This is a genomic window from Streptomyces sp. NPDC044106 (assembly GCF_056433985.1).
The window spans coordinates 56006-113257 of the sequence record NZ_JBWKFZ010000012.1; the positions used below are offsets into that span (position 1 = coordinate 56006).

At 68.9% G+C, this 57252-nt stretch carries 54 protein-coding genes (1 of these 54 running past the window's edge); 16 read left to right on the forward strand and 38 right to left on the reverse strand.

The genetic code is table 11. The features are described from left to right. The 25 genes from AC07DI_RS22620 to AC07DI_RS22740 all read right to left on the reverse strand — a co-directional run. A protein-coding gene (locus AC07DI_RS22620; RefSeq protein ID WP_478905831.1) for a 2'-5' RNA ligase family protein crosses the window boundary here: on the reverse strand, nucleotides 1-1369 show its 5' portion. Its footprint begins 536 nt before the window's first position; 1369 of the gene's 1905 nt are visible here — the first part of the coding sequence; it begins with the start codon at nucleotides 1367-1369; the stop codon falls past the left edge of the window. Between the two features lie 74 nt (nucleotides 1370-1443). Continuing rightward, nucleotides 1444-1656: a hypothetical protein gene (locus tag AC07DI_RS22625; protein ID WP_478905832.1), complete on the reverse strand. Its 213-nt coding sequence runs from the start codon at nucleotides 1654-1656 to the stop codon at nucleotides 1444-1446. An 11-nt stretch (nucleotides 1657-1667) separates the two neighbouring features. After that, the gene (locus AC07DI_RS22630) at nucleotides 1668-2273 is read right to left on the reverse strand and encodes a hypothetical protein (protein ID WP_478905833.1); all 606 of its coding nucleotides are present in this window, start codon (nucleotides 2271-2273) and stop codon (nucleotides 1668-1670) included. A gap of 195 nt (nucleotides 2274-2468) precedes the next feature. Further along, nucleotides 2469-2708, reverse strand: a complete 240-nt coding sequence (locus tag AC07DI_RS22635) for a hypothetical protein (protein WP_158708820.1) — start codon at nucleotides 2706-2708, stop codon at nucleotides 2469-2471. Then, a complete protein-coding gene (locus AC07DI_RS22640; RefSeq protein WP_478905834.1) occupies nucleotides 2705-3259 on the reverse strand; it encodes a hypothetical protein in 555 nt (184 codons plus the stop codon). The genes AC07DI_RS22635 and AC07DI_RS22640 overlap by 4 nt, the downstream gene beginning before the upstream one ends. 3 nt (nucleotides 3260-3262) lie before the next feature. Then, nucleotides 3263-3517: a hypothetical protein gene (locus tag AC07DI_RS22645; protein WP_030777620.1), complete on the reverse strand. Its 255-nt coding sequence runs from the start codon at nucleotides 3515-3517 to the stop codon at nucleotides 3263-3265. A gap of 11 nt (nucleotides 3518-3528) precedes the next feature. After that, nucleotides 3529-19887, reverse strand: coding sequence for a hypothetical protein (locus AC07DI_RS22650; RefSeq protein WP_478905835.1), 16359 nt, complete (start codon nucleotides 19885-19887; stop codon nucleotides 3529-3531). A 111-nt stretch (nucleotides 19888-19998) separates the two neighbouring features. Continuing rightward, entirely contained in the window at nucleotides 19999-22461 is a 2463-nt protein-coding gene (locus tag AC07DI_RS22655; RefSeq protein WP_478905836.1) for a phage portal protein, read from the reverse strand. After that, on the reverse strand, nucleotides 22461-22799 hold the full coding sequence (locus AC07DI_RS22660) for a hypothetical protein (protein WP_478905837.1): 339 nt from the start codon (nucleotides 22797-22799) through the stop codon (nucleotides 22461-22463). Before AC07DI_RS22660 ends, AC07DI_RS22655 begins: the two co-directional genes overlap by 1 nt. 522 nt (nucleotides 22800-23321) lie before the next feature. Then, nucleotides 23322-23708 (reverse strand): hypothetical protein, encoded by a 387-nt coding sequence (locus AC07DI_RS22665; protein ID WP_478905838.1) that lies wholly within the window; start codon nucleotides 23706-23708, stop codon nucleotides 23322-23324. Between the two features lie 463 nt (nucleotides 23709-24171). Then, the gene (locus AC07DI_RS22670; RefSeq protein WP_478905839.1) at nucleotides 24172-24609 is read right to left on the reverse strand and encodes a hypothetical protein; all 438 of its coding nucleotides are present in this window, start codon (nucleotides 24607-24609) and stop codon (nucleotides 24172-24174) included. 38 nt (nucleotides 24610-24647) lie between these two features. After that, on the reverse strand, nucleotides 24648-25826 hold the full coding sequence (locus tag AC07DI_RS22675; protein WP_478905840.1) for a hypothetical protein: 1179 nt from the start codon (nucleotides 25824-25826) through the stop codon (nucleotides 24648-24650). Nucleotide 25827: 1 nt separating this feature from the next. After that, complete coding sequence (locus AC07DI_RS22680) at nucleotides 25828-26667, reverse strand: thiopeptide-type bacteriocin biosynthesis protein (RefSeq protein ID WP_478905841.1); 840 nt, start codon at nucleotides 26665-26667, stop codon at nucleotides 25828-25830. A 17-nt stretch (nucleotides 26668-26684) separates the two neighbouring features. Then, nucleotides 26685-27914 carry a lanthionine synthetase C family protein gene (locus AC07DI_RS22685; RefSeq protein WP_478905842.1) on the reverse strand — a complete coding sequence of 410 codons (1230 nt, stop codon included), beginning with the start codon at nucleotides 27912-27914 and terminating at the stop codon, nucleotides 26685-26687. After that, nucleotides 27911-30967, reverse strand: a complete 3057-nt coding sequence (locus tag AC07DI_RS22690; protein ID WP_478905843.1) for a lantibiotic dehydratase — start codon at nucleotides 30965-30967, stop codon at nucleotides 27911-27913. Before AC07DI_RS22690 ends, AC07DI_RS22685 begins: the two co-directional genes overlap by 4 nt. Nucleotides 30968-31042: 75 nt before the next feature. After that, on the reverse strand, nucleotides 31043-31234 hold the full coding sequence (locus AC07DI_RS22695; protein ID WP_478905844.1) for an FxLD family lanthipeptide: 192 nt from the start codon (nucleotides 31232-31234) through the stop codon (nucleotides 31043-31045). 73 nt (nucleotides 31235-31307) lie between these two features. After that, complete coding sequence (fxlM, locus tag AC07DI_RS22700; RefSeq protein WP_478905845.1) at nucleotides 31308-32495, reverse strand: methyltransferase, FxLD system; 1188 nt, start codon at nucleotides 32493-32495, stop codon at nucleotides 31308-31310. A gap of 338 nt (nucleotides 32496-32833) precedes the next feature. Then, nucleotides 32834-33772 carry a hypothetical protein gene (locus AC07DI_RS22705; protein ID WP_478905846.1) on the reverse strand — a complete coding sequence of 313 codons (939 nt, stop codon included), beginning with the start codon at nucleotides 33770-33772 and terminating at the stop codon, nucleotides 32834-32836. Nucleotides 33773-33828: 56 nt separating this feature from the next. Next, on the reverse strand, nucleotides 33829-34776 hold the full coding sequence (locus AC07DI_RS22710; protein WP_478905847.1) for a hypothetical protein: 948 nt from the start codon (nucleotides 34774-34776) through the stop codon (nucleotides 33829-33831). Nucleotides 34777-34847: 71 nt separating this feature from the next. After that, nucleotides 34848-35048, reverse strand: a complete 201-nt coding sequence (locus tag AC07DI_RS22715) for a DUF5999 family protein (protein ID WP_478905848.1) — start codon at nucleotides 35046-35048, stop codon at nucleotides 34848-34850. A gap of 234 nt (nucleotides 35049-35282) precedes the next feature. Next, nucleotides 35283-35747, reverse strand: a complete 465-nt coding sequence (locus tag AC07DI_RS22720) for a LuxR C-terminal-related transcriptional regulator (protein WP_478905849.1) — start codon at nucleotides 35745-35747, stop codon at nucleotides 35283-35285. Nucleotides 35748-35848: 101 nt separating this feature from the next. Continuing rightward, nucleotides 35849-36520 carry a hypothetical protein gene (locus tag AC07DI_RS22725; RefSeq protein ID WP_478905850.1) on the reverse strand — a complete coding sequence of 224 codons (672 nt, stop codon included), beginning with the start codon at nucleotides 36518-36520 and terminating at the stop codon, nucleotides 35849-35851. Nucleotides 36521-36718: 198 nt separating this feature from the next. Then, the gene (locus tag AC07DI_RS22730) at nucleotides 36719-37231 is read right to left on the reverse strand and encodes a DUF6302 family protein (RefSeq protein WP_478905851.1); all 513 of its coding nucleotides are present in this window, start codon (nucleotides 37229-37231) and stop codon (nucleotides 36719-36721) included. Between the two features lie 31 nt (nucleotides 37232-37262). Then, the gene (locus AC07DI_RS22735; RefSeq protein WP_478905852.1) at nucleotides 37263-37655 is read right to left on the reverse strand and encodes a DUF6415 family natural product biosynthesis protein; all 393 of its coding nucleotides are present in this window, start codon (nucleotides 37653-37655) and stop codon (nucleotides 37263-37265) included. Then, entirely contained in the window at nucleotides 37652-38131 is a 480-nt protein-coding gene (locus AC07DI_RS22740; RefSeq protein WP_478905853.1) for an ATP-binding protein, read from the reverse strand. The genes AC07DI_RS22735 and AC07DI_RS22740 overlap by 4 nt, the downstream gene beginning before the upstream one ends. A 363-nt stretch (nucleotides 38132-38494) precedes the next feature. Here AC07DI_RS22740 and AC07DI_RS22745 point away from each other — a divergent pair, with 363 nt between their 5' ends. The 4 genes from AC07DI_RS22745 (at nucleotide 38495) to AC07DI_RS22760 (ending at nucleotide 41753) form a co-directional block, all read left to right on the forward strand. Then, nucleotides 38495-39277, forward strand: a complete 783-nt coding sequence (locus AC07DI_RS22745; protein WP_478905854.1) for an aminotransferase class IV family protein — start codon at nucleotides 38495-38497, stop codon at nucleotides 39275-39277. 21 nt (nucleotides 39278-39298) lie between these two features. Then, a complete protein-coding gene (locus tag AC07DI_RS22750; protein ID WP_478906016.1) occupies nucleotides 39299-40201 on the forward strand; it encodes an SUMF1/EgtB/PvdO family nonheme iron enzyme in 903 nt (300 codons plus the stop codon). A gap of 446 nt (nucleotides 40202-40647) precedes the next feature. Beyond that, the gene (locus AC07DI_RS22755) at nucleotides 40648-41517 is read left to right on the forward strand and encodes a helix-turn-helix domain-containing protein (RefSeq protein WP_478905855.1); all 870 of its coding nucleotides are present in this window, start codon (nucleotides 40648-40650) and stop codon (nucleotides 41515-41517) included. Next, entirely contained in the window at nucleotides 41508-41753 is a 246-nt protein-coding gene (locus tag AC07DI_RS22760) for a DUF397 domain-containing protein (RefSeq protein WP_478905856.1), read from the forward strand. The genes AC07DI_RS22755 and AC07DI_RS22760 overlap by 10 nt, the downstream gene beginning before the upstream one ends. A gap of 209 nt (nucleotides 41754-41962) precedes the next feature. Here AC07DI_RS22760 and AC07DI_RS22765 read toward each other — a convergent pair whose 3' ends face one another. Beyond that, a complete protein-coding gene (locus AC07DI_RS22765; RefSeq protein ID WP_478905857.1) occupies nucleotides 41963-42298 on the reverse strand; it encodes a GNAT family N-acetyltransferase in 336 nt (111 codons plus the stop codon). A 310-nt stretch (nucleotides 42299-42608) separates the two neighbouring features. Here AC07DI_RS22765 and AC07DI_RS22770 point away from each other — a divergent pair, with 310 nt between their 5' ends. From AC07DI_RS22770 to AC07DI_RS22810, 9 genes are all read left to right on the forward strand, one after another. Then, nucleotides 42609-43157, forward strand: coding sequence for a hypothetical protein (locus AC07DI_RS22770; protein WP_478905858.1), 549 nt, complete (start codon nucleotides 42609-42611; stop codon nucleotides 43155-43157). Nucleotides 43158-43285: 128 nt separating this feature from the next. Then, nucleotides 43286-44158, forward strand: coding sequence for a hypothetical protein (locus AC07DI_RS22775; RefSeq protein WP_478905859.1), 873 nt, complete (start codon nucleotides 43286-43288; stop codon nucleotides 44156-44158). A gap of 37 nt (nucleotides 44159-44195) precedes the next feature. Continuing rightward, on the forward strand, nucleotides 44196-44831 hold the full coding sequence (locus AC07DI_RS22780; RefSeq protein ID WP_478905860.1) for an RsbRD N-terminal domain-containing protein: 636 nt from the start codon (nucleotides 44196-44198) through the stop codon (nucleotides 44829-44831). Beyond that, nucleotides 44831-45154, forward strand: a complete 324-nt coding sequence (locus AC07DI_RS22785) for a hypothetical protein (RefSeq protein WP_478905861.1) — start codon at nucleotides 44831-44833, stop codon at nucleotides 45152-45154. Before AC07DI_RS22780 ends, AC07DI_RS22785 begins: the two co-directional genes overlap by 1 nt. After that, nucleotides 45151-45795 (forward strand): hypothetical protein, encoded by a 645-nt coding sequence (locus tag AC07DI_RS22790; RefSeq protein ID WP_478905862.1) that lies wholly within the window; start codon nucleotides 45151-45153, stop codon nucleotides 45793-45795. The genes AC07DI_RS22785 and AC07DI_RS22790 overlap by 4 nt, the downstream gene beginning before the upstream one ends. Then, the gene (locus AC07DI_RS22795; protein ID WP_478905863.1) at nucleotides 45792-46043 is read left to right on the forward strand and encodes a hypothetical protein; all 252 of its coding nucleotides are present in this window, start codon (nucleotides 45792-45794) and stop codon (nucleotides 46041-46043) included. The genes AC07DI_RS22790 and AC07DI_RS22795 overlap by 4 nt, the downstream gene beginning before the upstream one ends. Before the next feature lie 156 nt (nucleotides 46044-46199). Continuing rightward, nucleotides 46200-46685: a hypothetical protein gene (locus tag AC07DI_RS22800; RefSeq protein ID WP_478905864.1), complete on the forward strand. Its 486-nt coding sequence runs from the start codon at nucleotides 46200-46202 to the stop codon at nucleotides 46683-46685. A 30-nt stretch (nucleotides 46686-46715) separates the two neighbouring features. Next, nucleotides 46716-47129: a hypothetical protein gene (locus tag AC07DI_RS22805; RefSeq protein WP_478905865.1), complete on the forward strand. Its 414-nt coding sequence runs from the start codon at nucleotides 46716-46718 to the stop codon at nucleotides 47127-47129. 48 nt (nucleotides 47130-47177) lie between these two features. Then, nucleotides 47178-47612 (forward strand): hypothetical protein, encoded by a 435-nt coding sequence (locus AC07DI_RS22810; RefSeq protein ID WP_478905866.1) that lies wholly within the window; start codon nucleotides 47178-47180, stop codon nucleotides 47610-47612. 89 nt (nucleotides 47613-47701) lie between these two features. On the opposite strand, the gene AC07DI_RS22815 is transcribed toward AC07DI_RS22810, so the two are convergent. Further along, entirely contained in the window at nucleotides 47702-47980 is a 279-nt protein-coding gene (locus AC07DI_RS22815; protein ID WP_478905867.1) for a hypothetical protein, read from the reverse strand. A 75-nt stretch (nucleotides 47981-48055) separates the two neighbouring features. Here AC07DI_RS22815 and AC07DI_RS22820 point away from each other — a divergent pair, with 75 nt between their 5' ends. After that, nucleotides 48056-48337: a hypothetical protein gene (locus AC07DI_RS22820; protein WP_478905868.1), complete on the forward strand. Its 282-nt coding sequence runs from the start codon at nucleotides 48056-48058 to the stop codon at nucleotides 48335-48337. A 1-nt stretch (nucleotide 48338) separates the two neighbouring features. Here AC07DI_RS22820 and AC07DI_RS22825 read toward each other — a convergent pair whose 3' ends face one another. The 4 genes from AC07DI_RS22825 to AC07DI_RS22840 all read right to left on the reverse strand — a co-directional run bounded on the left by AC07DI_RS22825 (nucleotide 48339) and on the right by AC07DI_RS22840 (nucleotide 51885). Beyond that, complete coding sequence (locus AC07DI_RS22825; RefSeq protein ID WP_478905869.1) at nucleotides 48339-48563, reverse strand: hypothetical protein; 225 nt, start codon at nucleotides 48561-48563, stop codon at nucleotides 48339-48341. A gap of 337 nt (nucleotides 48564-48900) precedes the next feature. Next, nucleotides 48901-50694 (reverse strand): hypothetical protein, encoded by a 1794-nt coding sequence (locus tag AC07DI_RS22830; RefSeq protein WP_478905870.1) that lies wholly within the window; start codon nucleotides 50692-50694, stop codon nucleotides 48901-48903. A 199-nt stretch (nucleotides 50695-50893) separates the two neighbouring features. Then, on the reverse strand, nucleotides 50894-51133 hold the full coding sequence (locus AC07DI_RS22835; RefSeq protein WP_478905871.1) for a hypothetical protein: 240 nt from the start codon (nucleotides 51131-51133) through the stop codon (nucleotides 50894-50896). A gap of 74 nt (nucleotides 51134-51207) precedes the next feature. Beyond that, nucleotides 51208-51885, reverse strand: a complete 678-nt coding sequence (locus tag AC07DI_RS22840) for a hypothetical protein (protein WP_478905872.1) — start codon at nucleotides 51883-51885, stop codon at nucleotides 51208-51210. A 533-nt stretch (nucleotides 51886-52418) separates the two neighbouring features. Here AC07DI_RS22840 and AC07DI_RS22845 point away from each other — a divergent pair. Then, nucleotides 52419-52586: a hypothetical protein gene (locus tag AC07DI_RS22845; protein WP_478905873.1), complete on the forward strand. Its 168-nt coding sequence runs from the start codon at nucleotides 52419-52421 to the stop codon at nucleotides 52584-52586. A gap of 157 nt (nucleotides 52587-52743) precedes the next feature. Here the strand turns inward: AC07DI_RS22845 and AC07DI_RS22850 are convergent, their stop codons facing one another. From AC07DI_RS22850 to AC07DI_RS22880, 7 genes are all read right to left on the reverse strand, one after another. Beyond that, a complete protein-coding gene (locus tag AC07DI_RS22850) occupies nucleotides 52744-53352 on the reverse strand; it encodes a hypothetical protein (protein ID WP_478905874.1) in 609 nt (202 codons plus the stop codon). A gap of 290 nt (nucleotides 53353-53642) precedes the next feature. After that, nucleotides 53643-53939, reverse strand: coding sequence for a hypothetical protein (locus AC07DI_RS22855; protein ID WP_478905875.1), 297 nt, complete (start codon nucleotides 53937-53939; stop codon nucleotides 53643-53645). Continuing rightward, the gene (locus AC07DI_RS22860) at nucleotides 53936-54289 is read right to left on the reverse strand and encodes an HNH endonuclease (RefSeq protein WP_478905876.1); all 354 of its coding nucleotides are present in this window, start codon (nucleotides 54287-54289) and stop codon (nucleotides 53936-53938) included. Before AC07DI_RS22860 ends, AC07DI_RS22855 begins: the two co-directional genes overlap by 4 nt. A gap of 162 nt (nucleotides 54290-54451) precedes the next feature. Then, nucleotides 54452-54937, reverse strand: coding sequence for a hypothetical protein (locus AC07DI_RS22865; protein ID WP_478905877.1), 486 nt, complete (start codon nucleotides 54935-54937; stop codon nucleotides 54452-54454). A gap of 48 nt (nucleotides 54938-54985) precedes the next feature. After that, nucleotides 54986-55489 carry a hypothetical protein gene (locus tag AC07DI_RS22870; RefSeq protein WP_478905878.1) on the reverse strand — a complete coding sequence of 168 codons (504 nt, stop codon included), beginning with the start codon at nucleotides 55487-55489 and terminating at the stop codon, nucleotides 54986-54988. A 13-nt stretch (nucleotides 55490-55502) separates the two neighbouring features. After that, entirely contained in the window at nucleotides 55503-55859 is a 357-nt protein-coding gene (locus tag AC07DI_RS22875; RefSeq protein WP_478905879.1) for a hypothetical protein, read from the reverse strand. Nucleotides 55860-55935: 76 nt separating this feature from the next. Next, the gene (locus AC07DI_RS22880; RefSeq protein ID WP_478905880.1) at nucleotides 55936-56199 is read right to left on the reverse strand and encodes a hypothetical protein; all 264 of its coding nucleotides are present in this window, start codon (nucleotides 56197-56199) and stop codon (nucleotides 55936-55938) included. A 193-nt stretch (nucleotides 56200-56392) separates the two neighbouring features. Here AC07DI_RS22880 and AC07DI_RS22885 point away from each other — a divergent pair, with 193 nt between their 5' ends. Beyond that, nucleotides 56393-57052, forward strand: a complete 660-nt coding sequence (locus AC07DI_RS22885) for a 2'-5' RNA ligase family protein (protein WP_478905881.1) — start codon at nucleotides 56393-56395, stop codon at nucleotides 57050-57052. The last annotated feature ends 200 nt before the right edge of the window (nucleotides 57053-57252 follow it).

The following is a 57252-nucleotide window of genomic DNA, read 5'->3' on the forward strand; positions in this document are numbered from 1 at the left end:
GGTAGGTGGCTTCGACGCACGTCCAGGTATTGTCCTCCGTGACGAGGAGGCGGCGGACTGCGATGCCGAGCCGGTCTCGGATCTCTTCGTACGAGGCGGGAAGTGGCTGGATCAGCGGCACGGTGGCTCCTGGGGTGATGCGGGACTTGGCTTCGAGGACGGTGGCTCGGGCGCTGTCGTGCTCGGCGTGGGTGGGCCGGTAGACACTGCCTGCCGCCTTGGCTTCGAGGACAGCGGCGCGGGCGGTCTTCGCTTCGACGCGCGCCCGCGGCCCGATGCCCGCGCCCGGCTGCGGCCCGGTCTCCTGGACGGGTATGTCGCCGACGGCCTGTCCGGTAAGGCGGATGGGGGTGGCGTCCGGGCCGCGCACGACATGCACGGTGTCGAAGGCGACGGGAAGCGGCGGCACGACCGGGGTGTCGGTCGGTAGCGCATAGCCGAGGGTCACGTGCGGGGTGAACCCATGGTCGGTGCGCAGGGCCCCGGCCAAAGGGGACAGGGCGAGTGCGTTGATGACTCGTGTGCGGAGGTCGCTGAGGCCGGGCACGTCGACGGGGACGAACACGGGCTCACCGTCGCCCCTGTCGGGGAAGCGGCCGATGCCTCCGATCGTCCCGGCGAGCGGGGCGGCGCCGTTGAGGGCCGCGGCGACGATGCCGGCAAGGTCGTCGGGCTGGCCAGGGAGCTGATCGGTCTCGCCGAGGTAGGCCAGGGTGATGTGCAGATCGCGCGCGGCGGTGCCGTCGCGGTGGGCGATCCTTGCGGCGATGCTGGCGGGGAGATACAGCGCGACCATGACGCCGCGGCCCGCCTGTTGTTCGGCGGCCTTGACGTCGATGTGGCCGCTGGACGCCGTGGTCTTGTGCTCCAGCTCGACCGAGTCGGCCTTGACTTCCAAGGACCTCGTCATGGGATGTGCGCCGTGGAGGACCGGGGAGACCTCGTACAAGTCCAGCTTGTGGATCACGCGGACGCCGTCGGCGCGCTTTGTGGCAGCGCCCGGAGGGACGCGGTAGCCGATGGAGAACTGGGCTTCGCCGTGCTCGTGCCACTGCCGTACCTGCTCATATACGTCGCGACCCTGGGACGTGCGCAGGTTGAACTGGATGGTCGCGACGAGGGCCCCGGCTCCTGTGGGCCAGTTCGGGATGTCGGCGAACCGGGGGTCGCCGGGCTGCCACTCGGCGATCTCCAGAACGACACCGATGGGCTGCTTCCACTCGTGGTGCCACACGGTCTTGACGGGTCTGGTCGCAAGGGTGTGACCGAACGCGCCGGGGACGATCAGGTCCGCGACTTCGTCAACAACGCCCGTGACAGCGAAGATCGCCCGGCAGATGCCCTTACGGGATGCAGGGGCTCGGGACATGGGGGCGGGTGGCACGGCGAGGAACCTCCGGCGGTGGACAGTTGGTCGCCGCGGACCGTGCCGTGCTCGCCCCTCTACTGTCCTGTACTGATCTCTGCCTGGGGGTTCCTGGCTTCGGCAGCCGTGCGCGCCGCCATCCATCCCTTGGTCCAGTAGCGGGCGCCGAACTGCTGCTCCTGGTCGGCGCTGTACTGGTCGTAGGGGCAGGCGTCGGAGGGGTCCCCCTGCGCGAACGCTGTTTTGCCCTCGTTGAGGAGCGCCAGGTATCTCTGGCGGTTCAGCTCCACCGGTCTGGCTCCTAATTCTGTTTCGGCGGGAACAGCGGATCTTGCCCGCCGCGTTCAGCGTCCATTGTCCCGTCGGCGCCGCCGCTGCTGCCCTGGCTGTGGGTGCGGGTCATCTGGGCGTCATCAACGTCGATGGCCCAGATGTCCGGGTCCGTGTATCGCCACACCTGACCAGTGGCATCGCGGACCCACCCCGTCAGCGTGCCGTCCGGGGCCTGGTCGAGCCAGGCCTCTTCCCCGTCCCCGCCGTTGTAGGCGGCGAACGCGGCGGCTGGCTCGGTCTCGTCGCCCTCGTCGTACATGTCGCCGGACCATGGACGGGCGTCGTCTTCTGAGCCGGGCACCGCGCCGACGGCTGTCTCGTCTTCCGGGGACGCGGCGCCATCGGTGGGCGTCTCCTCACCCGCGGGGCCCGGTGTGGTCATCGCGTCGTCGGCCGTATCGTCCGAGGCGTCCTCCTCTGCGTCGGACTCCGGAGCCTCGTTCGGCTTCTTAGGAATCGGAGGGGCGCCGGAGCTGGTTATGTCTGCCGCGTCCTGGTCCTGATCTTCGTCTTCGTCTTCGAAAGGCTTGCCGCCTTTCGGGAGTGCCTTGATGGCGAATCCGTATCTGGTCACCAGCGGAGCATGTCGGCAAGAAGCCGCTTGCGTCTCGCTGCACTTGCCATGCTTCCTGTACACAGCAGGCTCTCGCGGTCACCCAAACCGTGGGGTATAGGTGCCAGCGGTCGGCGCGCCCCCTCCCCTCACCGAGCGGGCGCGCCCAGGCCCAGTACCGCAGTTGATCGTTGCCGGCGCCTTCGGCGTCCTGTGTTACTCCTGCTGCTCGCCGTCCAGCTCGCGCCTGCGGCGGGCTCTTTCCTTCTGCCACTCCTGAAGAAGTGCCTTGCGGTGTGCGCTGTTCTGCGGCCATACCTCGCGGATGAGGAAGCGCGCTCCGAAGAGCAGGATGGTGAGCACGATGACAGCGAAAACAGCCCCCCAGGGAGCCGTGTCGATCAGGGAGAACATGATCTGTGCCTTCCGACCTTGCTTGGTCGGCGGGTTACTCATGCAGCCAGTAGAACGCTCCCCAGCGTGCTGCGGTGGTACCCGCCCCAGTGACTCGCCACGGGGAAGGAAAGGTTGGGGCCTCTAGGCGTTATCTGGGGCGCTGTATCGATCGGGTCTGGCATCCACGTGAATGTCTCGTCGACTGTCTCTCGGCCGAGCAGCCGGGACAGCAGTGCCAGCAGCACACGGACCAGGAAGCGCAGCGAACAGACGATGAGTTGGGCGAGGGCTGCAAGGAACTCCGAAACGGCGGCGCGCCGTTCGGCCAGGGTCGCTGCGTACCGCAGTTCCTCAGCAGCCGTCTTGAAGCGTGCCCGGGCATCAGCCTCTGCATGGTCATAGAGGAGGTCCCAAAGCCCAGCAATCGGCTTTGGTGCGGTGACGCTGAGTCGCTCGCTCAGATAGCTCTGGCCATCGGGCACTGCCAGGTCGAGGAGGGATACGTAGCCTGAGCTCAGCTCGACTTCTATCCACCTGGCCTTCTTGGCCCGCTTCAGACGAGACGCGGGTTCCTGCTGTCCCATCACACCCCCTTCCAGACGGTCACCCACTCCTTACAGCCTAGTTGTTCCTTGCCCCATCGGGATGACGTTGGTGTAGCGACTCAGGACTGCGAGTACGGTTTCCTCGGCGTCCCCGGCTACAACGCGCAGCGGACCTGTCGGTGTCAGCAAGATCGACTCGTCGACGTGCAGCTCGACGAGCGCGGCCGCGCGGGCGGAGCCGATCACCGGCCGGTCCGTATCCCCAGTGACCTGCACCTGGTAGGCGGAGCCGTCGTCGAACCGGCCGGTGACGGTGTGCGGCATTTTCTTCTCCTTCATCGGGTGGCGAGCAGGCCGAGGAGGAACGAGCGCATGTCGTCGTCCAGGTACCACTCACCGGTGAACATGGCCTGCAGCGACCGGGCGAGGCTGTCACCCGTGTCGGTCTGCGTCTGCTGCTGCGCCAGGAGACGTCCCAGAGCGGTGCGGTCGAGCGTGCGGGCGCCGGGGCGGCCGGTGTGCGTGCGCGTGAACCAGAAGGCGCGCTGCGCGGCGTCAAGGTCCGGCAGGTGCGTGGCGAGGTGCTGGGCCAAGGCGTGTGCAGCCGTGCCTACTCCCGCGTCACCAAGGTCAGCGACCGTGGCACGGCCTGCCCCAGGCTCGTACCGGCCAGCATCACCGGTGACCGCGGTGAGCCGCCGCCCTTCCGGCGTGGCCAGCCAGTCCCTGGGAATGAGGCGCTGAACGTTGCGTACGGCCCGTTCGGCATCAGAGGTGGTGTCCGGGCCGAACACGATGCCCGCACTTCCCTGCGGGCCGAGGTCACGGACGTCGGCCAATGCTGCGGCGACAGCATCCGGCACCGCGGCGGCGTACCGGGCCCGGAGGTCTGCCCATGTGCGGCGGGCAGCCGCGGCCTCCCGGCGGGCGGCGGCAATCTCCACGTCGATGCCCAAGTCCAGGACGGTGCTGGCGCGTGCTGCCTGGAGGTTGAGCAGACGCCGCTCGGTGTCGGCCACGTACTCGTCCGCGTCCCGCAGGGCGCCGTGCGGGTCGCCACCGAAGTCGTCGCCGAGCGCATCGGCCAGGTGGCGAGTCACGGCACGGTCGACGTCTGCGCCCGCCGCTCGCAGCGCGGCCATGTGCCGCAGCGCGGTGGTGCCGGGGCCCCCGTCGGAGGCGCGATCTGGCACCCACCGGGTTTCCCCGACTCGGCCGGGGAGCCTGCCCGCAGCGAGCTGCGCCCATGTCGTCGGCCGCCACCAGGAGACACGACGACGCGCCAGCCCGAACCGGCCGCGGTCGGGCAGCAGGCCCGCCCACTGCGAGACCCGTGCGGCCAGCGATTCCCCGTCCACGTCCGGAAGGTCCAGGGCGGCGTTCAGCCGCGCCAGGCGGCGGGACTCCGGCCAGTTGCGTACCCGAGCCACCAACCGGTGCAGGAACGTCTTCAGGCGGGAGAGCCGGTCGCGGTTCTCCCGCCACGATTCGGCGATCTTGCGAGCGGCGGCCTTCACCAGCTCAATGAGACGACGAGCAATACGCCAGAGCAGATCGATCACGTTCGCGAGGAAGCCGGGCTGGCCGGTCCTCGTGGACGCGGTGGCGGCGCGGCGGACGATACGCCGTGCGGCGGCGTCGCGCGTTCCGTCGAGCTGCGCCGCCAGAAGCCGGGCCAGCGCGTCAGCGTCGGCGGGGTCGACCCCGGCCTCTTCGAGTTGCCGCAGCAGTGCGGCCACGGCCTCGTCGACGTGGGCGGCGGCATCGGTGGAGCCGCCGCCGTCCGGAGCGTCGCTGCGGTGCGACGGTGAGGGGGCGGCGGTGTCCCGGCCCGGGATCAGCCGCAGCAGGCCAGCCGCGCGCTGCGCCAGGTCCTCGTCGGACTCGCCAGGCAGCGGTTCCAGGTCGTTGATCGTGCGCAGCGCGGCCCGGACAGTCCGCTCGTGCGCCTTGTCGCGGGCGTGGCGGAGGGCCTGCTGTACGGCGGCGCGGTCGCGGCCGGTGATGCCCGCCGCGTCCAGGGCGGCATTCGCGTCCTGACGGGCGCTGGACCTGGCGGCTTGCAGGGCGTCGGGCGTCAGACGCTGCGCGATCTGCTCGCGCAGAGCGTGGACGTCTCCGTGCGGCTCGGTCCCGGCAACCGCCTCGTCGATGATGAGCATGGCCACCGTGAGGCTGTGGTCGTCGACGATCTGGCGCCGCATCGCGGCGATCGGCCGATTGGGGTCCCGCGGGGCGGCAGACGCGTCCGGCGCCGGGGCGCTGCTGCCCTCGCGGGTGTCCGGGGCAGGCTCGGGGAGCTGCCACACGGGCATGGCGGCGTGGACCAGGCGGCGCCTCCACTGCCGGTTCTCGTCCTCCAGGAGCAGGCTGCGTACCCCGCCGGGGCCTTCCTCCACGTCGATGACGCGGTACGTGTGGATCTCATCGCCACGGCGTTCATCGGGCATGGCGACGATGTCGCCTTCGCCGATCTGTGCCGCGTTGGACGGCCGGGGGCGGTCGAGTTCTTCCGGCGCGGTGCGGCCGACGGCGCGGTCGAGGTGGTCGGCTGCGCGTAGCGCGGCACGGCCCCCTGCGGTTGCCGGGTCCGCGTTTGCCCGAAGCTGGGCCGCCAAGGCGGTGGCCTGTTCCGGCGTGACGGGCAGATCGGCTCCGATACGGGCTGCGGCCTGCTGGGCGTCCGGGGCGTCCTCGGGGCTGTTGCCGTTATCGCTGATGGCATCGCGGTCGGCAGGCGTCAGGTCAGGGTCGACCGTCGGGCCGGTGACGGGGTCGAGCGCGGGCAGCGGCTCGTGCACGGTGAGTTCGTCGTTGGCGGCCGGCGCATCGTCTGGGCCGAGGTCTGGGGCGTCACCGGTCGGGCCTTCGGCCTTGTGGACGACGGCTGTGGCGTCCATGTCGATGGTGCCGAGTTCGCCCGTGGTGGTGTCGACGTAGTCGAGGGTGACCCGGTCCCCGTCGCGGGCAGTGTCCTGGATCTCCACGGTAGTTGGAGCGCCGTCGAGGTCGAGCACGACTACGTCGCCCTTGCCGATCTCGGCGGCAGTCGGCTCGCTGATGCCCGTGATGGGCGCAGGGTCGGGGGCGGTGTCCCTGACTTCGCCGACGACACGAAGGTCCGCGGCCCCTCGGGTGATGGTGCCCCCGGCGGTGGTGACCGTGATGCTGTCGCCGTCGATCTCGTCGACCGGGCCAAGGAGCGCACCGTGCTCGTCGGAGACGATGTGGCCGGTCCGGACACGCTGCCCGGTGGAGGTCCAGCCTGCAAGGCGCCGGTCGGTGGTGTCGTTGAGCGTGAGGGACGACGGAGCAACACCGTAGTCGGCGTCGCCATCGGCCCAACGTACGGCCACCGTGGTGTCGGTGACACCAGTGACCGTGCCTTCACGGTCACCGCCGCCAGTGACGTGACTGCCAGGGAAGAGGCCGCGGCCACGACGGTCGGTAGCGATGATGTCCGGCAGGTCGCCGTTGATGACGTCCCCCTGGGCGCCGCTTGCCGGGGCGCCGGGGACGGCGGATTCCGGCGCCTCGGCGCGGGCGGCGCTGGCGTTGAGCGGGGAGTAGACGGTGCCGCGGCTGCCGCTGCGGCCTTCGGGGCTCTCGCCGATCGTCGTTCGCCACAGGTCCTCGGTGCGGCCCCGCCTGGTGACCGTCACACGCTCCGGAGCGTTGAGGACGTATCCGGCGCGGGTCACCGCCCGGCCCCTGTGGGTCGTGCCGTCGACGCGCGCCATGTCACCGGGGTTCAACTGGTCGATGGTGACCCAGTGCGCGGGGTGACCGCCGATCGTCTCCGGCTCTCCCTGCGGCAGCTCCTTCGCGGGAGCATCCGGAAGGGAGACCGGGGTCGCGGTGACGTCCGGCTCGTGCACCGGTGTCGCGTCCGACGAGTGGCCAGCGCTGACTTGGACCTCGTCCGGGCGCGGCCGGCGCAGGACGCGGGGACGCCGTGGGTCGTCGATGAACCCGAACGCCTGGAAGTTCTGGCGGACTTCGTCGATCTGGTCACCGTCGGGGTTGTAGATGCGAGTGGAGCTTCCACGGTCGACGGCGTAGTCCCCAAGGACGCCGAAGGGGAAGTCGATACCGCCTCCCACCGAGCCGCGGGTCAGGTAGTCGGCAGTGCCGCGAGGTGCCACCGTCACGCGCGCGGAGTTCGGGGTGAGGTCACCACGCATTCCGGCGATGGCGGAGATGTCGTCGCCACCTTGCAGATCGTGAGGCGAGGCGGGGATCGTGTATCCGGCCGCTTCTTGCCCGCGCCTCCACTTGTCGTAGTGCTGGTCCAGCCAGTCCTCGTCGGCCAGGACACGAGTGGCCAGCCACTTGGTGTGGTTCTTCCAGTTCGGGTCGTCGCTGTACTCGTCTGCGATGGCCCGCGCCAGGGCAACACCCAAGGTGTCGCCGTTCCGCCCGCGGAAGGTCTGTGCTCGGCTGGGAGCATCCGCGGCATCCCAGGGGAACGGGTGGCCGTCCGCGTCACGGACGCTTTCGAGCACGTTCGCCATCCGCAGTGCGTCGTCCCGATCGCGGTAGGAGAACAGGGAGATCATGGAGCCGGGAGCGAGGATGTTCCAGCGGTTCGCATCGCGGGTGTCCTTGTAGCGGGCCAGAGCCAGACGTCCGCCCGGAGTGAGCTGAAGGGTGCGATTGGCTGCGAGCGTGTCAGCGTTCTCCCGAGCCCAGAAGTTGCTCTGCACGCCTCGGTCGTCGAACGTGCCCTCCCGCAGACGCTGCCGCAGTTCTTCGACGTCGGTGAAGCGTGGCTTGCTCACCCCCTCACCATCCGGCGCTGCCGATGCCGCCGTCTCACCGACATCAGCGGCTGTGTCGCGCTCATCCGGCTCGGACCGGATGCTGCCCGGTGTACTGGACTGAGCGTCCACGTCGCTCGGGTTGCTGGCGTCTGTAGCGGCAGCGGCGAGCTGCTGCTCCTCCTCGTACCGCTGACGCTCGATCCGCTCGTCCGCGCGGCGGCGCTGCCGGTACTGGTTGTAGGTGAGCCGCCCACCGTTGTTGTCGAACCATTCGATCAGTTCTTCGCTGGCGTAGTCCCGCCACCGGCCGAACCGGGACAGGCTGCCGCCGGAGAACAGATCACGCTCGCTGATGGGCGGGAGACGCCTGCTTGTCTTGCTGAAGAAGTAGCCGTTGGTGGCGTCGACCGCCGCGGCATACCGGGCCTCGTCGACTTCCTGGAACTCGTTCTGCAACCGCTCCTCGCGGGTCTGCGGGCGCCGCGAGACGTCGGCAGTACCGAAGCCCAGTGCGGCGTCCATGGCCTCACCGCGACGTTGAATGTCCTCGGCGTCTGCTGCCGACGTCGCGGGAATGGTGTCCCGCACGCGCTGGTCCGCGTCGTCACGCCGGTCCATCTCGGCGGCCACACGCTGCTGGTCAGCTTCGGAGAGGCCCCGCCCCCAGGCGGTGGCGAGATCGTCGTCGTCCAGGTGGGACAGGTCCTCCGGGAGCACAGCAGATGCCCGGTCCGGAGTGCTGCTGTCCGGCTCGTTGCCGTCCTGGAACAGGTCGCGCATCGCGCGCAGTGCCTCGGGCAGCGTGCGGCCCTCGCGGTCGCGCCACTGGTCGATGACCTCCCGGGTGAGCGGCTGCTGCCAGTCGAGCGGCTGCCCGTCAGCATTGGGGGTCATCTCGAAGAGGTCGGCCAAGTCGCGTGCGTCATCGGCGCTGTTGGCGACGAGCGTGATGTTGCCGAAGCGGCCGCCGTTGCGGGCCTGCCCGAACTGCCAGCGCCTCATTCCGTCGGGAGTGGTGTCGTCGGTCCAGGTGACCAACCCGCCGCCGGAGGAGAGGGCGAGCGTGGGGTTGTCGGCGAGGCGGGCCAGGAAGGCGCGCCGCTCGGGGGTCTTCTCCTCAGCGGTCAGCCCGTCGCCACGCTGCCATGCCTTTCGGAGGTCGCCCACGGTACGCGGCGGCATACGGCCGGGCGCCTCGCTGTCATCTACCGGCCCGTCGGCGGGGCCGCGGCGTCGGTGCGGCAAATCGGGCCCTGGGGCGTCGGGGCCACGGTCAGGACCGCGGCCCGCACGGCGAGGAGGTCGCTTTCGGTCGTCCTCGGCGCCCGGCCTCTGGCCTTCTGCGCCGCGCTCCTCCCGGCCGCCGCTGGTGTCCGGTGCTGAGGGGCCACCACTGGCACCTTCAGCGGCACCGTCCGGCCCGCTGGGGTCTGCGTCCGAACCTCGGTCACGGCGAGGCTGCTCGTCGTCCTGGACTTCCGACTGTTCGTCGTCGTGCGTCTCCGCTTCGGCCTGGTCCTGCTCACCGTCGTCCTTCGGCTGCTCGTCGTCCTGCGCCCCGACCTGCGGGACCGCGTCATCGTCGGTGCCGTCCTCTTGGGGAGCCGCCGCAGCGGTCCCCTCACGGTCGTGTGCCGCGTCATCGTCGCGGCGGCTCGGCATCGACTGCTCGTTGCGGGCGTCGGTGATCTCCTCGTCCGGGTACCGCAGCCGCAGTTCGGCGTCAGGCTCGTGGAACTGCTCCTCGCCGTCGCTGGTCACGATGCGAATGCGGCCCCGACCGGTGCGCTGGGGCGGCTCAGCGACCGTGTGCGTGCGGCCGTTCGCGTCGGTGTACCGGTCGCCTTCCGTCAGCTCCTCGGGAGTGCGTATCTGGGCGGGGCGCAGTCGGCTGGTGTCGCGTCCTTCAAGGGCAGCGAACATGTCCGGAGTGCCAAACGCATCGTCGGGCTGGTCGAGCGGATTGCTCGGATCGGCGGCGACGACGGGGCCCTGGGGCTTCGGCACGTCGACGTCGAAGAGGCCCCCTTCCGGCTCCGTGCGCACCGGCTTCTTCGGTGCCGGCTTTGGTGTACGCCCGGCACGACGGTCCTTCTCTGCTTCCAGTACGACCATGCGGGTGCGGTCGGCGCCGCTCAGCTCGCCGTCCGTCATCTCCCGCTCCATCAAGGCCACGATCTCGTCGGCGATTTCTTGAGTGGTCATGGCTGACGGCGCCTTGGTGCCTGCGGGGCGAATGGCGTCGAGCTGCTGGGTGACCTCGTCGCGGTCAAGGGCGACCGTATTGCCGGTGTCGGCGTCGGTCTGGGGCGCGTCCGCGGTCTCGTCGGCTCCGCTGGCCGGACGGTCCGGCTGCGGTGCATCGTCGTTGCGGGCAGGCTGCGGCCGGTCGGTGGCGGCTTCCGGGTTCTCACCGCCGGATGCCGGGACCGTCGCCGGAATGCTGCTGCTATGGCCGTTGTCTCCTGTGCCCGCGGCGGTGCCCGGCGCGTTGCTGTTGTCGTCCTTGGGATGCAGCTGGTCGAGGGTCTGGGCGACCTGCTCGGTGGAGAACCGAATCACGTCCTGCTGCGACTCCGGCTCTTCCGGCGGCGCAGGGCTTTCGGTGCGATCGGGCTGAGGGAACCTGCGGTCGAAGTCGTCGAGCTTGCGGACCGCCGCGTCTACGGCGCCCTGGAGAGGAACGCGGGCCTGGCGTCGTTCCTCAACGACTGCTCGCCGCTGGGCCTTGGTCAGCTTCTTGTCGAGTTCGTCTTCGTCGATCTCCGGCAGCTTGTCCAGGTCAGCGATCCGCCCGACCACATCGTCCAGGAGGTTCGCGCGTGCTCGCGCGTGCTCGATCTGCGGGGTGAAGTCGGCGGCGGCCTGAGCCGACTGCAAGAGCGCTATCTGCTCGTCGAGTTCGGGAAGCCGGGTACGGTCGGCCTGCTGAAGGGCGGGTGCCTTCTCCAGCGCGTTGGTGAGCCGGGTGATCATGCCCGATCCGGCGCCCCTCTTCTTCAGGTCGTCTGGGCCCCGCTCGAAGTCGGAGCGCGCCAGGTCGGGGAAGCCGACGTGTGCGAGGAGCTTTCCGTCCGGGCGCTTCTCGGTGCGCACTCCGATGTCCAGCCCGCCGAACTGACCCATGACCTTCCAGGGGCTCATGCCGTCGCGGTCGTGCTCCAAGAGCTGGGTGGTGACCTGCCGGTGCAGGGCCGCCGCGGCGTCGGCGCGCTCGGTGTACGGCAGCCCGCCGAGGCTCATGGCGAAGGCGCCGCGGACGTCACGGATACGGGGCAGGGACTCCTCGCGGCGGGCGATGCCGTCGCGGGTGGCGGCGAGTTCCTGCTGAAGGTCGGCCAGCGTCTCCTGTCGGCGGACGCGCTCGGCTGCCTCGTTGTGCTGGTCGATCTCCAGGTCTCGCAGGAGACGGCGGGCCTTCATGAGCTGGCTCATGTAAGGGTTGCCGCCGATCTCGGCTTCCATCGTCTCGTAGTCGGGGTAGTCGACGTCGAGTTCTGTGACGGTGTCGCGGGTGTCGCTGTCGGCCATCTCCGGGCGCTGGATGTCGACAAGGCCCTCTGCCTTGGAGGCGACGAAGCCCGCCTTCCAGCCGTCGAGGCTGCCCTTGGTGGCGAAGATGTCGATCTCGACTTCGGGGTTCTGGTTGCCGTAGCGCAGGATGCGTCCGTTGCGCTGCTCCATCTGTGCGGCGCCCCAGTCAAGGTCGACGTGTGTCAGCGACACCATGCGGTTCTGGGCGTTCATGCCGGTGCCGGCGACGCTGCTCGAACCGATGAGGACGGCTATCTCGCCGTCGCGAGCCTTACGGAACAGCTCGGCCAGTTCCTCGGGCTTGCCCGTCTTCTTGTGGTCTTGGACGAATGCGATCTTCTCGGCAGGGATGCCGCCCGCGACCATGAGCTGCTTGAGTTCGGCGTAGGCGTCGAAGCTGCCGCGGTTGTTGCCGCCCGGCACGCCCTCGTTCAGGAAGATCATCTGAAGGGCGCCGGGGGTGGGGTGGTCCGGGGCGGTACCGTCGCGCGAGTAGTGCGTCTTGTAGACGCGGTCCTTGTGCAGGTGGTAGCGCTCGACGTGCCTGGCGGCGACGGCGCGCAGCTTGTTGCCCGCCGGGGCCTTGGCGTCGACGAGCCGCGGGTCCAGCGCGACGGACGTGCCCTCGCCTGCGACGGCGAGCATGTTGTCCTGGGACCGGTCGACGTCCCCGTTGTGGATCGCGCGCCCGCGGGCGACGAGCTTCTTGAGCCGGGCCGTCTGGTCCTTGGTCGGATCGACCATGACCAGGTTGGGGCCGCCGCCCTTGACCTTCGGACGGGGAATGCCGACGTCATCGGCACGCTTGGTGTCGGCGACCAGGCCCCACATCGTCTTCATGGCACGGCGGTTGTGGAACTCGGCGAACCGCTCGACGATGCGCAGGCCGGAGCCGTCGGGCGCGTTCTCGACGCGGAGCGTCTTGCGGCCGAAGGTCGCGGCCCACAGGTCCGGGGCACCGGCCTTGTAGGAGTCCAGGACCCACGGGGCGGCCAGGGCGAGCATCGTGAACTGCTCGGTGATCGAGTTCGACAAAGGGGTGCCGGTGGCCAGGGTGACCGTGGCACGGCCACCGCGGCGACGGTGCAGATCGGAGAGCTTTTGGTGCAGGTCGATGCCGCGGATGGACGCGGGGTCACCGCCGCCCTCCCGGGAGCGGAAGCCCACGCCCTTGTACCGGTGGGCCTCGTCGATGACGGCGTAGTCGAGGCCGAGGTCGTCCCAGTACGTCTGGCCGGGCGTGCGCATCGGCGCCGCGTTCTTGCTGATCTTGTTCTGAACCGTCGCGATGCGCTGCTCGATCTTGGCGACGATGAACGGGTGATCCGGGTTATCCGCGTCCTCGTACTGCCGGTCGAGCTGTTCCCGCAGAGCCTCCAGCTCCCGGAACTCGTACTCCTCCTGCGCCTCCGGCGACATCTTGATCGAGCCGAAAGCGGGCTCGGTGAAGATCACCAAGTCCGGCTTGTTGGCGCGCAGCCACTCCAGCGTGCTGTCCCGCCGCCCCTCGGCCAGGTCACCGCTGGTGATCAGGTGAATCTCGGCGTTGGGGTACAGGAACCGGGCCTCGTCGTACCACTGCTGCGCGAGGTGGTCGGGGACGACGGCGAACGGCTTCTCGATCTGTCGGGACGCCTTGAGGGCCTGCGTGCCCATGACGAGCGTGGACGTCTTGCCCAGCCCCACCTCGTGGGCGAGGATCACGCTCCGCTCGAACTGCATCCGGGCCGCGCCGCTGAGCTGCCAGGGATGCGGAGTACGGCCCGGGGTGAAGCCGTCCAGGGACGGGCTCATGCCGTCGTACGAACGGACGACGTGCCCGTTCATGATCTTGTTGTAGGAGTCGGTCAGCCGCGTGAGCCGGTCGGCGTTGGCCGTCGCGTACTTCGCGAACTCCGACCGCATCTGGTCGGCCTTCTGCCGGACCAGGCGGGACGTTCCTTCGTCGACGTCGCGGCGCTTGTCGTCGCGGTAGATCGTCAGTGAGCCGTGGCCGAGGATGGAGCGGGCGATCTCGACCGCGGTCTTCCCCTTGGTCCCCTTCTCCTCGTCGGCGGCGACGCCGTGCAGGACGTTGTTGGCCTTGGGAACCTGGCCGGTGTAGAGCATCCAGCCGTAGCGGTCGTCATGGGCGACGCGCAGCGTCTTGTCGCCCAGGTACTCGCGCAGGAACCCCTGCAACAGCTCGGGCGGCGTCCAGTGCGCGCCCATCTCCGGGGTGAACTCACCGATGGTGCGGTCGACCGGCTGCACTGCTTCGAGCGCGGCAACGTTGACGGCGAACGCCGGGTCCTTCTCGGCGGCACGGCGCGCGGCTTCGAGCTTGTCGCGGACGGGGCCGGACAGATAGGCACCGGCCATATCAAGGCGGCCAGTGCGCGGGTCGGTGAAGACCTCGCTGCCCAGCGCCCGGACGGCGTCCGCCGGGGGCATGTCCAGCAGACGGGCGATCTCGCCGATGTCCACCAGGCCGGTCGCCGCAACGACGGCGGACAGCGCCGTCTTCGGGTCATCGGTCCGGTCGAGCGGCTGTCGGCGCGCGGCGGCGCGCTCCTCGAAGACGCGGCTGAGGATGGGTTCCTGCTTGTCCGCGTCCCACCGCTCCAGAGCAAGGACCGAACCGGCGTCCGGGTCCGAGCGGAAGTAGCCCCACGCGGTCGGCGTGCGCTCCTCCGTGCCGTCCTCGCGGGCGCCGGTCTTCATGCTGCGGAACTGGCCCGGCTTGGACAGGGGCCCGTACTGCTCGACGTACGAGGTGTGCAGGTCACGGAGCTGGGCGCGCAGCTTCTCGGCGCGCTCGTCTTCCGCCTGCTTGCGGTCCAGGGCCCGCAGTTCGGCGGCCACGTCCCGCAACTGCATGAGGGCGCGGAGCTGGTCGCCGCGGCCGTCGGACGGCTCGACTGCGACGGGGTTGCCGCCGTTGACGTGCTGGTAGAGCTTGCCGTCATCGCCCTGGTAGAGGCGGCCGGTCCAGTCGTTGGCGTGCTTCTCCCGAGCGGTCTGCAACAGCACAGGCGGCCGGTTGTCGCCATCGGGGTGCGGCTCATAGCCGCGGCCGTCAGCCGTCGCCTTGGCCGCGATGCCCTTGAGCGCGGCACGGAGCTGGTCGGCGGCCTTGACCGGGTCGCCCTTGACGGTCAGGCGCGGCCCGTACGGGGACGACTCGGTCGTCAGCTCGCCGAGAACGTGCTCCGGGTGCTGGGTGAAGTACGCGTTGACGTGCTCCCAGGTACCACCGACCTTGCGCTCCGGAGCGTTGAGCCACGACGTGTCACCGGGCTCGTCGCCGTCGGCACGGCGTCGCAGCACCAGAACGTCCGTGACGACGCTGGTGCCGGCGTCGTTGAAGACCCCGCTCGGCAGGCGCACGGCGCCGATCAGGTCGCCGTACTTGGCGATCTGCTTGCGGGCCTTGTCGCCCTTGGAGTCGAGGGTGTGCCGGGAGGTGATGAGCAGGGTGATGCCGCCCGGCCGGGTCAGCGCGAGTTCCTTGGTGATGAACCCGTTGTGCAGGGACTCCGCGGGGTATCGCTTGTCGCCGAACGGCACCGACGCAAACGGGACGTTGCCGATCGAGGCATCAAAGGTGCCGGGCTCGGCGTCGGTCTCCGCGAAGTTCTCGTTGAGGACGTTGGCGTCCGGGTAGATCGCCTTCGCGATCCGCGCCGTGGTCGGGTCCAGCTCAATGCCGGTGAGTTGGGCCTCCTCCGGAGCGACCCCGAAGAACGTTCCGGCGCCGGACCCCGCCTCAAGGACGTCACCGTGCTCGAACCCGAACGCCTTCAGGCCGTCCCACATCGCCTCCGCGACGGGCTGCGGCGTGTAGTGCATCGAAAGGGTGCCGCGCCGGGCCTGCTGCCATTCCAGAGGCGTCAGCTCATCGGAGAGCATGATGCGCAGGTCGCGGTACTCCGCCCAACGGGCGTGGTCCTGCGCGAACTTACCGAACCGGGCGCCGCCCTGCTGGTAGCGCGGCTCCTTCTCGTTCGGCTCCGACGCGAACATGATCGGAACCGAGCCCCACCCGGTCCAACGGGCGAGGGTGACCTTCTCCCGCTCGGTGGCCGGGCGGTTCTCCTTCTCCAGCCGCTTCAGTACCCGGATCGCCTCGACGTTCGCGGCGGCACGCTGGAGGGGGCCCTTGGTGGCGGCATCAGCCGGGTTCGGCCGGAAGCGGCGTGCTACATGTCGTACACCGCGTCCTGCATCGCCATCAGGTCCCGCATCTCCGGACTCAGCGTCGGCGCCTCCTCGACCTCCGGCTCCGGCTCCGGCAGCAGATCCCGCAGAACCATCGCGGTCGCGTCCGCTCTGATCTGCTTGATCTGACCCGCTCTCGCCTCGTACTCCTCCGCCGAAGGCACGGTCTCCTCCAGCGCCTCCTCGGCCGCCAGAATCGCCGCCTCGATCTCCCTGCCCTTGTTCAGGAAGAACGTCTGCGCGTCGTCCATCGCCGCCAGCTCCCGCGGACGGTACTTCGCCCAGTGGTCCCTGGCTGTCTGGCTGTAGATGCTCACCATCAGCCCCTTCGTCCGTTCCCAGAGCCGCGCGCAGGGCTGCCTGCTGCGCCTCGATCTCCTCGCGGGAGATGACCTTGCGGTCGTCGTCCCCGCCATCCTTGCGTACTGCGGTGCGCTGCGCGTCGATGCCGTGCAGCGCAGCGTTGATGGAGGCCAGCCGCGTGCGGGCCTTCGACCGCTCCGACGAGTCCAGCTCCCGGTCGCTGGCCCGCAGCATCATCTTGCGGGACAGTTCCTCGGTGACCCGCTGGAACTCGGAGAGCAAGCCCTCCGGCACGTCGATGTTCGCGCCCTTGCCGACCTTCCCCGTGATCGGGTTGCTGCTGTCCGACCAACCGCCATAACCGTGGCCGGCAAACAGGCCGTAGAGGGTCTGGCGTTCCTTGCTCGCCGTCGGGAAGGAGTCGGCTCGGCGCGAGGCGCGGTACAGCTCGTAGAACATCTTCGGTACCCACACACGGCGCACGGAGCCGTATAGGCGCACGGGCTCGGTCGCCGGATCGGTGTCGTAGCTGTCGACGACCGCGGCCAGAGCCTCGGTCATGCTCGGGAAGGCCCCGATGATGCCGCCGTGGCGTTCCCGCTGCGCGTTCCACCCGGCCTTGTGGCCGCCCGCGTACGGCGAGTCGTGCTCGTGGTAGCTGACCTTGCCGTAGCTGTTGCCGTCGACCCGGACGTCGATGGCGTACGGGCTGGTGAGTGGGTTCTCTTGGGTCTCTGCCCGGTTCACCTTCTGCTCGCGGCCCTCGGCGCCGCGACGGTTCTGCTCCTCGAAGAGAGCCTTCAGACGCTCCTGTAGAGCCTCCTTCTCCCGGCCGCTGGTGAGGTTCCGCTTCTTGTAGAGGTCTTTGAACGCCTTGTTCAGATCGTCGTCGTCGAGCCCGGCCGGATCGGGCCCGTTGCGGTAGACAGCCGCTTTACGGTTCTGCCGCTCTTCGGACACCGCGTGCCTGCGGGCGGAAAGGATTTCGTTCTGCTCCGCACCCAGCCGCCGCAGACGGATGGGCAGCTTCAGGAACTCCTTCTCCAAGGCGTCGTCGTCGAGATCCTGGACCGGCGGACGCTCCTGGATGGCGCGGAGACGGCGGGTCTGCTGCTCGGTCTCGGCTTCCGCTAGTCGCTCGGTTACCTGGTTCCACAGGTCCCGCTCGGGCGCAAGGTCCTCCTCCGCGTGTATCGCCCCCGAAGGCTTGTGGGCCCGCTCCTGGGCCTCCAGTTCCTTGATGAGCGCGGCAAGGTCTTCCTTGCTCAAGTCCTGCGCGTTCCGGCCCTGGTTGAGGCGTTCGGTGGTACGGCGACGCCGATCGGCGTACAGGGCCTGCTCGTCCTCATTGAGCCGGTCGCCCCGGCGGGGACCGTAGGTGCCGCGGTCCCGCTCGGAGCGGCTGATGGCCTCGGCGAGGTCTGTATCGCTCAGCGCGGCCGCGCGTTCCTGTGCGCTAGCTGTGGGGGCTTCGGACGTATCGGGGGTGTTCTCCGCCTGGCTGAAGCGGCGGCGTTCGAGTTCTGCTTCGACCTGCTGAAGGGCGGCGCGGGCACGCTGCTTGCGGGCCGGAGTCTTGGCGATCTGTACGTGGACCTCAAGGTTGTCGCGCTTCCCGCGAAGGACCTCATCGTCCATCGCCCGGAGCCTCTTTGCGTCCTCGTCGAGCTGGACCGCATCCGGAGTGCTGGCGCTGTTGCGGTCCTCGTCGGTGACGCGGACGTTGCGGCCCTGCTGGATGAACGCGGCGAGGATGTCGGCGGCCTTACGGTCGCGGGTCTCCCGCTTCCACGTAGTGCCGGTGACACGGGCCTTCTGGATCGGGGACCAGGCCAGCTTGCCCGCGGCACCCACCGCCCGGTCGTCGCGAGCGTCGTTCTTGATGGTGCCGCGCACGGCGAGGATGCGCTTGCCCTTGTGGGTGGTCCAGGCCAGGTGAACGTGGTCAGCCTGGTCCGGGTTGGTGGTGGCCAGGTGGTGGCGGGCGATGATCTGGTCAGCGATGTTCGCGTTGCTGCCAATGGGCACGTAGACGCCGTCGACTGTGGCGTGGCGGTCGCTGTAACCGCCGGCAACGGAGGCGATCTGTGTACCGTCCGGCCCGTACACGGTGACCGGACCCGGGTTCCAGGAGGTGGCCCAGTACCCGGGCACGCCGTCGACGGGCTCGGCATCCTTGGGTACGCCAGTCGGCCGACCATCGGCCTCGGGCTCAGGTGCCTCGTCCTGCTGGGAGGCCGCAGCAGGGTCGGGAGCCGGTTCCGGTTGATCACCCGGCGGGGTCCCCTTCGGCCCGCCGGGCTGCGCCCGCGCATACTCCGGGATGTCGGGTTCATCGGAGTTCTCGGCCTCTGGAGTCGGCTCCGTGGGCGTCTTCGCCTTCGGGTCCTGGTCCTCGTTGTCGCCGAAGGGGCGGCGGCGCAGCGTTTCGGCAAGGCGTTCTGTGGCGATGCTGTGCTTCGGCGGGTGCTGCTGGTCCCACAGGGCGCGAGCGGCCGTCCACTCCTGGTCGTAGTCGCGGCCCTTCGCAGAACGCCAAGAGCGGCGGTCGTCCGCAAAGTTGGGGTCGGAGAAGTCGAGGGCGTTGCCGTCCTTGTCCTTCAGGGTGCCGATGACGTGCTCGGCGAAATCCTTGGCATCGCTCTGCCGGTCGAACCACCACGGCATCCGCTGGCCGGTGCCGGTGGCATGCAGGTACCAGTCGCCTTCCTCCCGGCGGGTGACGAACTGGCCGTCGCCGACGAGCTTGAGGCGCTGCTCCTTCGCGAGGGTGTCAAGGTCGCGCGCAGTGCGTTGATCCTGCTCGGAGCCGGTCGCGCGCAGGGCCTCGGCTCGTTCGGTCCAGTTGGTGCGGGCCTGCTGGAGCGTCGTGAACCGGCCGCGGGCCTGAGCACGCGGCTTCTTGGACGCCGGAGCCTTCGGAGAGTTGCTGCCCTGGTGACTGGCGTGGAAGTCCCTGACTGCCCGCCGGATGGCCTGTTCGGCGTCTTCGCCCTTGGTGGAGCGCCAGGTCGGGAACTTGTCGGCGATCTTCGGGTCGGAGAAGTCGATCGGCTCGTTGAACTCGCCCGGCATGATGTGGCCGTTGCGGACGTGCTCGTTGATGTAGTCGGCGGCTGCTTCAGCTTCTGCGCGGGTGGAGAAGTCGCCGACGTCGAGGTACCCGCCGGTGCCGGTAGAGGTGAGGTACCAGTGGCCGTTGGCGTCGTCGCGCGTGGTGACGAGGCCGCCGGATGGCGTGATCTGCAGATCCTCGTCTCCGGCCAGGCGTCGCAGTGCCGGCGCGTTGGCGCCGGGCTGCTGGGCGAGGCTCAGGAAGTGGCGTCGTACCGCTGCGGTGTCCTTGAAACGGGCGCCGTTGCGGGCCTTACGGTTCGGCAGGCTCTCGGGGTCGACGTCGTGGTGCCCGTCCTCGGGCTCGTCTCGGTCGTCGTCTTCCGGCGCGTCACCGTCGTCGTCACCGATGTCGTTGCCCTCGTCATCGACGCCGTGCGGCTCGTCCTGGGTATCCGGGTCACCGTGGTCGTCGCGGGACAGGCCCAGGCCGCGCCGGTCATCGGCCTCGCGGCGGGCGTCCTCGGCTTCGACCTTCTGCTGGCTCGCGGTGGGGGCGCTGCCGTCGGGGCGCGCCACCATGGTGATCCAGCGGGCGCTGGTGCTGTGGCGGCGCCCGGTGTATGTGCCGTTGGCTGCGCGGTCCTGGACGAGGACCCGGTCGCGGGGCAGGGCGCGGATGACGCGGGCGAGCTTGCCCGACCAGAGTCGGGCGACACCGCCAGTCTCGATGAACCTGCCTTTGCTGTCCCGGGGGTGCAGGGCAGAGTTCCACGGCCGTCGTACGGACTTGGCCTCAAGGGTGCGACTCAGGTCGGCCGAGGAGGTGCGATTCAGCATGGGCGGACCATGCAGACCGCGAGGGGTTAGCGTCGTGTGCTGAGTTCGGGCCCTCGCGTGGAGATGAAGGGGGCAGCCTCCTTGTTCCGTCTGGTCAGGTTGCGCGACGTGTCAGGGGGCCTCCGCGGGGGACAGAGCGGTGCGGTAGTGCAGTCGGCAACGGCAGTTGACGGTGAGGTCGGCGGGTGCGAACGGATCGCCGGGGTAGCGCAGGGTGGAGCCGCGGACCGTGTAGGGCGTCCCGGCGGGGAGCGTGATGCCGCTCAACTCCTGGTGAGCGGATCGAACTCGGGCGTCTCCGCGGGTCTTCCAGGTGCGCAGGACGGCTGGACCAGCGCTTTCGGCGGCGGCGTCGGCTGCGCCGTTGACGGTGGCCACGGCGCACGACTCAGCGAGCAGAGCGATGAACTTCGCAGTCCGAGCACGGTAGAACGCGGTGACCGCGCTGGTGAGGTCGTCGAGCGTCCCTGGCTCACGTTGTGCGGTATCGAGGGCATCGGCCAGGTCGGAGAGCAGTGCGGTCACTGCGCTCCCGGCCATGGATGTGGCGGCGAGTGCTGCGGCGACCGCGCCCGCAGGCACGATGGCCGTACCGGTCATGCTCCTGCTCAGTGAGGCTGCCACTGTCGCCGCGGTCTGGTGGAGGATCGGGCCCAAGGTACTGGCCGTCTCCTCCTGCCAACGGGCTGCGCCGACGACGCGGCTTCCGTCGAGAGGCCCGTCGCCGCGGCGATGGTCGCTGTCGCCGTCTGGCTGCCAGTACCGGGTGTGCTTGCGGGTCTTCGGCGCGTGCAGGCGAGCGGTGATGACGCCCTCCTGCCGAGCGAGGAGAGCGGTGAGTGCGGCTGTGATGGCGGCGGCCGCCGTATCGAAGTCGGCGTCGGTGACTTCGTATCCGTCTTCGCGAGGCAGCTCCTTGCGTTCGGTGAGGGAGCGCGCGGCGTCGACATCGTCTGCGGCGTCTCCGGTACTGGGGTGTGCGACGACGGAGCGGGCAGCCGCAACATCGTCCGCGGCGTCGCCGGGCAAGGTGAGCGGCATGTTGCTGCGGGCCTGGTCGACGACGGCCGCGGCCGTGTCTGCGGCTGCCGGCTCGGAGGCGGAGCCACGGGCGGCGGCGACGTCCGCGGCGGCGGTTTCCTGCGCGTCCATGCCGCGCGCTTCGGCCACTGCGTCGGCCGCCGACCCACCCGTGGGAGCGGACCGTGCGTCGGCTGGCAGCGGTCCGCCGCCACCGCCGGGCAGCCCCGGCGTGCCGCCCGCCGGGTCCTGAGCGACGCCGAGGGCGGATGCGTCCTGCTCGTTGGCCGGTACGGGTGCCTTCTGCGGGCTGATCCACAGCGCACGGGTGTGGGGGACGTTGAAGGGGCGGCGCCCGGCGATCTCGCGGTACTCGTCGACCGTGATCAACCCGGCATTCCACTCCTGCCGAGCTTCCTCCCTGCGCTGGCGGCGGGGGAATTCGAGGGCTTCCACCGTGGAGGTGTTGAAGCGGAGCGACCAGCCATCGTCCAAGTCCAGATCGAAGGCGGAGGCGAGGAGCGAGAGGTGGGGCAGTTCCGTGTGCTGCCAGAAGTTCCACTCTTCACGGTCGGCGTTCGCATACGTCCGCTCGCTGGCGTTGCCGACGATGGACTCCGGGACACCAAAGGCGCTCAGGATCTCGTCCTTCGCGGTCTTGGACAGCGTCTCGTAGTTCATGTCGCGCGGGCGCGTGCTGGTGTCCACGTAGTTGAGGCCACCGGGCCCACTACCGACGACGACGGTTTCACCGGCTTGCTGCGCGCCCGGGGAGAGCCGTTGCTGAATCCGGTCGATCTCGCGCTGGTCCAGGCCATCGACGTCGATGCCGACGATGCCTGATGGGCGCGCGTCGTTGTTGATGAAGGCGATGTTGTACATCCGGGCCTTCACGTCCAGGTCCACGGACAGGCCCGCGGCCTCCAAAGGCGTGACGCCGCAGAAGGGGTCGGTCGGGTGCGGGTCACGCAGCCAGACGACACGGCTGGGGTCCAGTTCCCGGACTCGCCCGTCGTACGTCGTGAACTCGAAGTGAGACACGTAGTCGCCGTGCGGGTCGGGTATCGGCTCGACCCGGTTGGGCGGCAGCAGGTCAAGGCGGGTGATCGTGCCTGCTCGGCTGCGGGTGATCTCGACGAACGCGCCCTTCTTGGACAAGAGGAGCTGCGCCGAGAGCCGCTTCTTGAAGACGGTGGCCCGCTCCAGCGGGTTGGCCTGCACGTTCAGGACGTGCAGCAGCGGGTGGTCGGTGAGGGTTTCGGCGAACTGCCGCTCGTCGCCGCCGCGTCCGATCTCGACGGTGAGCGCGCTGGGGTGCTTGGAGATCGCTTCCACGGACTTGAAGGTCCAGATGCTCCGCTCGTACCCCTCCTCGATGACGCGGTCGAGGTCCCACCCCGCGGCGCGGTTCTCGGTGCCCCACACGGTTGTGGTGCCCGCGTAGGTCATCGAGACGTAGGGGTTGCCGACCGGCCCGGCTGACTTGTCTTCGAGGGGCGCAACCGATCGTGGGACGAGGAGGCGGCGGAGGCCGGGCAGGAACTGGCGCGGCATCAGGCCCCCTCACTGGCCAGCCATACGCCCACCGCGCTGATGCCGGCCCCGACTTCCACCCAGCCCAAGAGCGGGAAGTACGCGAGGGCACTGCCGACGGCGGCCGCGGTCGCGACGGTGCTGGTGGCGCAGGCGACGGTGCGGAAGGTCCTGCTGGTCGGCGGCACCAGGAAGCGGAAGGCCGCGAAGGCGCCGACTGAGGCCACGGTGCTGCTCAGGACTGGGTGCAAGGCGCCCAGGGCGACGAGGACGACGAGGACGCCGAGGGCAACGAGGAGCAGTCCGGCGGCTTCGCGAGCGAGGCTTCGCGGCGAGGGTGTCTCAGGCGGTGTACTCACGCCGCGCACGATGGATATTGCGCGGAGCTAGTGTCGCCCGCTCGGGTAGGCCGTGCTTTGAAAGCTTCGCTCGACCCGGAGTGTCTGGCCTGCGTGTACACCGCGATGACGGGACAACTGAGGGCTATCTTGGATAAATTGGACCACCATATGCGGGCAGGGATGATGGGTAAGAGGGCACGGAAACGGATGGCGAATCTGCGCCGGGACGCAGCGTCGGCTGCGAACCTGCCGCAGCCGATGTCGGATAGAGAAAGTCCGCGGAGTGATGAGATCCCGTCGCAAGCGGCACAGAGCGCCCGGTCGGCCGAGCCGATGCCGGTGGAGCAAGTCGTCCGCCTCCTCGAACTCGCCAATCGGCCGATCCTGCCGGCGGAGCTGGTTCGGCTCAGCGAAGAGGAACTGCTCTCCATCCATCGAGGGTTGCGGAGCTTCGCCAACGTCGTTGCAAGCGGGGGGCCATCACCGAGCTCTCGGGTGCGGTTGGGATGCTGATCAAGGTCGGGAAAGGGAAGCGATGCGTCAGCGAGGGCGGCTGACCCCGGCCATGTAGGCGCCGATGCCGCGCCGTGCAATCTTCTCGCCAGGAATGATCTTCGCGCCCCTGGGAGGCGGCGGCAGCTTACGCTTCTTCCTGGTCGACTGGTCGCCACCGATGAGGTGCCTGTTGTCGAGTTTTTCCGCGCAGTCCTGGCCCTTGACCTCCTCGTACGGGCGGCGGCAGCCCCGGCAGTACACCTCCAGCGCATCTACGCGCTGCTCGGCGGTCGTCTTGAACGAGCCGCGGAAGTCAGCGATGGACGCGATGCGCGGCCCCACCTGAATCTCTGCGGCGACGATCCATGTGTGTGACAGGTCCCGTGTCGGCTCGGGGGACTTGGGCGGGGGCGCCCCCACTTTGGTCTCCACTTTCTCCGCTGGCGTTCGTGTCCGCGCGGGCCTGGACGGAAACAAGGGTTCCTGCCAGAAGGCTCGGCCCGCTGCCGACGAGAGAGGGGCAGTCGCCGTAGTCACTCAGTCCTCCGCGCCGTGCTGTCGACGAGTTGACACAAGAGGCCAACCCTTTTCACAGCGCGGAACGTCAGCGGTCGTGGATCTGTTACAACTTCTCCGCGAGATAGACCGTCTAAGGGCACTCGACCACCTGGCAGAGATGTCTTGGGCGGTAATCCACTTCGTTTACGCCACAGAGTGTTTCACCACAGAGTCGGCGCCTCTTTGGGGCGGAGGGCTCCAGGCAGGCCGGGTGGCACTGCCGCGGCGACGAGGCGATCCCAATTGGCGTAATGGGCAGCCGTAGCGCGACCTCTACCTCCCGTCGCGCCGCAGGCCGGGTCTCCTGGCGCCGATCCGGCTTGACCCGGGCGGCTTGTCACCGCGTGATCGTCGCCGTTACGGCTTCCGCTGCGGCGGTGAAGATGGGGACAAGATTGGGGTCCATGCGGTAGCCCTCGACCCTCTTGTTCTGCGGCTTTTCCCGGCTGTAGTCCGCAGTGATGGGAGCGGGCATGCCGCTGGGCCACAGGCCGTCGACCACACCCTTGGTCAGGGTCTTCGACAGGGAGATCGAGGGGCCCGCGAGGTCGCGTCCCATGTCGCGCAGGTCGCTCGCCGCGCGGTATCCCCCTCCATTCAGCACGTCGTTGAGGAGCGTGCGGACGGGCGACGTGGTGATGCGGACGAAGTCCTTCGCGCGCTCGACGGTCCACTCCCGGTCGGCTTCGACGGTCAGCTCGTCGCGGTGCTCGGCGAAGAGCGCGAGCAGCTTCTCCTCGAAAGCAGCTGATCCGCCCTCGATGACCAATCGCATCTCGATCCTTCCAGCAGAACTCACCCGATGAACTGCGCTCAGCCTATGTCATCGGGTAGGTGTAAGGGAGCTTTCTGGGGCCTCGACGTGGTCGTGGGACCTCCACGGTCCGGTCCTGCCTCATCGCGGGTGGCGAGATGCTGCTCGACAACCGTTGTGCTCACCTCCACAGCCGCAAGAAGGCTTCGCCTCAGCTCTGGCCCCATACGGTCAGGGGCCCCAAAGCCAGCGGCTGCTACCGCTGCGGAAAGCCGCCCCCGCTCTCCCGCCGCCATCTCGGCGGAACAGGCGGAGTGGGCAAGAACATCTCGTGCGACGTACCCGTCCCCTGAGTGCAACGCGTCGACCACCAAGCGCCGGGAAACCTCCGTGCGAAGGGACGGCGGAGAGAGGTCAAGCACGGTGAGTCCGACCCGTGTGCGAAAGACCGCAAGCTCAGGACTCGTCGAGAGCTTCAGGTACTCCGCGACCATCTCCTTGGCCACGTCGTTCGTCGGCGCACTGCTGCACGCGACGCACAGGCCCGCGAGGCAGGCTGCGACGGGATACTCCCAGGCTTCTGACAGCGTGCTCTCGTTCAGCATCCGTCGGGCCGAGGTTGCCTCCCCGCTGAGGCAGCGGGCCGCGATCTCAACCTGGCGTCCATCGAGGAGACGACGGCCGACTCCCTTGTGCTGGGCAACGTGCGCTCGTACTCGGTCCCACTGGCTGTCGGCTACCAGCGCCCGCGTCCCATCACCCAGGAGCACAGCCCAGAGCCACTGGCACACCGTTCGGTGATCTTCTGCTGTGGTGGTCAGGTCCTGGAACGACACACACCGGCCGCCAACGGTCGCGTCGGCCCGATGCCGCACGGCACGGTTGAGGGTATCGAGCAGCTGGTATGCGCTGTCGCCGTCGCCGTCTCGGATGTGCAGGCGCGAGAGGTTGACGAGTGGTTCCAGCGCATAGCGGGCTTCCTGCGCGCTGAGCGGCATACGGGATAGGTACAGCTCTGTTTGGCGCCAGCACAGAGCGCGGGCGAGGTCGGGGAGGCCGCAGTCGCTGGCGATCAAAGCTGACTTGTTCAGTGCCGCGGTGGCCAGGCTGAGTCTGCCGTTGTGAGCGGCGGCCTGGCCCATGGCGCTGATCTCCTGGACCCGCTCGGTGAGCGGCGGGCAGACGGGGCGTGGACGGGCGACCAGCGGGAAACGCTGCGCTATCCGGGTGCTGTCCATCTCACTGCCGCTCGGCAATCGTGCGGCTGGGGGCAGGGCCGTTTCCACAGGTCGGGTCCGGGCCGAATATGACGGTCTTCGCGGCAGCCGCAAGGGCGGCCTGGGCGGTGAAGGGCAAGCCGATCCGGTTCCAGGCGAAGATCACGTGGTGGGCGAGGACGTCTCGCAGGCCACGGTGCAACCGACCGGCCTTCGTCAGTTCGGCCAACTCGTCGCCCGCGTCGAGGTAGGCACGCGCCCATTCGGTGGTGTGAGCGAGCGCTCCGTCCGGCCCGAGCACGTACTGCTGGTCCACGGAGATCAGACGACGTACGGCGTCGTGTAGCCGGTCAGCGCGCCTGGGCTGGGCGTCGGCGGGCAGGACGCGGTGGGCAGAGACGCGCGCCCAGACGTCGCCCTGCTCGTACCAGTCCAGCCCGGCGGAGCGCATGAGCAAGCTGCACAGAATGAGAGAGGTCTCCCGTCGATGGTTGCCGGCCTCGCGTTGGAGGAAGTCCAGGAGGTTACGGCTGTCGCGGTGGAACAGACGGTGCGCGCTGACCATGGCTTCGGCGCCCCCGAAGGCGTGGACTTCGGGCTCGTAGATGATCTCCGTCCAGCCATCGGCGTGCCCCCCAGCCACCAGGGCGTCCAGGTCCCGGCAGAGGCGGTCTCCTCCGGTGGCGGTGGGCAGGTACCGCACCCGCCAGCAGGGACGTTTGCGGACGATGAACCAAGCGGTGAGGGCACCTTCGTCTTCTGCGGTACACAGGAGCGGGGCGAGTTCGGTCAAGGCAGTGGCCTCGGACCGTTCCCAGTCACGGAACGCAACGTTGACCTGGTGCCAGGATGGGGTGTTCATCAGGGGCCTCCGGAGGCTCACGCCATGGCGAGAAAGGTGTCCCAGTGAGGTGCGGGTGCGCTGCCTGTGCCGAGGGTGTGCAGGACGAGGGCGGCCCCGGCAGCACCGTCGAGGAGTTCCGGGTCGAGGGCGTTCTTGTCGAGCGCGGCGATCAGGCGTTGGGCCAGGCCCGGCAGCTCAGCGGTGATCTCGGGGCTGCCTGTCTCAGCCGCCATGCGCCACGCGGCGTGCAGCAGTCCGGCCATGCCGTGGCACAGCCCGAGCTCGGGGAGCAGGTCGAGTTGGTGCGGGTCGCGCAACACCGCAAGGATGCCGTTCTCAGCGAGCTGGATGCGTACGGGCTCGTTGAGCGCCAGACCAGCCAACTGCTGGGCTCGGGCGGTACCGCTGATGCCGTAGCACCAAGACGGTCGCGGCCGCAGGTCCGGATGAATGTGCCCGTTCGTGGCCTGCTCGCGCGAGATGAATCCAGGCCACCACGGATTGGCCTCGTCGCCTTGGCGCCAACGGTCGGTCCACTCGCAGATTCGCGCCACTGCCTCGTGCATCTCCGGCACGTGCAGTCCACGAAGGAGCGCCAGCGACATCAGGGCCAGGGTTGAGCCGATGCCGTGCGCAAGGCCGAAGTTGCCGTGCCCTCCGGGGAAGTCCGGGGCGTGCTCGCCGCTGGGGGATACGTCGCTCCACCACGGGGGCAGGGCATCCGTGGTGGGCAGTGGTGCGGTGAGACGAACGAGGTAGGCCAGCACATCGGCGGTGATCTCGTGATGTGGTTGGTGTGCGAGGTGGTAGGCGCACAGCCCGGTGAGCCCGCGGATCACGTCGAATTCCTTCATCGCGGGGCGTTCGCCTCGGTCGATGCGCGCGTGTGCCGCCGCTAGGCGCCGACGGGTGACCGTGATGGTGGCGTCGTTCAGCTTTTCCAGCGCTGTGCGGTACCGGCGCTCCGAGCCGGCAGCGGCGTGCAGGACGAAAGCCAGAGCTGGGGCTCCGAGGTACAGGCTTGCATTGGGGGCCGCGGTCAGGTCCTGGGACACGGCCTGGGAGAGCCAGGCATGCGCAGTGCTCCAGTCGCCGTGTCCGGTGTTGGCTCGTACGACGTGCAGCAGTGCGACGCCCGCTGCGCCGCCGGCCAGAGATTGTGGCCATGCTCGTCCGCCGGGTGCTGGGGGCCAGGCAGTACGCGGGTCGGCCAGTGCCGAGGCGAGGGCGTCAGCAGCGGCCAGCGCCTGCGGTATCGGCTTCACGAGTGGTGTCCCGTCCGGGCGGCCCAGCTCAACGCTGCGGCGCGGGCCAGGTGCAGGCACTGACTTTCTGCCTCCATGTCGACCCCCGCTATGCGGGTGTGGTGCAGATGCAGCAGCTCGGGCAGCAACGTGGTGGTGCTGGTCGTGCCCGCCCTGTCGAGCACGGCCTGGTAAGCGCCCAGGGCTTCGTGTCGACGGGCCCAAGCGGCGACGATCTGCTCGCCACCGGGGTACTGGGCCAGTACGGCATGGTCGTTCGGGTTCCCCAGGGCGACGGCTTGGTCATACAGCCCGCGGTCGGGGGCTGTCCTGGTGGTCCGGGCGTGTTCGATCAGCCACTTCATCCCCGTGGAGGGGCTACCGAGCATGCTCGTCGTGATGTCGAGCATGCTGGCGGCGGCCAAGGCCCGGGTCGCAGGACCGCCGGGTGCTGCATTGGAGCGGAGCTGTGCAGTGGCGGCTTCGGAGTCTGCTTGGAAGTACGCCTCGGCGGCGTCGATCGCGCCGGGGCCCCCGAAGCGAGCAGTCTCGGGGAAGTCGGTGTCCCACTGCACCCGTGAAATCAGCCCAGCTCGGCGCAGTTTCCGACTCCAGGAGCCGATCGTCACAGCGGCTTCTCCGGCCTGCTCGCTCGGCACGGCAAAGCGCAGCCGGAGATGGTCGTCGGGATCGTGGTAGGGGAGGAACCACCACCGGGTTGCGTCACCCAGTTCGAGCAGCGCGTCCGGCACATGACGGGTGAGGATTCTGCCGTACCGGCCGGGGTGACCATAGAGCTTGACGAGGAACCGCCCCCCGCACCCGGGCAGGTGACCGTGCTCGCGCCCGACGCTTCGCCCGCCGTCCCCTGCCCACCGCGGCGCTCGTCGGGGCTCGCCGTTGAAGGCGAGCGGGATGACGACTTCATGGGCGCGCCCGTCCAGCCATCCTGTGTCAGTGCCCGTGTCCGCGCGGAGCACGGCGGCGCCGTCGCGCTGTACTTGTTGGCGCAGCATCTCCCGGTGTGCAGGCTCGGTCAGGTCCAGACGGATGCGCTGGTCGCCGTCACCGACGTAGACCACGCTCGGTGCGGAGACCTGCTTCTGCCACTGGACGAGGGAACGGTGCCACTGCGGCCCGTGTGCCTCGGCCAGGTCCGTGGTGGTGAGCAGCCAGCGTGCCGGGGACAGGATGGTTCGTCGGTAGCGCACCGCGGGGAGGAACGGCAGGCGCGATGCGGCTCCCCAGTCGAAGGCGGCGCAAGGAACGCTCATCGCCTTGGTGGCCTCGGTGAGGAACCGTACGAGCGGATGCGTGCGGCGGGTCAGCTCGACGGCATTGAGCGCCACGAAGTCCAGCGGTCGGCGTCGGGCTCGCGAGATCAGGTAGAGGTGGTGCACGTCTGCCGTGATGGCGATGTCCTCCAGGCGGATCACCTCTTGTCCGGGACGTGTCCGGCACTCGCCGAGAGGAAGGACGGTCGGCAGGACCGAAGGTGCCCGCGCGACGTTCTCGGTGTCGACGTACAGAGGGGGCGTGGAGACCTGCACGGGAAGGGTGTCGTCGGTTGCCGTTGCCGCAGTGCGGTAAGCCTGGGCCATGCGCTCGCTGTCACCGGGATGCAGGACGTGCAGGAACCTGCCGGCCATGGTCCCGGCCGCGCGCGATACACCGGTGATCGAGAGCGTGAACTCCCCGTCCGCCAGGGCCTGGGTGCTGGAGGCGTGCACCCGGGCGGCGAGTTCCGTAGTCGGTTGGACAGGCGCGCCTTGGCCTGCGACGGTGAGGTCAGCGACCATGGCGTCGTCCAAGACGATTTCGCGCTGGCGGCGTAGCGCCGCGTTCTGTGCGACCACCAGCAACTTCGTGTCCCGCTCGTCCAGTGGGCTGCTCGGTGCAGCGGGGGGCCCGCCGAGGAAGCCTGCCGGGTAGCCCAAGCCGCTATCACCGTCGACGGCTTCCAGAACTGGCACAAGGGCCCGCGGACCGTAGCGTTCGAGGAAGCGGCTGTGCCAGTTCGCCCATGCGCGGCTGAGGAAGGGGCGACGAGCCAGCCGTACCAGTGCTGTTGCGGCACCCGCGGCCTCTGTGACGACTGCGTGTGGGATCGTCACTTCGGCGTCGAGCCGGAGGTCGACCCCGAGCGCAGGCCCGGAGCAGGAGGCGACGTTCTGCATGGCGGATATGAGTCGGACGCGCTGCTCTCGTCCGCAGGCGGGTGTGGTGTTGTGCCGGGCCAGTGCCTCAGCTACATGGCGCAGTTGTGCAGTGGTAGCGCTAGCTGTTGCCAGGCCCTCGGCCTTCACCGCGCCGAGCGCATCCAGAAGATGCGTGAGGGGTTCCGCCGTCGTGAAGGGGCTGCGCAGGTCCGTGATCAGGAAGCGTTCGGCAACCATGTCCGCCAGCAGCTTGTCGATGATGTCAGCGGGCACGTGGGGGAAGTCGGCCGCGAGCTTGGAGGCCAGCACGTCCATGCAGATCGGGCGGTGCGCCGCGTGCATGGCCGCTCTGACGGGTACGGTGGCGCGGACCTGGACGCGGGCTGGAGACGAGCCGGAGCTGTCACCGCCGCGGTGCTCCAGAACCAGGTAGCCGTCCTTTTCGACGGCAAGATCGTGAGCCTGGACTGTCAACTGCCGCCGGAGTGCTGCGTCGGCTTCCAGTCGTTTGATGACTGCGTTCAGCCACTCGGCCGTTGGTTTGCCGACGGCCTGGTGAGCGGTGCCGACGTGCGCGGTCGGTGCGTCGGCGATCTGCGCCGGGGCGACTCCGGCGAAGAGGCCGAAGGGGGTGGCTCGGCTGTAGGCGCGCAGCAGATAGCGCATGACGGCGAGCCCTGCCTTCCGCACGGTGGTATCCGGCAGCGCTCTGCCGTTGATGATCTCTTGAACACGGCCAGCCAGTATCGGGCTGGCCAGCTCTAACGAGGAGGTGAAGCCGGGTATGCGCAGGGCCTGCTCCAGCCATGTTCGCCAGGACCCCGCACCCGCGGCCGGATCGGGCCAGGACTGCATCTGCTGGTCTGGCGGACAGGTCACGGCCCGCACCAGCACGGCATCTATGGACTCGTACACCGCCACTCCCATCGGCATGCGGTGTCCGGCCGGAGTCGGCCGGACACCGCGTTCAGGACTTTCGCCGACCTGCTACTACGGGCAAGTCGAACTGCAGGCCGACTCGCAGGTCTGACCGCAGCCGTCGTCGGTCATCTGGATGAGCCGGTCGGCCGACGGGCCGGACTCGACTATGGAGACGTCCAGGTCCCAGTCCTGCAAATCCTCTGCACTGCCGGTGTCCTGCGCAGCAGTCACCGTCTCTGCGTCCTCGACCACAATCAACACGGGTACCTCCCTGATGAGTTGGGTGGTGCGTAATTCCCCGTGCCCCCGCGACGATGCCGCGGGGGCACGAAGCCTATGACCAGGAAATCTCGACGGCTCCGAGCTGCTTCGCCACGATTCCCGGGGATGGTTCGGCCGTGCCCGCGGGCATCGGCCTGTACTGGATACGGGCGGCGCCGCGCCGTTGGTGCTCGGACGCCCATCGGCGCAGCAGTTCGACGTAGCGCGCCGCCACCGCTTTCGCCTCGGGGCCGTGAGCGAGGACGCCGCTCTCGAAGCCGCCTGTTTCCGCGTTCGGCCGTTTGGTGCGGTACGCGAAGCTCCCGCCGTCGACCAGTGCCGGTACACCGCGGGTCACTGAGAGGGCGAAGACGCCTTGGTCCACGAGTTGCTTGGTGCCGTGGAGCATCACCATCTCGGGCGTACTCGTCACCAGGAACAGTTCCAGCTCGTCCGGCAAGTCGAAGGCGGCTCCCGACCACACTTCCCGTCGGGACGAGCGCGCAGCCACGGCCAGAGCGGTCACGTCGAAGTCCTGCCGCTGGTCATCCACTCGCAGGGCGAAGCCGTCGTCTACCGTGACGAGCCGTTCGACGTACGCGCCGGCGCCCTGCATCGGCACGAAGCCGCACAACCGGTAGCTGTCGCTGACCAGGCCGTCACCCGAACGATCGAAGGCGATGGAGCGGGTGATCCCCCGCAAGCGCAGAGGGACGACGAGCCTTCCGCGCTCGGAAAGCTGGTCCAGCCACGCCGGGGGGATGTCCCAGGCTCCGGCTGTGACGATGATGCGGTCGAAGGGCGCGTACTGGGGCACGCCAGTGTCAGCGTCGGCCTGCACCACCTTGACCTGGTTGTACCCGGCCGCCTCCAGACAGGTACGGGCGCGCGCGGCGATCTCCGCATCGATATCCACGGAAACCACCGTCCCGGCATCGCCGACCAGTTCGGCGAGGAGTGCGGCGTTATAGCCACCGGAACCGATTTCCAGAACCCGCATGCCGGGTTCGATCTCCGCCTGTTCCAGCATGACCGCCTGGATATGCGTGGCGGAGAGAGAACTCAGGGCGTCACCGTCCTGGTTGCGCTTGATCACCAGCGCTTGGTTGGCGGCGTACGCGTTCTTCAGCGGCTCGCCCACGGCGAACAGATGTCGGGGCACGGTGGCCACCGCCTTCGCGACGGACTCGGACGTGATCGCACCCGAGTCGCGCAGCTCGTGCACCATGGCCGCCCGCAACGGGGCCGCCTCGTCATCCACGCTTTGATTTCGGACCGTAGTCATTCCGTCACCCTATCGATCGTGTTCCGTGCGGCCCTGCACTCACCGCAGGACCCCTAGTCGGCTGCCGGGGGGCGACTTAGTCGCCGCCGTCGGCGGGTTGGCCGCCTGCTCACGCAACGCACAGCGTGAATGCGGCCCGCGTGACTCCTCTTCTTTTGTGGAGCGGACAGAGCTGTCCGGGCCGGCCGCTCGCTCCCCCACAGAGCGCGGCCGGGGCGCCGGGTGAGCGCCACCTCCCCTCGGGGGCGGCCTCGGGGACTGCTCGCGCGAGCGCGGGTGTCCCATCTAGACCAAGGGAGGCCCCAAGCATGTGGTCAGGCGACTGATCTTTCGGTCTTCCACCGCGGCCGTGTGCTGGGTCTGCCCAGTGCAGCGGTAGAGGTCGGGGCAGCGCCTTCGGGGATCAGGCGGTAGACGAGGAAGGTGGCGGCGAGGTCGGTGTCCGGGTGCGAGGGGCGCCGTCGGCGCCGGACTTGGTACCCCGCGACCGTCAGGGTCTGGGCGAGGTGGGCGATGCCGCGCAGCCAGTGCGTGTACGCACCGGTTGGCGCTGTCGACTGGGCGGGGCCACGCCGGTAGGTCGGGGCCGGTTCCCACGTGACGAGCGCGCAGTCTTGCGTGCCGGGAGGCCACAGGTGCTCATCCACGGCGCACACGGTGCATCCTCCGGCGGGGAGTTCCCCCTTGCTCGGTTGTGTGTCGCGACCGTGAAGGGGCGGGTCGGCTTCTTCGAGCAGGGACTGAATCCGCCATGTGTCGGTGGCAGAGGGCGTCTTGAAGTTGGGGCGCGGAGGCTGCGCGTGGCGCAGGTCCTCTTCAGTGCGGGGGGAGGGATGTATGCCAGTGGGGAGCCGGTAGACGATCAGGGCGGCACCGCCGTGCAGGTCCGGAGTCATGGGGACGCCCCATTCCTCGACGACGAAACCGCAGTCGGCCAGCGCGTCGGCGACGGCGTCGAGCCGTTGGGTCCAGTGCTGCATGGCACCGGGCGGCAGCTGCCCTGTGCGGTCGTTGCGGCGGAAGAGAGGGTCGGGGAAGAAGTGCACGACGGCGGCGAGTTCCGCATGTTCGGGCCACAGCTCCTCGGGTAGGGCTGCGGCTCGGCACCAGCCGCGGCCCTCGGGAATGTCCCGGGGCACCTTGGAGAAGTCCAGGTGCAGCCCCCCGAGCTTCAGCCACTTCAGATGGTGCTGGATGAGGGCTGTGCCGGACTGGCCAGGGTTCGCGGGGTCGTAGAGCGGTGGTGTGCTCACCGTCATGTCCTTTGCACGAAAGCTGTCTGAGCGGTGCCGGAGAGGGAGGTGGAAGCTCATACGGCTGCTCCGGTGGCCGACTTGGCAGGAGGCGCCGCCGCCCTGCGTACACGCTTTGCGATGACCGAGGCCACGATGCCCACGGGGACGGCGATCACTATCCGGTGGGTGAAGGCGAGTGGCATGAGCGCAGCGCCGAGAAGATCAAACGCGGCGTGGCCGATGACCAGCGGAAGGACGCGTCCGGTGCGCAGGTAGAGGTGAAGGCGGCCGGCAGCGAAGAGGGCCATCGCGAGGGCGGGCACTCCGAAGTACGCGTGCAAGGCGACCTCGACGACGCAGATCGTGGTGTAGACCTGCCAGGCGGGCCGTCCTGCGGCCGTCATCAGCGCGGCGGTGGCAGCCACGATGACCACATCCTCGACGGCCACGACGACCACGAGCCCCACCGCGAAGTCGAGGAGACTTGTGACGCCGATCGTGTCCAGTTGGTCTCCCTCCATGACGGGCAGGGCGGCCACGTCGAGGAAGAGCAGCGCCTGTACGCCCAGGTATGCGAGGACTCCTCCCGCCATGCAGGCGCTGAACGCGTGTCCTGCGAAGGTCAAGGTCTGGGCCCGCCAGTGCTGCGGGTTCTCGTCGCGGGGGGTCTTCTCCAGGGTGATGCCGTGTGAGCGGCAGACCTCCCACGCGAGCCACGCGAACGTGCAGCCGGTCACGATCGTCCCGAAGTGGCCGAGGGGTCTGTCAGGGTCGGTGACGTATAAGGAGATGGCGCCGCAGCTCACTGCCGTGCAGCGCTGCAGCATCCGTTGCCGCTGGGAGACTCGGTCAATGGTCGTGCGGGCTATGACCACCCAGGCCAGCCAGAAGAAGACGACGATGCCCACGCCTACGCGGATCAGCACGGTGTAGTGGTACGTGCGCTGCGGCCAGCGCACGTCGTACAACTCGCCTAGCAGCAGGCCCGCGTTGAGCAGGGGTGTGATGGAGGCGAGCGTCAACAGTGCGCCAGCGTGGAACAGGGCTCGTCGAGCCGCGGCACCGTGCAGTTGAACGGAGGGAAGCGAGTGCGTCACGCCGTCACCATCGCGGCGGTCACGGGCCGGTGCGGGGCGATGATGCTGCCGTCGGGGAGCAGTTCACCGGTGTCCTCGAAGAGCAGGACGCCGTTGCACAGCAGGCTCCAGCCCTGCTCCGGGTGGCTCGCCGTGAGATGCGCGGCCTCCCGGTCGGGGGACTCGGCGCTCGGGCACGGCGGCTTGTGCTGGCACATCGTAAGGCCAATCTGGGTCGCGTCGGGATGGGGGAATGTGCACGGGGTGTGACAGGAATGACGGGGGTGGCCGGCCGCCGCCTCGCACCCCTGCTGAGGAGCGGCGGCCGGGGCGGCTCCCGCATTGGCCGGGCTACGGGAGCGCCGCTCCCGTCCCCGCGGTTGTCCCGGGCCGCTCCCGCACGGGGGCACGGTGGGCCAGCGAGATAGGGAGGAAGCCCAGTCTGGGAAGAGTTAGGTCTGCACGGCGGCGCCGGGGCGCGGCGCCGCCGTCAGCAGGCCGTACTGGCGGGCCCGGGTCACGAGGTGCGGTCGGGTCCGAGCGTGGAGGATCTTCATCAGCCGCTGGGTATCTCTGCGGATGTGCGACGGCGCCCTGTTCGTCTCGACGGCGATCTGTACCCTGCTCATCCCTCGCACGATGAGCGGGAGCAATTCCCTGAGCTGCGGGGGGACGTATACCGTGCGGTTCTCGGGGACGGGTGGCCGGAGCAGCCCCTGGGTGTAGGAGCCGTTGACGAGCCCTGTCTGCCCTTTCGCGCCCACCTTTTTTGAAGCCGCGGTGATGTGGTGTCGGATCGTCGCTGTCTTGCGGTTCAGACGCCGCGCGATCTCGTGGTCGGTCAGGCCCTCGGCGAGGCCCTGCACCACCTGCTTCTCGCGGCGGGTGAACGGGACGGTCACGGTGTCAGCGGACACGTCATCCCTTTCATGGAGTACCGGGTTGCGGGCCGCTCGATGAGCCGGGCGTGAAGCCTCCGGTCCACCGAGCGGCGGTCTGTGGTGGCCGCCGCGCGCTGTCACAGGTCGTCCAGATTGATGACCGTGAACGCTCGTGGAGTCCGCACGAGCTGGGAGGCCACCATCCAGTCCAGGTCGGCGTGGCCGTAGGGCACCGGGACGCCGTCGCACGCCATGACCTGGATACTGCGGTCGGGCATGTACCGGTGGGGCGTGCCGATGACGCCGTACAGGGGAGCGCTCTGCGCCAGCAGCGCGACGTACCCGTGCTTGGCGAGATGGGAGCACCGTTTCGGCGCCATGCGCGCGTGCTTATGGCAGAACGGCGGCTGGGCGGTGCGGACCGAGGCGCTGGGGTCGGGCACGCCCTCCTCAAGGCTGTGGAGGAACAAGATCCCCTCGTCCGTCCTGGCCGGCTTGCGGCAGAACTGACACAACAGCTGCGACATCGTCTCGCGCTGGCGGGCAGGGTTGATCATCCGCCAGCGCGGCGTACCGGTCGGCGCCCCGTGCTCGTCGAGTGACTGCGAGACCCGCGCCCACAGGACACCCTGCGCGTCTCGGTCCCTCCATGTTTCGTCGGTGTAGCTGATGCGGCTTCCCCCGGCGCTGCTGAAGGAAGCGCGTAAGGCGGAGAGGGATTCGTCGAACTCGCCCTCGCGGGCGGTGATGTAGGGGATCGGCGCCCGCGGCCGCGGGGTACTTCCACTGCTGCTTCTGCCGTGCGGCACAGCCGATGTGGGGCTGCTGACCTCCCGGCGGGTAGCGGGACGCCGAAGCTGCCGAAAGGCCGCGGGCCGCCGCAGCGCGAAGCGCAGCCGCGGGCGTAGCCCCTGGGGGCGGCCCCGACCGGCGTCATAGTCGGCCGTGTCGAAGTCGGCACTGGGGGGCTTGGACACAGACATACGTGCTTTTCCTCTCGGACATGCTCAGACAACGGGTCGCTCGGGCGAGAACACCGAGCAGGAGGCCGGGGACGTGGTCGGCGCCCGCATGGGCCGGGACGCTGTGTACCGGCCGATGGCGGCTTCGCTGTAGCCGTAAAAGCGCCCCAGGACCGCATCGTTGTGGCCCGGCCGCAGGGGTGGAGGGTGCGCACCCCACTCCACGACGTAGCCGTCGTCCGGGTAGACCGACCACCGCACCCGCAGGAGGGGGAAGCCGGGCTGCCCGCGCAGTGCGTCCCGGACGGCGAGCCCGAAGCACAGGCAGGGCACCGGGTAGTAGCCACCGAGCCGGCTCCGGCCGATGGGAACAGCGAGCAGCGGCATGCGGAGCATGCACACCGCCAGACTCTCCTCCAGCAGCTCCGGCTCAGCGATCCGTTGCGCGTAGTACGCGAAGTCGTACGCCTCGCGCGCCTTCATCAGGACCGCGGCCACAGGCGGATGCTCCTTGGCTTCGGGCACATGCATCATGCGGCGTCCCGGGTCGTGCTGCATGCTTCCAGCAGATCGAGGGGGGAGCGTGCCTTCATGGCGCGTCGTCTCCCATCAGGTCGAGAACGTCGACGATGGCCAGCGCGAAGCGGAGGACGTACCGGTAGGTGTGCTGGGACGGCGGTCGCTCGGCGCGCAGTCCGATGAGGCGGTACATCGCATCGACGGGGTAGGGCGTGACCGTGTACGGCACGAGCTGGATGAGGCAGAGCGTCGTCTGACGGAACCGGGCGGCGAGTTCCCCGATCTCCTCTGGAGTGGGGCGCGCATGTTCACCGAGCACGGCCTCTAAGTCGCCGTACAGCGCCGTCGCGTCCACGCTGATCTGCGACCGGCGCAGTGCGACAAGCAGGGGACCCAGCTCGTCGGGCGCGTCGGTGTACCGGCGGCGCATCAGCTCCGCGCAGGCGTTTTGCGCGGCGGTCATCGTGCCCGCCCCCCAGCGGTGGCGAGGGTGCACCACGTCGCCATGCCGTCGGGGCTCACACCCCACTTGGTCGCGAAGGTCTGCACGAGGAGCATCCCGCGGCCGCGCTCCTCCTCCGCGGATGGCTCGCGCACGCGCGGCGTACTGATCGTGCCGTCGGTCACCACGATGCCGATCGTGTCCGTGGTGATGATCAGGCGGAACCCGAGGACGGTGCCGTACCGCAGCGCGTTGGTCGCCAGCTCGCTGATCACGAGCATCGTGTTCTCGACGAGGGCGGGAGACAGGGAGAGCCCCCAGAGGTTCAGCTTGGCGGTGGCGATCCGGCGGCAGCGCCCGGCCCATGCAGCCTCGGGCCGGGGGACGTCTTCGCCCGGGGGCCGGGGGTCGAGCTGGATGGTGAAGGCCACGTCGTCGAGCACGTCGTCCGTGTCCAGGGGAAGGTATCCGTCGAGAAGGCCCTTCACGGTGCCCATCAGTTCCCGCCTCCGGTGATCTCCGCTGTTGACGACGAGGCGAGCGCCCGAGGGGTGAGGGGGCGCCTGCCTGTTCGCCGGTATCCACGACGCCTGAGGCAGCGGCTTCGTACCTTCAGCAGCGACGGCTGGGATGGGGCTCATCGGGGACCTCCCAGGTGGACGGTGGGGGGTGAGCGTGGGGGCTTCGGCGCCGTCACGCGGCGCAGCACATGGCGCCTCGCTGATCACGCGCCGTGTTCGGAAGGTGACCAGCGAACACCGCGCGGTGGAGGCTTGGGAAGGACTTTCGAGGGACGTTGACCCGTCAGTAACTCTGTTCGGGGTGCCGCCGGAGCGGGCGCTCCTGCCATGCTGGGCCGCATGGTGACTCTCGATGGAAAGCCCGTCTCTGCCGACGACTTGCTCCCCCTGGCGCTCACGAACAAAGGCCACTTCACGTCCATGCGCGTCTCTGTGGACGGCAGCATTCGCGGCCTGACGCTGCACATGGAACGCCTCGTGCGGGACTGCAAGATCGTGTGGGGCGAGGAGCTGGACCCCGAACGCGTCCGCGGCTACGTCCGCCAGTCCCTGGAGGGACAGAGCCGTCCTTGCGTCGTCCGCGTCACGGTCTATGACCCGAAGGTCGACATGGGCCGCCCCGCGGACGCCGATGACCCCCATGTCCTGGTGTCCGTGCGCAGTGCCGGCGCCCTTCCCCCGGAACCGCTGCGGGCCCAAAGCATGCTGTACGAGCGGGACTTGCCCGAGGTGAAGCACGTCGGCCTCTTCGGGGCCCTGCACGCCCGCGGCGCGGCCCAGCGAGCGGGCTTCGGCGACGCCCTGTTCGTCGGCCGCGACGGGCTCGTGTCCGAGGGCGGCACCTGGAACGTCGCCTTCGTCGACCAGGAGGGCACCGTCGTGTGGCCCGACGCCCCCGTGCTGCCCGGGGTCACCATGGCCCTGCTCCAACAGCACGCCCAATACCGCGTCGCCACCATCACCTTGGAGCAGGCCAAGGGCATGGCCGCGGCCTTTGCCACGAACACCAGCATCGGTGTCCGCCCGCTGTCCGCGATCGACGACGTCGAGTTCCCCGTCGATCACCCCGTCTTGAGACAGCTCCAGGAGGCGTACCTGGCCATCCCCGGCGAAACCCTGTAGCGCGCCGTGGCGGGGGTGACCATGTGGACCGGCCGCGAGGCCGGACTGCTGCGCAAGGCCATGCGAAAGACGGGCAAGGTGTTCGCCGACCTCGTCGGCGTGAACCCCCGCCAGATCAAACGGTGGGAAGGCCGGGGAGAGACCATCGAACTCGGACTCGACAACCAGGCGGCCCTGGACACGCTCCTTGCCCAGGCCGACCCGCTCGTGCAGCAGCGGTTCGCCGCGCTCCTCACCGAACGTGCCGCCGCCGAGCACGACGAGCGCGCCGAGGAACTGCTGCGCAACGATCCGCACACCCGCAGGCACCACGTCGACGGGAAGGTCATGACCCTCGTCGAGGAGGGCATCTACCTCTCCGGACCCGACAACCGTTCGGTGTGGCTGGACGCGTACCTCATCGACGTCTACCCGACGACCAACGGCGACTACGCGACCTTCGTGCGCGCCACCGGACACCGTCCGCCCCAGCACTGGCCCGAAGGGAACTGCCCCGTCACGCTGGCCACTCACCCCGTGGTGTGGGTGACCTGGCACGACGCCACCGCCTACGCCCGCTGGGCCGGTAAGGCACTGCCCACCGCCCGGCAGTGGGAGAAAGCCGCCCGCGGGCCCCGCGGACGCATCTACCCGTGGGGCAACGAACCGACCGCCGCGAAAGCGAACGTCGCCGAAGCCGGCATCGACGACACCACCCCCGTCTCCCGCTACCAGTCCGGCGTCAGCCCATACGGCGTCTTCGACATGTGCGGCAACGTCTGGGAGTGGTGCTCCACCGAGGAGACAGCGGGGAACAGCCGGTACGAGCTGAAGGGCTCGGCCTTCACCAGCCCGTTCGAGCGCTGCACGCCCTCCCTGCAGAACGCCGCCAACGCGAACATGAAGGACAACGACACCGGGTTCCGCTGCGTCGCTGCCGTCTAGCGCGAGGCTGGCGTGCCCGCCAGAAGTCGGGCTCCTCATCGCCTGGGCGGCGTGCTTCCGGGACACGCGGGTCCGGGTCTTGCGGGCGGTGCTCTGGCGCATTGCTGGCCTCGGCTCGTCGGAGGAACTGGAGTGCTGGCGCGGCCCGACCCCGAAACTGTCGTGGTTGGCCCGCACAGAGGTCGGGGCCGCGCATGATTACGGGGGCACGGGACCTATGCGTTCGCGCAAACGGCCTTGCCGGTCAGTGCGCTCAACTACCGTGCTGCATGTGCGATTTACTGTGCAAGGGCAATCGCAAGCGCACTCAAATTGGCACATGCCGAAACGCAGGCAAGGGGTTGTTCAAGGGGGTGCAGGGGCTGGCAGACTCAGGGGCAGCGGCCCGCTGGACACCGGACACAGAACGCGTCGAGCACCTACAGGGTTGGGGAGAGGGTTACAGAGTGGCAGCTAAGCGCGGGGCGACCTTCCGACGCAGGGAGCTTGGCAAGGAGCTGAGGAAGCTCCGAGACAAGAAGGGTGAAACTCTCCAAGAGGTGGCCAGGGCTCTCGGCTTCTCCCATACGAAACTTGCGCGGGTCGAGATCGGAGAGAACGACCTTCCGCGTGTGAGTGACCTCGAAGCCCTGATCGACCATCTCGACTCGGCTCTCCCCAAAGAGGACTTGGAGACGCTGCTCCAGTTGCACCGGGAGTCGTTGAGTAAGGAACCGTGGACGCCGTACAAGGCGTACATGCCGTCGAAGATGCCCACCTTTCGCGGTCTGGAGATGGACGCCAAGGCGATGCGAGCGTGGCAGCCAGCGTTCGTCTACGGGCTGTTCCAGACGGAGGACTACGCGCGAGCGCTCTACCAGATCGCGAAACCGGTGGACGAAACGACAACGGAGTACATCGAGCAGAACGTCCGGCTGCGTCTGGACCGGAAGGAGCTGATCACTCGCTCAGAGAACCCGCTGGAACTGCGCGTCATCATGGACGAGGCAGCCGTGCGGCGGCTGGTCGGAGGGCCGGACGTGATGTGTACCCAGTTCGACGAGATCGTGCAGTTGGGCGAGCTGGAAAACGTAACCATTCAGATCCTTCCTCACGACGTCGTGACGTACCGATCCGAAAGCAACTTCACGATCCTGGACTTCGCCGAAACCCTGGACCCTGTCGTGCAAGTCGACATGCCCAACACCATCAGCGTCACCGACGAGCGGCAGGAGGTCCAGCGGAACACCCGCCGCTTCGACGCCATGCGCGACAGTGCCCTACCCCCGGCCCGAACAGCCGGGTTCCTGAAGGACCTAGCACGAGAGTGGAAGTAGCCATCAATACCAAGATCATGGCCACCGAAGTGGCCCCAGAGTCCGCCTGGTTCAAGTCCTCGTACAGCAACGACACCGGCGGCAACTGCGTTGAGATCGCCCCGCTGATCGATCAGGTCGGCATCCGGGACTCGAAGGACAAGGCGGGCCCCGCACTCGTTGTGCCGGCTAACGCATGGACTTCGTTCGTCAGCCTCGTGCGCTCAGGCGCCGCAGACTCCGGCGTCATCCATTAGCAGCGCTGCACCAGTGGCCTGTCTCTCCCCGGAGACAGGCCACTTTCGTACAGCCGTACCAATGGGTGCCGTTGGGATGGATGCGAGCGTCAACCCTTCGCTGAGGGCCGCACTGGCACGAGCACGCATCTGCGCCGAGCACAACGCCTCCTGGGGGACGCAGCATGACGTCGGCAACCGCTTGGCTCAACCATGACGGAGACCAGCTCCTACGCAGGGGAGGTTCCATCGCTTACGGAGCCATCCAAGTCGTCTTGGTAGACGATGGCAACGGCGCGCATGCCGAGGGCTTCGTAGAAGGCACGGCCCCCTTCATTGCTGGGTGAACAGTGCACGATGAGCGGGGCGAGACCCTGCGTTCGAGCCCAGTCGCGGACGACTTCGACCAAGGCGCGCCCGGTTCCGCCACCACGGTGCTCGGGGGCGACCCACATCTCGTGAATCACGCAGCACCCGTGATCGTCCGGTCCCGCGATGACGTATCCGTGTTCATCGCGGTACTTCATTCCGGCCGAGGGGGCGGGGCGTCCGGGATCGAAAGGCATAGCTATGGGCCTTCCTGCTGCTCGGTCGTATCGGGGCGCACGCTGAGCATCTGTACCTCCGTGGCGGGGCGTGGTTCCTCTGCTGTGCCGACCGAACGTACACGTGGCGAGGGGCCGCGAGCGGATGGATGTACGTATCGCTGAGCCGCGCTGATTTCCTGCTCCCCTGATGCCTCATCTCAGCGCTGCCTGCACCGAACTGTCACGTCACGGTCCACCGCGCCGTTCCCCTAAGCAGGGCGCGGCGGTCTGCCAGACGGCGAGGAGCAGCCGCCGACTGGCAGACCGGAAGCGAATCAAGGGGTCGACTGTGCCATTCAGGGCGGCGGAGAAGGAGTTCAAGGCACTGCGGGCGCGGCGCGCAGTAGGGCGCCCCGCCGCAGCCAAGACCGTCCTGGGCGAGCCGCGCAGTCGGCGCACTGCGCTTGGGCCGCCGTCCACTCCGGAGCCGCCGGACCTGAACGGAGCCCTCGCCGGCCTCCCGGGCGCTGTGCGGTCATGGACGCTGCTCATGCCGTACGGGGATCTGTTGTCGAGCAATCAGAGGCTGCACCACATGGCGGAGTACCGGCTCAAGAAGCGGCTGCGGCAGGAGGCGGCACTGACCGCGCGGGCCCGGCGCCTGCCGCGGCTGGAGCGGGCGGCCGTGTACTACGTTCTGCACCCGCGGCCGATCAAGCGGAAGCGTGATCCGGGGAACTGGGCGCCGACGGCGAAGGCGTATGTGGACGGCCTGGTCGACGCCGGGCTTCTCCCCGACGACAACTCGGCCCACCTGCTCGGTCCGTACCCGGAGATGGGGCCAGCCGTGACGACCGGCGGGACGCGGATTTCCCTGGTGATAGTCGAGGTCGCTTGACCGGGCCGCTGACCTGGGGCGACGCGACAGGTGTAACAAATTCTCGGCTGGCACGTACATAGACGCGGAGGCCCCGCTGAGGGGCCCTCGCTACGTGTACAACTCCAATACGAGGAGATGCCCCTCCGATGACTGCTGCAACGCTCGCCCCCGCCTACCCTGCCCCGAAGACGCTCCGGGAGCTGGACGGCTTGCTGGCGAACTCCAACGGTCCTAGCGCTCACATCATCGAGCTTCACCCCCAGTTGGCCAGCCGCGTGCTGCGCCGCAACACCAAGAACCGCAACGTGCGGGCCGCCACGGTCGAGGACTACGTGCGCGACATCCAGGCGAACACCTGGCCCCTCAACGGCGAAGCCATCAAGGTCGACGTGCAGGGCAACGTCCTCGACGGTCAGCACCGGCTGCACGCCGTGGTGAAGGCGGACGAGCCGGTCACCACCTTCATCGTCGGAGGGCTGCCCCCGGAGACGCAGGCCACGATGGACTCCGGCCTGCGGCGGACCACGGCAGATGCCCTGTCCCTGGCGGATGAAGCGAATGCGACCACGGTTGCGGCCATACTCCGCCGGGTCTGGACGTGGCAGCAGGGCGACCGGAAGTTCACGCGCCGCATCAGTCCCACCACCGCGGAGTCCAAGGCCCTGCTGGCGAAGCACCCGGAGATCCGGCGCTCAGCCGAAATCGCCCTGCGCACCCGAGCTGCCTTCCCCCATATCCCCCAGTCTGCGCTGGGGACCGCGCACTTCCTCTTCAACGCCATCGACCCCAGTCAGTGCGCCTGGTTCTTCCAGCGCCTGGGCGATGGCGTCGAGCTGTCCAGCGGCCACCCGATCCTCGCTCTGCGCGCCCGTGTCACCTCCGAGCGCGCCAAGGAAGGCCAGATCTTGTGGGCGCGCCACCTGGCCTACCTGGTCTCCGCATGGAACGCCGTGCGCGAGGACCGGCCGCTGACACGCCTCGTGGTCCGTCCCGAGGCCCCCGTGCCGAACCCGAAGTAGCCCTCCCCCCTCTTTTCCCATAGGAGATGCCCCTCCCATGAGCACCACCGCAACACCCGTCACCGAGCGGGACGTCGACCGCGCCGCCGCGGTGTTCGCCCGCGGCGGCGAGCACATCGACCCCGAACTCCTGGACATGCACCTGGTCGAGGTCGCCGACAAGGCGTCCTGCTCGCTGCTGCGCGACCGCTTCCGCAACGACTTCCCGCACGCCGCGTACCACGAGCTGCTGTCCAGCGTGGCGGCGCTCCGCGCAGTTCTCGGGTTCACCCCGACCCCCACCGCTCGGGAAGTGCTGGAGTGGCAGGACCGGCAGCGCACCGTCTACGCGGAGGCCGTTCGGGGCCCGAGGACGCAGTACCCGGTGGTCTTCATCGACGGTCCGTACCGCGGCGTCGAGATGGCGCTCGACGGCCCGGCGCAGGCATACCCGAGCGCGGACGATCCCCTGGGGCACCTGGCCGACGGTTGGATCGCGGGGCCGCCCACCTCCATCCCGATGCCCATCGTGTGGGGCGACGCGAAGAAGACGGGGCACGGCACGGTCCGGTACAAGCGCGGCTACGCCCCCAACTCCGAGGGCCTGTGGCCGTTCCGAATCCGCACGGACGACCCGGCGCCGCCGACGGGCGCCCGCCCGCGCATCACCATGCCCTCCGTGCAGGAGGGCTGATGCCGGGCACATTCGTGGCCGGGGCGGTGAAGGAGATCACCGCCCCGGCCCAGGACCGGGAACAGGTCTACATCCGCCTCCAGCCCAAGGCAGCCGAGGCACTGGCGCTCACCGCCGGGTTCCCGATCTTCCCGCCGCCTCTGCCTTACACCCACGTCAAGGTCCGTAACGAGGTGCCGTGCCCGGCGTGCGGCGAGGGCCGGGTCTCGCGATCGTGGCGCATGGAGAGTCGCGCACTCGTCGCCGGGTCCGGGTGCCGGCGGCGGCACGTCTTCGTGATGGCGCCGCCGCTGCCGTATGCGTGGATGGAGGGCGAGGCGTGACCGCACTGGCCGTGGAAAGGCCAGCCCCGGCCTGGGCCGGTCGCGCCATCGTGCGCGCGGCAGGCCGGATGGAACTGCACGTCACCGTCGAGGGCGCCACAGTGCCCGCGGCCGCGATGTTCACCGTGCCCGTGGAGTGCCGCCCGGACGCCTCGTCGGCGCCGGGCGTACGACCCTGGGCAGAGCCGGTCGACGAGAGGCGGCTGTGCACAACGTGCCTGCGAGCACTCCGCGGCGAGCCCGAGCCGCAACCGGGCCAACTGGCCGCCACCGGCACCGTCAACTCGCCGCCGGAGCCCGGACCGGAGCGGCGAGGACGGCGCCTTTGGGCAATCCCGGACCTGCCGACGTACACCACACTGAGCCTGCCGACCGAGCATGACGGGCGGCCGATACGGTGGTCGGAGTGGGGCGCAGCGCCGTACGCGTCCGCATGTGACTGGTGTGGGGACCCCGGGCCGTGCGTGATGGCGGGCGGCCGCCAGGGCAACCCGTTGGCGAAGGAGAACCCGCTGCGCTGGTTCGTTGCCCACCGCTGCTCGAACTGCCAGCAGACGCGCGTCTACGAGCAGGCCGGAACAGCCTCCCTGAAACCGATCGCCCACTTCAAGCCCATGTCCCCGAAGGGAGTCCGTGCGTGAGCATCACCGATCCGTCCGCGCTGCTGGAGGAGATTGCGCTCATCGCGTGCGGTCGGCGGGCGGGCAAGACGCACTCGTGCCCGTCGTGCAAGCGCAAGGCTCCGGGGCTGCTGAACATCGCCAGCACCGGCGCCCTGGACGCGCTCGCGGCCACCATCTGCGGCGACAGCCTCACCGCCTGTCAGGACTGCCGCACCAAGGCCAAAACGATCATCAGCGAGACAACGAGCGTGGCGTACGCCGCGTGAGCACGAGATCGGCCCGCAGCCGACGCACTCGGGGGCGGAAGGAACGTACGACTGGGGGGCCAGGCAGGGGCCCACGGCCGGATCTCTCAAGTCTGCTTCCGTCCCATCGCCGGGTATGAAACGGTCGGACGAGCAACGGCGAAAGACTGGGGGCCCATGGTGAGGACCGTCGTAGACCAGCTCCGCGCATGGCAGTCCCTGGGCGGGCCGACCTTGTGGGAGCAGGCGTGGGACCGCACGCTGCGCGTGGTGGAACAGCCGTTGAACGGCTACGGCATCAACATCGACGGGGTAGTGGTAGCCGAAGGTGCTGCGGGGCTCACCACCGCCTACTACATCGTGGCTGCCGAGCGCGGAGTTACGCCGGATGCAGTGCCCGCAGAGGAGGTCGAAGCCCTCTTCGCGACCGGCTCTTCGGATGAGGATCTGCGGGCCGACTGGGAGAGGCGTCTGAACGCCCTCGGACACGACCTCACAGATCACAACGACCCGGTAGCGCGCCTTTGGTCGGTCATCTCCCACAACCACCGCACCCCACCGGGCAATTACGACGACACCGAAGACTTCTCCATGACTCGGTGGGGTCCCGGGTATCTCGCAGGGCTGAACAAACTCCGCTCTCGCTTCGCCGTCACCATCTGACCCGGACGCCAACGAGCAATGGAGCCACGTATGAAGGACGAGATGTCCGACGCTCCCCGAGCCAGCCGCATGGACGAGTTCGCCCACGACATCTGCCGTGTGCACGGATGGAACAGCGCGAGGGCCGAACAGCTCGGGGAGGACCTTGTGCGGGTCACCAACCCCAAGGCCCGCCTGTGGATCGAGTACCGCCACCGCGAAGGCCACAAGACCGGGTCCATGATCATCGGACGCCTCGACGGGAAACCCGTCTTCCAACCCGAATTCGTGCGGCCCACACCGGCCCTTGTCACCTCCGGGGCCAAGCAGTTCGTCAAGGCAGTCCGCCAATGGGACCGCCGCGCGAAACTGAGGTCAATGCACCCGCGCGAGCTGCTGTTCCAGTACCGGTTGCGCAAGGACCAGGCACGCCGAGAACACGCAACGCTCCCCAGCACATCGTGACAAGTGCCCCTCTTAACGGTCCGGCCCGACATGGCATGATCCACTCCCATGGGGAGACACACCTGGGGGAAGACCGCAGCGAGCGTGCTGCTCGCAGCCGCGGTGATGGGGACGAGCGCCTGCGGCGGTGAGGCCGCGGCACAGAAGAAGGCGCCCGCCAAGCCGAAGGCGCCGAGCGTGGCCGCCGCGACGAAGACGTTCCAGGCGGCCGTCGAGAACTTCGACGCCAGCGATGGATGCCCGAAGACCACGGGCGAGTGCTGGGGCAAGATGAAGGCCGTCGCCGAACCCGCGCGGAAGCTGCGGAAGGCCATGAACGCTGATAAGCGGACCGGCCCGGACTTCTACTCCCCGGCGTATGCCCTCATCGACAAGATGGAGGAGGGTATGGGCGTCGGCGAGGACGCGTTCACCAACCGGCCCGATGTGCTCGGCTCGGCGCACGAACTGGCGGACTGGCTAGACGAACACCCCACCCAGTAGGGCACGCCCCGAGGGCCCAGCGGCTCAAGGAGTGGAAGTACGGTCGGGGGTGATGCGCTTCGGTCAGCGGCCCCCGGCCGGCAGCGAGTTCAGGCCGCGCTCTGGCCCGCGGCGCACATCGGGCAGGCTGCCTTGACTGCATCGAGATCCGCACAGACGACGCAGTCCTGATCGCCTTCTCCGGCGGACGGCATACCGTTCAGGTCGAGGCCGCACAACGCCAGGCTGGGGTCACAGCAGTAGCTGTGGCTGATCGCCCTGACCGCCGACGTCGCGGTGGCGGGGGAGGCCCCTGGAGTCGTCCCCCGGACGCGCGCGACGACAGTTCGAGTGGCCTGCTCAAGGGCGGCGAGGAACGGGTCTGTCATAGATCGGAGGGTAGCCTGCCCGGTACTGCCAGGTGCAGGGTGTTCGATGCGCTGAGCCGCCTCCATACTGGTCTCGTGATCGAACGAGCCGAGATGATGACGGTGGAGCAGATCCGCACGCTGGTGAACGCGGCGCTCGCAAACGACGAGGTCGATCTTGCCGTGCCCCTCACGTATTCGCTCGCGCTGAATGAAGGGCTGCGCAGCAGTGTGCTGTCTACGCTCTCCCGTGGGGACTACCACCCGGCGGTCGACGACGTCCCGGGAACCCTGACCTACCTCGACGGCGACCAGATCCACGTCGTCACGCTCTCGCCCCAGTCGGAACTCCTCCTCTCCGCGTACCTTTCGCTCTGACCTACCAGCGGGGCTCCGGGTCAAGGTCGTCGCACGGCAAGGGGTGCCAACCCGACGGGAAGGGCGGTTCCGTGGAAAACCGCTGCCCGGCCAAGCCGATGTCCTGCTCTTCCGGCTCGCAGCCGCACGAGTTGCTGTGGTGCACCCGGCACTGCGGCTCGCTATCCGGCTCCGGGTACTCCGGGAAGGTCCCGACGCATTCGTTGCCATCCTCGTCGTAGGTCACTTCGATCTCAATGAGCGACTTCCTTCCCTGAGTGGTCAGGCAGCGGACGCGCCGTCGACGCGATGTTCGCCATCAGGGCAGCACCGATCGGGCTCGTGGTCAAGAGTGCGCCCGGTCGGCTCCTGCGGCGCCGGACTGCTGTTCTGCCCTGCATGCCGGGCAGATCGATTGCGCCCGGTCGCCGTACCGGGCGGTCAGGCCGTGGCAGCGAACGCACGGGCCCACCTGCCGCGGCTGGCACCCCAGGATCAACGCGGCCGAGGCCGGGTCCATCGTCGGGTCCAGGCGTCTTGGTACGTCGTTCATGTTTCCGAATGTAGCCATGCCAGGGCGTCCTTCAGTTCAGGAGTCCGCGGCGGCGCGGCTTGTACAGGGGCTCCGGCTCGTACAGGGACAAGAGGATGGCTTCGGCACGGTCCGGCGACTTCATACCGCGGGCCCGCATCGCCTTCTTCGACTCGACCTCGGTGTAGCCGTTGGTTCTCGACAAGAGCTTCGGAGTGGAGAGCTGCGCAGCTGCCTTCTTGTCGACGTGGAGGCGCAGCCGCCCGCGGCCGGAGGACGGGTCCGGCTGGAGGAGGCTCCTCGTCGCCAGCCACATCTCGTCCCGCTTTCGCCACGGCCGCATGACGGCGCCCGGGTCGTCCTGACTCGGAGACTCCGACACCATGACGCCGACGATCTGCGCGCGGTGCCGGCCTGTCTCGGCCCACCGCTCCAGCATGCTGACCACTCCATGGCCGATCCCGTTTTGGTCGACTTTGGCGCGTACGGCGTGCGGGGAGTGCAGGGCGTCGGCGAGACGCTGCGCGGCATGGATCTCCGACAGGACCACTTCGGCAACGGACACCTGGTTGTCGTTCACGGCACCGGCGGAGGCGTGCCGGAACGTTACCGTGTCGCCCACGGCCCGGAACACGGTGAACTCGTCGCCACCGTCAGCCGCCACGTCTACGCCGAGACGGACCCAGGAGCCCTCCCGCACGGTGTGCTCGGCGTTCTCGCCGTCCAGGCCGAGGTCGCACAGGCGGTGCCAGCCGTCTCCGGTGGGGTCCTCGTAGGACATGGCGGCCTCGACCCAGCTGGGCGGAATGACGATGCCGCCGCCGCCCTTGGGGAACCGGGCGTAGACCTTGGCCTGCACGTACGGGTGGTCTTCGCCGTACGACCTGATCGTGCGGTCCACCCAGTCCTGGTCGGGCATGTGGTCGGCCAGGGAGTGCCGGTCGACGCCGTCGGGGCAGTCTGTGCAGTACGGCGCGAGCTCGCCGGTGATCGCCGGGGAGTCGAGCGAGGAGATCGGGATGGTGACGGTGGTCGGCTCGCTCGGGTCGTCGCCCTCGATGCACAGCCCTTCGAACCAGGATGCCGGGTCATCCATCGCGGGGTTGCCGATGGCCAGCATCGCCGCGTGCCCGCCGGTCAGAAGGTTGTTGGTGCCGTGGCCAATCATGGGGGCGATACCGCCCGCCTCGTCGACGATGAGCAGCAGGTGGGGCATGTGGATGCCCTGCATCGCCGCCTCGTCATTGGCAGGTGCGGAGAACCCGTACGCCGCGACAAAGTCGTTGCCGTACGGGTCGGGCATCTTGTACTGCACGGTGTCGCAGGACCCCGGCAAGCCGGCGCGCGGCACCACCTTGCGGATGTGCGGCCAGAGCTGCCGCTGCACCTGGCGGAAACGGGTCGCCGTGGTGATGCAGAGAGCGGTGCCGACCGGATAGACGTTGGTGAACCAGACGGCGGCGCGGGCGGCCAGATGCGTCTTGCCCACGCCGAACCCGGCGGGCACGGCCACTCTTTTGTGGTCGACGATCGCGTCCAGGACCGCGCGCTGCTTCGACCACAGGCTTTCGCCGAGGACATCTTCGACGAACCCGGACGGCGAGTCACGCCACAGGCCGTACAGGGAGCCTGTCGCCCGCTCGACCTCCGTCATGACGACGGCGCGCTCACGGGCGGTCAGGTGCTGCTTGAAGGCGTTGCGGCGCTCGGTGGGCGGCAGCCGCAGGAGGATGTCGGCGACGTTGGCAGCGTCGCGGGAGACGACGCCGGGACGGGCATGTTGCAGCTTGGCTGCCGAGGGGGCCACGCGGGTGCGTGTCGGCTGGTCAGGCTGCGTGCGGGACATGATCGCGACGGTGCCGCTCGGGCCGGGTTTGTGTCGCGGTCTGGCCGGGGGCCCATGCCCTGACGCCCGGCCAGACCGCGGGTTCCGGCGGCTGCCTGTGCGCTGCCCGCCGGAGTCTGGCTCAAGGCCCGCGCAACCTGGGGGGGGGAGGGGTTACGCGGGCCTCAGCACCTAGTAGTACGTCAGGGGCCCGATCTTGTTACACCTGCGCCACGTCGGAATCGGCAGCGGAGCCAGAGCGGTCGACGACGCCCAAGAGGGCGGCGTGCTCGTCGTTCGCGCGGCGCACCGCTTCGAGGATGATCACTGCCTCCGTGACGGCGACAGCGCGCTCGTCCGGGGTGAGCCGGTACCAGGGGGTGACGTGCTCGCCGCCCGCGGCCAGGACTTCGCGGCGGGTCTCGTAGTAGTGGCGGGCCAGGGGCAGTGTGATGGGCATGGTGGTCATGCCGGTGGGAACGCCGGCGCGCCCACTTCTGTGACAGCGCGCCGGGTCTCGTCCTTCCGTCCCGGCTACTGGCGGGCCCCTGCCTGCTCGTCGGCGGCCGTGACCGTGGCGGGCTTTCCTGCCTGGAGCTGCTGAAGTCGCTTCAACGTCGCGGAGAGCATCGTCTGTGCGCCGGAGGGGTCACCGCCGGTGGCGCCGTCGATCTCCACGCGGATGTTGACCCGGCCGGAGCGGACGTATCCGTCAACGCCGTCCTCGCTGGCCCCCGGGTTGATCACGAGCGTGTTCTCGTCGCCCACGGGACGCTTGGGCTTCTGCTGCTTGTTCGTCTCGTCGCCCTTCCACGCCGTGTAGGCGCTGTGGGCGTCTTCGGCGGTATCGAAGAGGCAGATATCCAGGGACGCCATGTTGACCGTGGAGCCGTTGTACTCATAGTCGACGTCGGAGCCGCGGACCCACCCCTTGGGGATGGAGTCGTCGTCCGCCTCGTTGCAGTACTGCCCTTCGGTCACCGACTTGCTGCCGTGCACGGTGTACCCGGGAAGCACCTCACCATCGCCCAGCAGAGCCTGCGTCAGGTGCGCCTGGCTGAGGTTCTTCGTGATCGGCTTCGGAGCCGGAGAGGAGACCGGCTTGCCTCCGCCCGAGGCAGGGTTCGGCTTATCGCTGCTGGAGGAGGAGCAGGCGGTAAGCGCGGCCGCTCCGGCGAGGACAGTGACAAGGGCGACTCGTACACGTGACATGAACACAGCCTATCCACCTTGATCACCAACGAGCCGCGCCCGCTGGTTCGCAGTCGAGTCCCCTGTCGACGGATGCCGACGGTGCCTGAGCGGAGCGAAGGCACCGTAACTACTTAATGGTCTTACTTGATGTTCTTACTAAGGGCGCCTGATCTGCCGGGACCCGGTCCACCGGTGGCCGGTTACACCGGCGCCGGATTTTCAGGCCCCGGTACTCCCTGGTGAACCGGGGCCTGAAGACCCGGCGCCGGTGACGCTTCAGAGCCGAGCCGAGAGGGCAGCCCGCGCCCACGCGACCGGCGCTACCGCTCCGCCTCACGTCGGTGCTTCTCGCAGCGGCCACCCGTCAGCTCGGGGCGGCCGGGAACAGAGATTGGGGAAGGGTCAGTGTTCTGACCCTGCGCTATTCCACGGCCTCAACGGGGTGCACGGCTGGCCTCCAACTGGGCTAATCCAGGTGCCAAGACCGTGCAGGAGTCGAGCAACTGAACCAGCCTGGTGATGTCTGCTCACCCACGAACGAAGGAGCACCCATGGGCATCGAAGACGGACTCGGCGAAGCTGCCGAGCAGGCGAAGAAGATCGTCACCGGCTCTGATGAGGACAAACAGAACAAGAAGCAGGAGGAAGAGGACCCCCTGACGGACAGTGAGCGCGACCACGAGTCCCCCATTTCGACAAGCGGCAACATGTTCGACTGAGCCATACCGCGCTGGGCCTTCACGCTCCGTGCAGCGATGAAGTATTGGGGCCCGCTCGCGGGTATGCGAGCGGGCCCCAGTTCGCGGGTGACTCAAGATCGTTTGCGATCTCTCCGCGCCCGCTCAACGGCCTGCTCGGGAGCGGCCTTGATGGGTGTCAGCGACCGCGGCGCTTGTTCGCCGCGTTCTTCACGTCGCGCACGTACTTCGCGGTGACATCGCCCAGCTGGCCGATGCGCTCCGTGGACCAGCCGTACGGCTCCTCGGTCAGCGCCAGCGCGGCGTCCTGGAGGAACGGCATCGCGGCCTTCCTGCGGGCGGTGGCAACCGACACCGTGGCCGCGAGCGACGGCAGCCGTTCCGCGGCCTCCTCGGAGTCCAGGCGCGGCACGCCGGCCCTCTTGGCGGCCGCGATGCGCTGCTCGGGCGTCATGCGGTTGCGGAGGTCACCACCAGGGTTGATCGTCGCCTTCTTGTCGCCGGTCAGGGCGTAGCGGCGCATCTCGGAGTAGGCGTTGGGCGTGATGCCGAGGACCTTGTCCAGGCCGCGCACGCCGTCGTAGAACCACAGGGACAGAGCGGCCTGGTTGCGCTCCTCGGAGTGGGCGGCGATCTCCAGGTCGGCCTGCTGCACGATCTCGCACGCCCTCTTGAACCGGTCGTCGGGCCGGGCGATCTTACCCAGCTCCTTTTCGACCTCGGCCGTGGCCTCGTCGCGCAGCGTCTTGTGGTCGGGGACCGTGAGATTGTGGTGCACAGCGGGCATGCTGGCCTCCGTCTGGACGGGCACCGTGCCGGTGCCGGCGAAGGCTGGGGCAACCCCATGCCGAACGAACCCACAAATAGTACAGCGCCAGGCGCCCTCTTGTCATGGCGACCGCCGCGCACCCCGTCTGAGCAGCGCAAACCCGAACCGGCCGACTATCACCACCAGCCCACCGACGTCACCGTACGCACCTGGATCGCCAGCGCGTGGGGCGTCGGTGAGGGCCACCCGGCCGACCGCCGTGTGCGGAACGCCGCCGCGACGCAGCACGCCGAGCCCGACCAGCCGCCTCACCGCCACCACAGCAGCCGACGCAGACCGCGGCGAGGCGAAGGAAGGGGCTGGAACTCCTCGCTCTCCTTCGCCCACGGGTCGTTCTTCCGGGCCCTGTACTCGGCGCGGGAGTACAGGGGGAACACCGCCCACGTGCGGCGGCCGATCGTGATGGCGGGCCCGCAGATGCCGTACGGGCGCTCGCTGTTGCGGTAGGTGTAGCCGACCGCGAACCAGATGCCGGGCGTCTCGCTGCTCCAGGTGCCAGCCGTCCACCGGCCGAAGTCGACAAACGCCGCAGCCCCGCGCTTCATCGGGCCGCTCCCACGGCCGCGGTGCGCACGCCGTCCGGGGTGAGCCGGTACATCCACCCGTCGGCGTACCGGACCTCCACCTCGTCGGGGACCTGCGGGCGGCGCACCTTCCACCCCGCCTCATACGACGGCTTCGGATGATCCTCGAACCAGCCGTTGCACACCTCGCAGGCCAGCAACAGGTTGTGGGCCTGGTTGATCCAGGGCTCCCGCGCTCCGCCCATACCTCGGTTGACGCGGTGGTGGATCGTCAGCCGGTGTACCGAGCCGCAGCGTACGCAGCAGCCGCCATCGCGCTGGTAGACGAGGTCGCGGACTGTATCCGTGGGACCGGTACGTCGTCGGGCCATGATCGGCTCCCGTCCTGCCTCCGCGCGCCGGACCGCGGGGTGCGGCCCGCGAGGAAGCGGCGGGGCGAGCGGGAGAGTGGACGGCGAGGACTGCTTACGTCGCGCGCACCCCAGACCGCCCTACTCCGGCGGTGACGCGTACGCAGCCCGCGAGCAGTACGCTCACCGCTGCGTCACGTCAGCCTCATGATCGGAGAAGGCGCGTTCCAGGGCATCGAGGACCGCCACGACGTCCGGGACGGCGGCAAACGAGATGACGACCTGGCCGTGCCCGCCCGCGCCAAGAACGAACTCGAACTGCCCGCCCGAGCCCTCGCACTCATAGACATACGTGCCCGGCGGCGCCCCGCACAGCGGCCCTTCGGCATAGTCCAGGTACGGGAACCGGACCTCGTCGACGGCCCCCGCGATCACCTCGTTGGGAACCTGGTCGAACTCGACGCTGACGCGGCCCTCGTCGTCGAGGCAGACCCGACCGCCACCACGCCCGGTCTCCTCATACTCCAGACGGATGTCGTCACAGCCGACGTACCGCGGCCGGTCGCCGAGGCGGGGGAACGCAGTCTTCAGCGCGGTGACGGCCGCGGCCTGAGTCTGACGCCAGTACTGCTCCCAGGAGTCGAGGGCCTGGAGGACGGCGAGCTGCATGTGGTGCTCCGTTCGTTGTGCAACGAAGCAGCATCCGCGCGGAGGGGACTAGCGTCGCGCCGATCGGGTGACGTGAGCAGAGCAGTGCTGTTCGTGGACGACGGTCATCAGGTTTAGGAGCAAGGAGTCGGCAGCACTCTGGGCCCCGCGGTCGACCGCGTCCAGCAGCCTGGCCGCAGCCTCCCGCACGGGAGTCGCCAGTTCTTCCTCAGCCGCTTGCTGGAACGCCACCCAGCGCAGCCCCGCGACCTCTTCCGCGGACACGGCTCCCTTCCCCGTACGAGGGAAGGCGGCGCGGTGATAGCAGGCAGCGGCGATGAGCGCGCCCTGCGCCAGACCCGCACCGAACCCGGCCTTCATCGCCTCAGCCTGCCGCTGTTGGCTCCGGCGCAGACGGAAGAACGCCCCGAAGCCCGCGCCGGCGCCGCAGCCCACCGCGGCCGAGACCACGCTCGTCACCTCATGCGTGACGAGGTAGCCGAAGACGGCTCCGCAGAGCAGCCCAAGGAACGCGAGGATGGCGACGGCGAGACTTGAGTCCTTCTTCCACATGCGCCGCAGTGTTTCACCGGGTACTGACACCGCGCAGCGCCCGATACTCGGCGATCAAGGCGGCCGTGTCCTCGCCGGTGAACCCGTCGGCCTCTTCGAGGGCTGCCACGGGCAGAGGGTCACCAGAGGCGTACCCGAGCGCCGGGCGGTCGGCGAGGTGACCGCACAGGGCGTCGAGCCGGTCCAGGAGCGCGGCGCGGCGCGCCTGGTCATCGTCGAGAGAACACAGCCACGCGTGGCGGTCCTGCGCGTCGGCCGGGCGGGGCGGCAGGGACCGGCGGATCGTGTCGGCCCGCTCGACCAGCGTTTGCTGGACCGCAACGCGGAGCAGCCCGACGAGCTGCGGTATGTCCCTGGCGGTAGTGCTCATGTGCCCACTTTCGCAGGGGGCTCTGACAGCGGCCGGACTCCGGGCGCTGGGTCCGCGTTCGGGTCGAGGCCGGTGGTCAGCCTGTACGGGGGATGACGCCGGAGCCATCTTCGGCCTGGCACTCGAAGTCGTACAGCAGGCAACTCGCCTCCGCAGTCGGGGCGGCGCTCGGGGCATTCTTCGTCGCGCTGGTTGCCTGGGCGGCAGGCGGGCGGGGCGACTCGGGGTGGGGTGTCGTGCTGCCACCGAGCACGACGATGGAGATGATGCCGGCACCGACGACGAGGGCGGCGCCGACGATGAGGCCGACAGTGCGATGGGAGGGGGCGGGAGCATTCACAGCGGCGGTTCCTTACGTACACATTCGGGCAACAGACCGTGGCGGCTGCACTGCCCTTACGTCCCCCGCATGCGGCGAAGCACCCCGCGAGGGCGAGAAGATGCCGCAAAACTTCGCCCCGACGCGGGGAAAACGGTCACGCTGTCCGGGCGGCGCCACAAGGGCGCCACAAACAAGGGAGGCGTCTTCGCGGATGGAACCGTTCGTGCCGAAATTTCAGGGCCGCCAGTGGCCGGGCGGCGGCATGGGGGCCCTGCATGTGTACGTACTACCTCGCCCTGGGGTCGACGATGATCTGCTTGAGATGGCCTACACATGTCGATCGCTGATGGCCGAGTACCCGATCGATCCGCAGTGCGGCAACGACCCTCACGACGCCGGGCTGTTGCACCTGACCGGAGAAATGCTCGCCGACGTCCCGTCGGACGAGTACGACGAGGAAGCGCGGGCGGAAGTTGCGGACGCGCTACGGTCCGAGCTGGCCGACGTACCAGCGTTCACAACCGAAGTTGGGCCGCCGATCGGGAACGTCTCGGGCGCAGTACTGGACGTGTGGCCGGAAGAAGACACGCTGGTCCTCGTCGAACGGATCAGAACGGCAGTCCGCAAGACGCGCGGTGAGAAGGCGCTGCAGCACGCTGGCGGGCGGCCACACATTTCGATCGGTTACAGCTACGGCGCAGCCTCGTCCGACTCGCTCAACAGCGCACTGCGCAACAAGGTGACACCGCGTCGGGCCACCCTGCACGTCGACCGGGTGCACCTGCTGGATGTGGCCTGGATCTTCGACGAGGAACTTGGTGGATGGCGAATGACGTGGGAGCCGGTCACGGAGATCCCGCTGGGCCGTTGAGCGGACGCCTGCCCAACTGGCGTGGGCAACAGCTCAAGTGCCGTGCCAGCAGCGCTAGTCAAGGCGGGCACTGTGTGAGTCGGTAGCGTGCGGGAGCACAAGGTGTGGTTCCGCTGTCGAGAGGTGGGGTTGGTATGGAGAGCTTCTTCCTGGAGCCGCGCAGTGGCGACGGGCGGAACGTCCGGGCTGGTGGAGAGGCC

Coding starts and splice junctions, on each gene's coding strand:
- AC07DI_RS22780 (WP_478905860.1), top strand. CDS start 44,196: ATGAGCACCACCGCAACACCCGTCACCGAGCGGGACGTCGACCGCGCC.
- AC07DI_RS22835 (WP_478905871.1), bottom strand. CDS start 51,133: ATGCCCATCACACTGCCCCTGGCCCGCCACTACTACGAGACCCGCCGC.
- AC07DI_RS22870 (WP_478905878.1), bottom strand. CDS start 55,489: ATGTGGAAGAAGGACTCAAGTCTCGCCGTCGCCATCCTCGCGTTCCTT.
- AC07DI_RS22800 (WP_478905864.1), top strand. CDS start 46,200: ATGGTGAGGACCGTCGTAGACCAGCTCCGCGCATGGCAGTCCCTGGGC.
- AC07DI_RS22875 (WP_478905879.1), bottom strand. CDS start 55,859: ATGAGCACTACCGCCAGGGACATACCGCAGCTCGTCGGGCTGCTCCGC.
- AC07DI_RS22750 (WP_478906016.1), top strand. CDS start 39,299: ATGTGGACCGGCCGCGAGGCCGGACTGCTGCGCAAGGCCATGCGAAAG.
- AC07DI_RS22715 (WP_478905848.1), bottom strand. CDS start 35,048: ATGTGCCAGCACAAGCCGCCGTGCCCGAGCGCCGAGTCCCCCGACCGG.
- AC07DI_RS22635 (WP_158708820.1), bottom strand. CDS start 2,708: ATGAGTAACCCGCCGACCAAGCAAGGTCGGAAGGCACAGATCATGTTC.
- AC07DI_RS22645 (WP_030777620.1), bottom strand. CDS start 3,517: ATGCCGCACACCGTCACCGGCCGGTTCGACGACGGCTCCGCCTACCAG.
- AC07DI_RS22815 (WP_478905867.1), bottom strand. CDS start 47,980: ATGACAGACCCGTTCCTCGCCGCCCTTGAGCAGGCCACTCGAACTGTC.
- AC07DI_RS22865 (WP_478905877.1), bottom strand. CDS start 54,937: ATGCAGCTCGCCGTCCTCCAGGCCCTCGACTCCTGGGAGCAGTACTGG.
- AC07DI_RS22675 (WP_478905840.1), bottom strand. CDS start 25,826: ATGGACAGCACCCGGATAGCGCAGCGTTTCCCGCTGGTCGCCCGTCCA.
- AC07DI_RS22740 (WP_478905853.1), bottom strand. CDS start 38,131: ATGGGCACCGTGAAGGGCCTTCTCGACGGATACCTTCCCCTGGACACG.
- AC07DI_RS22670 (WP_478905839.1), bottom strand. CDS start 24,609: ATGCGATTGGTCATCGAGGGCGGATCAGCTGCTTTCGAGGAGAAGCTG.
- AC07DI_RS22655 (WP_478905836.1), bottom strand. CDS start 22,461: ATGCCGCGCCAGTTCCTGCCCGGCCTCCGCCGCCTCCTCGTCCCACGA.
- AC07DI_RS22850 (WP_478905874.1), bottom strand. CDS start 53,352: ATGCCCGCTGTGCACCACAATCTCACGGTCCCCGACCACAAGACGCTG.
- AC07DI_RS22855 (WP_478905875.1), bottom strand. CDS start 53,939: ATGAAGCGCGGGGCTGCGGCGTTTGTCGACTTCGGCCGGTGGACGGCT.
- AC07DI_RS22845 (WP_478905873.1), top strand. CDS start 52,419: ATGGGCATCGAAGACGGACTCGGCGAAGCTGCCGAGCAGGCGAAGAAG.
- AC07DI_RS22735 (WP_478905852.1), bottom strand. CDS start 37,655: ATGACCGCCGCGCAAAACGCCTGCGCGGAGCTGATGCGCCGCCGGTAC.
- AC07DI_RS22680 (WP_478905841.1), bottom strand. CDS start 26,667: ATGAACACCCCATCCTGGCACCAGGTCAACGTTGCGTTCCGTGACTGG.
- AC07DI_RS22860 (WP_478905876.1), bottom strand. CDS start 54,289: ATGGCCCGACGACGTACCGGTCCCACGGATACAGTCCGCGACCTCGTC.
- AC07DI_RS22775 (WP_478905859.1), top strand. CDS start 43,286: ATGACTGCTGCAACGCTCGCCCCCGCCTACCCTGCCCCGAAGACGCTC.
- AC07DI_RS22765 (WP_478905857.1), bottom strand. CDS start 42,298: ATGCCTTTCGATCCCGGACGCCCCGCCCCCTCGGCCGGAATGAAGTAC.
- AC07DI_RS22840 (WP_478905872.1), bottom strand. CDS start 51,885: ATGTCACGTGTACGAGTCGCCCTTGTCACTGTCCTCGCCGGAGCGGCC.
- AC07DI_RS22830 (WP_478905870.1), bottom strand. CDS start 50,694: ATGTCCCGCACGCAGCCTGACCAGCCGACACGCACCCGCGTGGCCCCC.
- AC07DI_RS22785 (WP_478905861.1), top strand. CDS start 44,831: ATGCCGGGCACATTCGTGGCCGGGGCGGTGAAGGAGATCACCGCCCCG.
- AC07DI_RS22650 (WP_478905835.1), bottom strand. CDS start 19,887: ATGCTGAATCGCACCTCCTCGGCCGACCTGAGTCGCACCCTTGAGGCC.
- AC07DI_RS22745 (WP_478905854.1), top strand. CDS start 38,495: ATGGTGACTCTCGATGGAAAGCCCGTCTCTGCCGACGACTTGCTCCCC.
- AC07DI_RS22730 (WP_478905851.1), bottom strand. CDS start 37,231: ATGCAGCACGACCCGGGACGCCGCATGATGCATGTGCCCGAAGCCAAG.
- AC07DI_RS22885 (WP_478905881.1), top strand. CDS start 56,393: ATGGAACCGTTCGTGCCGAAATTTCAGGGCCGCCAGTGGCCGGGCGGC.
- AC07DI_RS22810 (WP_478905866.1), top strand. CDS start 47,178: ATGGGGAGACACACCTGGGGGAAGACCGCAGCGAGCGTGCTGCTCGCA.
- AC07DI_RS22805 (WP_478905865.1), top strand. CDS start 46,716: ATGAAGGACGAGATGTCCGACGCTCCCCGAGCCAGCCGCATGGACGAG.